Consider the following 56,418-nt stretch of genomic DNA (forward strand, 5'->3'; position numbering starts at 1 on the left):
TCGACAGGGCCGCTGTTGTGGCACCTGTCAGCCGCCGCATCTTCGGGTCCTTCGTGGAGCACCTGGGCCGCTGTGTCTACGACGGCATCTACGAGCCGGAGCATCCCACTGCCAACGAGGACGGCTTCCGGCTGGACGTCATCGAACTGGTCAAGGAGCTGGGCTCGAGCACCATCCGCTACCCGGGCGGCAACTTCGTCTCCGGCTACCGCTGGGAGGACGGCGTTGGCCCGCGCCACCAGCGCCCGGTCCGGCGTGACCTCGCCTGGCACTCGCTCGAGTCCAACCAGGTGGGTCTGGATGAGTTCGCCCGCTGGTGCAAGCTCACCGGCTCGGAGCTGATGATGGCCGTGAACCTTGGAACCCGCGGCATCGAAGCCGCCCTCGACCTGCTGGAATACACCAACCATCCCTCGGGGACCGCACTCAGCGAGCAGCGCATCGCCAACGGCACCAAGGATCCCTATAACATCACCATGTGGTGCCTTGGTAACGAGATGGACGGTCCCTGGCAGATCGGGCACATGTCCGCCGAGGATTACGGAAAGCTCGCGGCCCGCACCGCCTCCGCCATGAAGACCGCCGACAAGAACCTCGAACTCGTAGTCTGCGGCTCCTCCGGATCCTCCATGCCCACGTTCGGTGAGTGGGAGCGGGTAGTCCTGGAGCACAGTTACAACTACGTGGACTACATCTCCTGCCATGCCTACTACCAGGAGCGCAACGGCGACCTCGGCTCCTACCTGGCGTCCTCGCTGGACATGCAGTACTTCATCGAGACCGTGGTGGCCACCGCAGACCACGTCAAGCACAAGCTCAAGAGCAAAAAGACCATCCAGCTCTCCTTCGACGAGTGGAACATCTGGTACCTGGACGAGCACCAGGCTTCCGACGAGGTCAACGAGGAATGGACGCACGCGCCGCGCCAGCTCGAGGACACCTACTCCGTGGCCGACGCCGTGGTGTTCGGCAACCTGCTGATGACGCTCCTGAAGAACCACGACCGGGTTGCCGCCGCATCCCTCGCCCAGCTGGTCAACGTGATCGCCCCCATCATGACCGAACCGGGCGGTGACACCTGGCGGCAGACCACCTTCTTCCCGTTCTCCGTCACGTCCCGCCTCGCGAAAGGCGAAGTGCTCCGCCCCAGGATCGAGGCCGGAACCTACACGACGGCGGTCTACGGTGAGGCCCCGCTGGTGGACTCAGTGGCAACCACCGATGCCGCTACCGGAGAATCGGCCGTCTTCCTGGTCAACCGCAGCCTGACCGAGGCCATCGACGTGACGATCAACGTCTCCGAACTCAACGCGAAGACGATCACCGAGGCCGTGACCCTGCACGATGAGGACGTTTACGCCAAGAACACCCTTCAGGACCAGAACCGCGTGGGCCTGAAGCAGCTCGACGGCGCCGTCCTGGACGAGGGCACGCTCACCGTGACGCTTCCGCCGGTGTCCTGGTCCGCCGTCGCGCTTGGCTGACGTGACCCAGCCAAAAAGGCCCGCTGCCGGCCGCCCTGCTGTTCGATGGACAGCGGCGCGGCTGGCGGCGGTGCTGGCCGCCGTCGTCCTTGTCCTGACTGGATGCGGCGCAGCGGCGCCTGCGCCAGAGGCAGGACCGGCCGCCGAACTTCGTGGTGACTTCTTCACGCACGATCCCGCGCTGGTCAAGGGGGAGGACGGTGAACCCTGGTTCATCTACTCGACCGGGAACGGGCAGGTGGCGGACGGCAACATCCAGGTGCGGCGCTCAGGCGACGGCGTGAACTGGGAGTACGCCGGCGAGGTGTGGCCGGCGAAACCCGCCTGGCTCAAGGAAGCGGTGCCGGGCGTGGACAACCTCTGGGCGCCGGAGCTGTACGAGCACGAGGGGACCTGGTACCTCTACTACTCCGCGTCCACGTTCGGGAAGAACCTCTCGGTGATCGCACTGGCCACGAACACCACCCTTGACCCTGCCGACCCGGACTACAAGTGGGTGGACCAGGGGCAGGTGGTCTCCTCCAAGGGGGAGAGGTTCAACGCCATCGACGCCGGCATCGCGGAAGACGAAAACGGCACTCCGTGGATGTCCTTCGGTTCCTTCTGGACCGGACTGCAGCTGGTGGAACTCGAGTGGCCCACTGGCCTTCGGGCGGGGACGGAAGAACCGGTGACGATCGCGGACCGGAAAGCACCGCCGAATGCGATCGAGGCGCCATACATCCTGCCGCACGACGGCAAGTATTACCTGTTCTTCTCCCGCGATTTCTGCTGCCAGGGGCTCGAGAGTACGTACAACATCGCTGTCGGCAGGGCTGAGAACATCGCCGGACCCTATGTGGACGCCGAGGGTAAGGGACTGCTCGACGGCGGCGGCACGCCCCTCCTGGCATCCGACGGCGGGCGCGTGGGGCCGGGCGGGCAGTCCGTTTCCGGCACTACGCTCGCGTTCCACTACTACGCGGAGGAACTCGACGGCGCCTTCCGCCTGGGGCTCGCCGAGCTGGAGTGGACGGACGGCTGGCCTGCAGCGCGTTGGAAATAGGACCTACGCGGCACCAACCGCCGCGCTGCCCACAGTTGATTCACGGGTCACTACGCGGAACGCCGTCTCGATCTCCCGCGGCGGCGTTCCGGCGGGCTCCTTGATCCGCTCCAGCAACATGGTGATGGCAGTTTCGGCGATCTCCGTGCGGCCGGGATCAACAGTGCTCAGCGTGGGGAGGGTGTAGCGGGTTTCGTCCAAATCATCGAAGCCGATCACGGCGACGTCGTCCGGGACCCGGTAACCTGCTTCCTGCAGGACACGCACGGCGCCCTGGGCAAGGGTGTCGTTGAGGCCGAAGACGGCGTCGAAGGACACCCCGCGGTCCAGGAGGTCGTGCATCGCTGCGGCGCCGTTGGACCGGTGCCAGTCCACCACACAGGCGACGATCCCGTCGTCGTACGGGATCCCCCGGGCCTCAAGGGCCTCCCGGTACCCCCGCAGGCGGAGGCCCGCCGAGCCGATGACCTCGCCCTCATGGGCGCCGACGACGGCAATGCGTTTCCTGCCGAGGTCCAGCAGGTGCTCGGTAGCGGCCCGTGCTGCCGGAACGTTCTGCATGGTGACGTGGTCTGAAGAACTGCCGAAGATGCGCTCGCCGAGGAGGACAATCGGCACGTCAGCCTTGATCAGGTCCGCATCTTCCTGGCCCAGGGCCAAGGGGCTAAAGAGCAGGCCGTCGGACATTTTAAGCCGCGGGCTGGCCATCACCTCAAGTTCGCGGTTGCGGTCCGCGCCGGTCTGTTCGATGAGCACCACCAGGCCGCGTTTCGCGGCAGCTTCGATCACGGCGTCGGCAAGTTCCGCGAAATAGGGAAGGCGCAACTGAGGCAGCGCCAGGGTGATGGCTCCGGTGTGCCCGGAACGCAGGCTGCGGGCGGTCAGGTTGGGCCGGTAGCCCAACTCTTCGATGGCCTTCTCCACCTTGGCGCGGGTAGTGTCCCGGACATGGGGGTGGTTGTTGATCACGTTGGAGACGGTCTTGAAGGACACTCCCGCCACGCGGGCCACGTCGTGAAGAGTTGCCGCCATCCCTGTCCCCCTGCTCCTGCCGCGGCCCGCAGGCCAGTACCTGCAATTTTACAACGTTGAATCGACTCAACCGCTTCCGGGCGTCGGGGGGCCGCCTGCGGCCCCCCGACCCCTCAGCGCCGCTTTCGGCCCGACCGCTCCCTGCGCTCAGCGGTCTCCCGCTCGGCCCACCGCTGTGACTTCCCGGCGGACACCACCTTCTGGTGCCACTCCCGCTGGTAGGCGCGCTGCGCCGCGGCGTCGCTTCGGCGGGCCAAGGCGGCCAGTTCGCGCTGCAGCTTCAGGTAGTTGTGCCAGCGGCGTTCCTCCAGCACGCCGTCGGCAATGGCCTGCTGCACGGCGCAGCCGGGCTCGCCCTGGTGGGCGCAGTCCGCAAACCTGCACTGATCCGCCAGTGCTTCCACGTCGCCGAACATCTCGCCGATGCCGTCCTCGGCGTCGAAAAGTCCGAAGCCGCGAACGCCGGGCGTGTCCATCAGGACCCTCCCGTTCGGAAGCGGCACCAGTTCCCGCGACGTGGTGGTGTGTTTGCCCTTGAAGTCGCCGGCGCGCACCTCCCCGGTATCCTGGACGTCGCGGCCCGCCAGCGCGTTGATGAGCGTGGACTTTCCGGCGCCCGATGGGCCCAGGAGGACGATGGTGCCGCCCGCCGGAATGTGCGCCAGCAGCTCGTCGATGCCGTCACCGCTTTCCGCAGACGTCGTTACCACGTCCACGCCCGCCGCCTGTACCATGACTTTCCCGACGACGTCGTCCGCCACCTCGGCGAGGTCCGCCTTGGTGATGATCACCAGGGGAATGGCGCCGGAGTCCCACGCCGCCACGAGGGTGCGCTCCAGCCGGTTGTGCGTCAGCGGCCGGTCCACCGGCACCACCACGCCCACCACGTCCATGTTCGCGGCCAGGACCTGCGCCGCGGAGGAGTCCTCGAAGGCACGCTTGCGGCTGAGCTCCGAGCGGCGCGGAAGGACGCCCAGGATCTGGCGCTCCCCGGCCCGGTTGGGTCCGATCCAGACCCAGTCACCGGTGACGGCAGTTTCACCCGTCAGCGGATAGGGCAAGTGCAGGAGATCCGCACCCGCCGCCACCAGCAGCAGGTTGCGGTCCACGCGGACCACCCGTCCCGGCCCGGTTGCCTCCGGGAGGGCATGGTCTTGGAAGTGTTGGGCGACGGCCGGGGTGTAGCCGTACAGGAGCGGACCGTTGCTGGTTGAAGTGGCGATGCTTGAAGTGTTGGTGCTTGACGTGCTGATGCTGTCCAGGGCGCTGCCTGAAGATGTATTCACTGTGATACCTCAAGGGATGCCCCCTGCCTGCCGGCCGCCGTCGGGCGTGGTGCCAGGCGCTCCGCGGAGAGCTCAGGCGGGGCCGGTGCGGTACAGGGGAAGGGTCTGGATGATGGGTGCGGAGCGCGTTGGGCGCACGGCTGTGACAGTCATCGAAAACACCTCCCTTTCCCGACAAGCGGGGACTGGTATCGAGTCCCGCTGTTTGAGCTGCATGGCTTCAGGCCGGCCATCACCTGACGTGGACGGTGCCCATCCGGTCCTACTGTAGCTGCGGGCGGCGGGATCCACCAGAGTGTAGTTGAAGATGCCGCGTCCGCCGCTGGACGAAAATTTGGTGCAACTGCCAGGCCCTGGTTGGGAGGGTCCGGGTTTGGTTTTCGCTAATCATGGACAGCGCTCAGGGCCGGGTTCACAATGAGGGGTGTGGTGCTCTGCCCCTGATGCTCCGAGTGCCGGCGGCCCAGAGCGTCAGTTGGTCACGGAGGAGGAATAATGCGGATGACGTTGATAAGGGCGGCCGTACTTGTTGCCTTTGTTGGAAGCATGTTCTGTATTCCTGCTGCGGCCATTGCCTACGGAGGCTTCGGAGCCGCGGTGGTTCCGGTCGCGGCTGCCTCACCGGGAGTTGCCCCGGGGCAGCAGTCCTCCCCTACTGATGCCCCGACCGGACCGACACCCGCGCCAACCGGAACGGCAACTCCGGCCGAATCCTCACCGCCTCCTCCGGGAGGTCCGAGCAACACCGGAACGGCCCAGGGGAACGACACGACAGCCCTCGTGATTGCTGTTGCGCTTATCTTGGCAATTTTGCTCGTGGTGTTCTACCTGTGGAGACGGCGGAGATCGGTGCGGGACCTGTAAGGGGAACGATAAGCGTCCGGCAGGAACCACCGCCTGGAACAAACAGACTCCTAGCGCTGGAGTTCCAGTGCCCGCTTCTCCCGTGCAGAGATTTTGGAGACGTAGCCGCAGTTCGTGCAGGTGATCTGGTAGGACCGCGACGTAGTGAACACCGGAATGAAGAACAAGGTGAACTTGGTGGCCCGCTCCTCGAGATGGTGGTGGACGAACGAGCGGCAGTACTGGCAGGTGGCCGGCTTGCCGGGGAGCGCCTTAAGCACTGTCTTGAAACCGAAGAGAAGAAGCATGGGTTTTGCCTTTCGGTGGTCCTGCGGGCTCTCTGACAACCCTAACCCCTGGAAAAGGCTGTGCGGGTAGCCTGACAGGCTCCCGGACCGATGCAATACTGGGGGTCAGCGCGCTTTTCGGCCATCGGGGGGACTTCGGTTACATGGTTCTGGATACCGCCACGCTGAGAATCGCGTTTGGCCTGATGGCACTGGTTCTGGTGCTCCTCTTCTACTTCTCCGCGTATCGGACCACACGCTCGCCGTACAGCGGCTGGTGGTGCCTGGCCCTTATCTTCTTCCTCACCGGCTCTGCCTGTTACCTGCTGGACGGGACGGCCCACCAGATCTGGGCCAACCCGGCGGGCAACGTGCTGCTGGTGCACGGCGGGGTGGCAGTGTGGGCAGGCGCCCGTTCGCTGCGCACGGTGCCGCCGCCTAACTGGGCGTTCACCGGCATCCCGCTGCTTACCCTGGTCGCGTCCGTGGTGGACAACCCGGCCACCAACACGTGGTCCGGCGGGCCCGTGTTTCTCGCCGCGATGGGTGCCACCATAGGGCTGGCGGCCCGCGAGCTGTGGCGCCTGGAGCCAGGCTATTCGCGTGTCCGGATTCCCATGGCCGTATCCGCCGGAGGATTCGCAGTCTTCTACTTCTTCCGCTGGTTGGCGTTTGTTGTGGAGGGCCAGAACGGCCCTACCTTCGTCACCGTCTTCGGTTCCGCCGTCACCACGCTGGTGACAATGGTGCTGCTGGTGGTGGTTTCGTTCAGCATGGCCGCGTTAAGCAGCGAACAGCAGACCAGGGCCCTGCGGGTGGTCGCTTCCCGGGATGACCTCACCGGGCTCCTCAACCGCAAGGCCTTTATGGACCTCGCTGCCGAACAGTTGGCCGATCGTGCCGTCACCCGGGGTTCCGGCACCCTCATCCTGGCCGACCTGGACCACTTCAAATCCGTCAACGACACCTACGGCCACGCCGCCGGGGACCTCGCCCTCCAAGCCTTCGCGGACGCCTGCACGGCGACAGTCCGCTCCACTGACCTTGTGGGCCGGTACGGCGGGGAGGAGTTTGTCCTTCTTTTGCCGGGTACCAGCGCAGAACGGGCTGAAACGATCGCTGAGGAGATCAGCCGGCGCCTGGCGGCGGCACCATTGGGGGACGGAATGGAGATGCCGACCGTCAGTTACGGGATTTCGGTGTACGACGACGGCACCAGGGACGTGGACCACCTCATCGCTACCGCAGACGCCGCCTTATACACGGCCAAATCACTGGGCAGGAACCGGACTGCCCGCAGCGACCGGATGAGCTAACGCGGCCGACGGTGCCCTGGCCGTCAGCCGCCGGTGTTGAGCTTTCCGGCCAGCCGCTCGCGCATCTGAACGCTGGCCGAGTTCAGGCCCAGCAGTTCCACCTCCCGGCCGTGGCGGCGGTACTTCTCGGTCACGGCGTCCAGCACGGCGATGGTGGAGGCATCCCAAAGATGCGAGGCGTGCAGGTCCACCACCACCCGGCTGATCTCCGGCTCGGCGTCCAGGGCGTACTCGAACTGCATGTAAAGGTCGTTCGACGAGGCAAAGAACAACTCGCCGTCCACGGTGTACGTGGCAACATTCTCGCCGTTGATCTCAAGCACCGTCCGCTCAACGGTGACAAAGTGCGCCACCCGCCGGGCGAACATGGCCATTGCGGCCAGCACTCCGACGCCGACACCGATGGCCAGGTTGTGCGTCGCGACCACCACACCCACCGTGATCAGCATGACGGCGGTTTCCGACTTGGGCATCCGCCGCAGGGTCCGCGGGGCGATGGAGTGCCATTCGAAGGTGATGGCGGAGACAAAGATCATTACCGCAACCAGGGCTGCCATGGGGATGAGGCCCACCACATCACCCAGCACCACCACGAGGACCAACAGGAACACGCCGGCCAGGAAGGTGGATACACGGCTCCGCGCCCCGGAGCCCTTGACGTTGATCATCGTCTGCCCGATTACCGCGCAGCCGCCCATCCCGCCAAGGAACCCGGTGACAATATTGGCAACACCCTGCCCCCACGATTCCCTGGTTTTGTTGGAACGCGTATCAGTGATGTCGTCCACCAGCTTGGCGGTCATCAGGGATTCGAGCAGTCCCACCAGCGCCATTGACAGCGAAAACGGCGCCAGGACCTGGAGAGTCTCCCACGTCAGCGGGACGTCAGGAAGGAAGAAGCCCGGCAGGCTTTCGGGCAGCTGGCCCTTGTCATTGACGGTGGGGACGTTAAGGCCGGCCAGGACGGCAACGACGGTGAGCACCACAATAGCAACCAGAGGTGAGGGCACCGCCGTCGTAATTTTCGGCAGCCCCACCACGATGACCAGGCCGGCGGCGACGAGGGGGTAGACCAGCCAGGGGACGCCGATCAGCTCCGGCAACTGGGCCATAAAGACCAGGATGGCCAGGGCGTTGACGAAACCCACCATGACGGATCGCGGGATGAAACGCATGAGCCGGGTGACGCCGGCCACCGCGAGGAGGATCTGGAAGACACCGGCCAGGATGACGGCCGCAATCAGATAATCCAGCCCGTGGCTGCGCATCAGCGGAGCGATCACGAGCGCCACGGCTCCGGTTGCGGCAGAAATCATCGCGGGCCGACCGCCCACGAAGGAGATGGTCACCGCCATGGTGAAGGAAGCGAAGAGGCCGATCCGCGGGTCCACGCCCGCAATCACCGAGAACGCGATGGCTTCTGGAATGAGCGCCAGCGCCACCACCAGCCCGGCTAAGGCTTCGGTTTTCAACCGCCGGGGGGAGCGCAGCGTGGTGCGCACGGACTGCAGTTGGTGGGGCGAGGGCGCCCTGTTCGCGGCGGTGGAAACAGCCATGGTCCGGCTCCAATCGGGCATCGGATGGGCGGCGGCAGCGGAGTACGTGCCCTCGCAAGGGTGTGGGTGGTCAGAACGGAAGGCGCTACCTTGGGCCGGGGTGAAGAGTCGGCCGGGCACAGGCGGCGTGCACGCGGCCCGGACTCTCCAACTTTACGCGGCGCAGTGGAGGAAGTTTTACCTGCGCCTGTTGTCAAACTGTGGCTTGCTGCGGGCCGTCATCCTGAAGCAGCGGGAAGCCCGGCTGGTAAAATGGCCGGGTTGCAGGGCGGCCTTTTCGCTGGTGCAACCAGCGCCGTAACGAAGTAGGGGACCAACAATCATGACGGCAGGCGGTGCAGACCTCGGGACGTCGGAAAGCCAGCCAGGCTTGCCGGCCACCGCCGTCGCCGAGCCCGCCAGGCGCCGCGCCTACGTGGCAACCGTTGAGGGGTTCCTGGGCGCCCTCATGATGTTCGTCGGGTCCATAGGCACCGGCTGGATCGCCAACGGCTCGCCCATGATCCGCCAGCCCGTGGTCATCGCCCTCCGCACCGAAGGCTGGGGAGTGACGGTTTCCACCATCCTGCTGACGGTGGGCGCCATGGTGCTGATGCGTTCGTGGCTGCGGTTGGGACAGCGGCTGGCTGACTGGGGCGCATCGTCCCTGCGGTCCGTTGTCATCGCCATCTCTGCCTGGTCCCTGCCCCTCCTGTTCTGCGTGCCTGTCTTTTCCCGCGACGTCTACGCCTACACAGGCCAGGGCCGGCTGGTAATGGAAGGCCAAAACCCCTACGAGGTGGGCATCTCCACGCTCAGCAACTGGTTCTCCCTCGGGGCGGACCCTGCCTGGGCGGAGAACAGGACCCCGTACGGACCGTACTTTCTTTGGCTGGCGCGCGCCGTCGTCGGGCTGACCGGCGCCCAGCCCGACGTCTCCGTGCTGCTCTTCCGCCTCCTCGCCGGCGCCGGCGTCCTGCTCTGCGTCATCTACGTGCCAAAGCTGGCGGAACTGCACGGCGTCAACGGGGCCCGTGCACTGTGGATCTCCGTGGCCAACCCCCTGTTCCTGATCAGCTTCATCGCCAGTGCGCACAATGACGCACTCATGGTGGGGCTCGCCGTGGCGGGCGTCTACTTCGCCGCAACGCGCCGCTACCTGCTGGGCATCCTCCTCGTCACCGCCTCCATCGGCATCAAGCCGATCACTGTGCTCCTGCTTCCGTTCATCGGCCTGATGTGGGCGGGTCCCGCCGCCTCCTGGCCGCGCAAGTTCCTTATGTGGGGTGCGACGGCGGGCATCAGTTTGGGGGTGCTGGCCCTCAGCGGCATCCCCTACAACCTGGGGCTGGGCTGGACCTGGGCCATCATGGACCCGACGCCAGGCTACACGGGCTACTCGCCGTCAGGCTTCCTGGGACAGCAGGTCGAGTTCCTGGGCAACGTGCTGGGGCTGCCCGGCGGGACCTTCGCCACCGTGCTGCGGACGGGCATGAAGTATGCCGCCATCGGACTGGTCCTGCTGCTGATGTTCCGCGGCGACTACTCACGGGCCGTGCGCCGGATGGCCCTCGCGTTCACGGCCGTCGTGATGCTGTCACCCATCATCCAGCCCTGGTACATCCTCTGGTTTGTGCCGTTCCTGGCAGTAACCGGAATCCGTGATGACTGGCAGATCAGGTCGTTCTACGTGGGCGTGACCTTCTTTGTGGTGTTCGGCGCGCAGGACCAGCTTTCCGTGTGGTCCTTCGTTGAGCTGCCCATCGACGCGTCGTCGCTGGCATTCGTGACGGCCCTGGCGTTCACGTTCTACCTTTTATTCCTCGACGTGCATACACGCAAACTGCTGATCGAAGGGAAGCCCTTGGACCTGGCGAAGCGGGGCTGGAGCTGGCTTCTCGCCCGGCGTGACGCCCGGCGCCTGAGGGCGGAGCAGCCCGACCGGCAGCAGCTGGGAAGCCGCTGACTCAGGCCCCGGCGGGCACGGTGGCGGGGGACTTCCTGCCCAGCTCGGCTGTCCGTTGCACGGACCACCAGAGCAGCACCACCAGGAGAACATTGCGGGTGGTCAGGATGGCGGCCATTACCGGATGGGCATGAATCAGCGGGGTGTAGAACAGCGGATAGATCACGAAGGTGGTCATGGCGATCCCCATCAGCAGGGCCGCCGGGACCTTCCATCTGTCCCAGTCGTGGGTGAGGCCCGCGATGATCACCGGCGCCAGCCAGATGATGAACTGCGGCGAACCCACCTTGTTGAACACAATGAACGCGGTGACCATCATGAGGGAACCCTCAAGGAACAGTTCCTCGCGTTCGGCGCCGCGGTTCATGGCACGGACCAACAGGATGGCCGCCCCGACCGCCGCGAGGATCAGGAGCGGCTGCATTAGGAACGCCGCAGTGCCGGCGCCCGGACCGTAGACCTCGGTGGAGTTGATGGCGGTGTTATCCGCCATCTTGGAGCCCGCGATGTTGAAGACGCTTAGCCATACCCACGGCGTGGAGAAGGTGGCTTCCAGCTGCATGCCGCGTTCGCCCTGGTTGGTGAGGAAGTCCATGATGTGCGGCAGCCCGCCGGACAGCCACGTTCCCAGCGCAACAACCGCCGTCACCACCACTCCGGAGAGGACCACCGGGATCCGTTTGTGGCTGGCGATCACGATGGGCGCCAGAACGGCGGCCGGCCATACTTTGATCCAGGTGGCAATGCTGAGCAGGATCCCGGCCACCACGGGCCGGCGGGCCGCGTACAGCAGCGCAATCAGCACGATGGGCGCGGTGATGCCCTCCACCCTCGCAAAGCTGAGGTAGCCCATAAAGACCGTGAAAAACAGCCACCACCAGGCCGGCGCGACGCCGCTCACCTTCCGCGGACCGCGGGTAAGGAAGGCAAGCCCGACGGCGTTGAGGGCCGTGATAATCAGGAACCACACGAGCAGGTACAGGTCCGGCCCGGCGGCGTTTGCGAGGAAGATGGGGATCTGCGCCAGCACCGGGTACACCCAGGGGCTGATCTTTCCGTCAAGGTTCTCCGGGTTGTAGCCGTCCGTGGCCCACTGGCGGTACTGCTCAGTGTCGCTGAAGGTATCGCCATGCAGGAAGAAGGACGCCATCCAGCCCAGGAAGTACAGATGGACGACGGCGAAGCCCCACCACACGCTGGACGGGCGGGCGAACCAGTCCACCGCTTTGCCGGGAAGGACCTTGGTGCGGGCGTTGACCAGGCGGTCGAAGAACTTCGTGGAAATCTCAAGACTCCTTCAGCGCGGGCGCGGCTGCAGGCGTCTTTTTGCCCAGCGAGTAGAGGCGCCGGACGCTCCACAGGAACAGGACCACCAGGAGGACGTTGCGGATGGTCAGCACCAGGGCCATCCACGGGTTGTTGTGGCTGAGGGCGTCGTAGAACAGGGGATAAATGAAGTACGTAGCCACGGCGATGACGATCAGCATGGCTGCCGGGACGCGCCATTCACGCCAGCTGTGAGCCAGCCCGACGGCGACTGCCGGGGCGAGCCACACCATGAACTGCGGGGAGCCCACCTTGTTGAAGACCACGAAGGCGGTGGCCAGGGTCAGGGCGCCGGCCAGGAGCAGTTCGGTGCGGTCCGCCCCGCCGCCGAGTTTTCCGTTGTGCTGGTTGCCGTTGTGCAGGGCCCAGAACGTCAAGCCGGCCACCAGCAGGGCGGCCAGGATCAGGAGGGGCTGCATCAGCACGGACATGGCTGCGGTACCGGGGCCGTCCACCTGCATGGAGTTGATGTCCGTGTTCATGTACATGCGGGAATCGCCGATGTTCAGGACGGACAGCCAGAGCCAGGGCGTGGTGAAAGTGGCTTCGAGCTGCATGCCGCGGTCGCCCTGCTGGGTGAGGAAGTTCAGGAGTTTCGGAAGGCTGCCCACCGCGGCGGCCAGGGCAACAACAGCTGCCGACGTCGCGATTCCGGCAAACACCACCAGGAGCCGGTTCTTCACGACGGCGAACAGGGCCAGCATGACGGCGGCCGGCCAGACCTTCACCCAGGTGCCGATTGCCAGCAGGACGGAGGCGATGAACGGCCGGCCCACGCCGTAGGCCAGGGCCACCAGGACGAGCGGTGCGGTAAGGCCGTCGACGCGGGCGAAACCGAGCCAGCCCATGAGGAAGGTGAAGACCAGCCACCACCAGCCGGCGGGGACTGCCTGCCGGTTCCGGCCCCGGCTGGTGAGCTTCAGCAGGGCCCAGCCGTTGAGCACCGTGGTCATCAGGACCCACAGGAAAAAGAACGGCGCCGGACCGGCAACACCTGCGATGGCCATGGGGATCAGCGCGAGGATGGGGTAGACCCAAGGGCTGGGGCCGCCGGTGAGGTTGGCTTCGTCGAATCCGGCCATGGCCCAGTCACGGTAGATGAAGGTGTCGCTGAAGGCCTCGCCGCGCAGCGAGAGCGAGGCGGCGAAGACGAGGAAGACAAGGTGCACCACAATAAAGCCGCCCAGCAGGCCGCGGCCGGTGTTCAGCCGATCCCGCGCCCGTGCCGGGAGGAGGACGTTGCGGATCCGGGTGAGATTGCCGAAGAAAGCGTCGGTGGAAATGGCGGAATCCTTGTCAGGTCGTTGCACAGCCAGGTCGTTGCGCGATGGTGCACGGGTGATGCCGGGAGGCTTCTCCGGGGCATTGGAGGCGTTCAAAAACAGCCTTCACTCCCCATCAACTCTAAGTGACCATGCCTCGGGGCCCGTAATTGCCGCGCTTGCCCGGCGGAGTACGCGCCGCTGACCTGCGGTTCTAAATTACTTGATTTTTCAAGTTGCTGGCGGGGCGATGCTAGGGCATCATGTACTGGGCAGTAAGATGCCCCGCCGCGTTGGTAGCTTGGGGGAGCGGACCGATGTTTTGTCCCACCCCTAAAACACTAAGGCTAGACCCATGACCGCTCACAACTTCCCACTGACCCTGACCGTCGCAGACCGCGAGAGCATGGACAGCCAGCTCGACGCCGCCGTCACGGCCGCCAAGGCCCACGCGCTCGCCGAAAAGCGCCACGGCATCCTGGTGACACGGCACGGCGTGGACAAGTTCACGGTTGCCCTCAGCGAGGCTGTCCCCTTTGGCCTGACCCGCGAGCACCAGGCCTGGTAGCCACTCTCCCTGTTAGGCGGGTCCGGCGCTGCTAGCTGCCGGGCCCGTCTCCAGATACCCGTCCGCTGCGTTGTTGCAGCCGGTCGATGTGCTTGGACGCTTCTGCTTTGCTGAGGTCCGCCGGGAGTTCCTCGCCTGCTTCGCGGGCCAGCGTATCCAGGTAGCTTCGCTGCGCTGCCGTCATCGGCTCGTCGCCGGTTACCCAGTCTTCCGGGTCCCGGTTCAGGCCTGCATCCGGTTCAGGGGTGGGGCTGCCGATGGTTTCCTTGTTATCACTCATGCCTAAAAGTGTAGGCGCCGCGTACCCGCACGCCCCGGCAAGCTCCGGAGGTTACCTGTACCACCCCACGGATCGGTCGTAACTGGACACCAGCGCTCCCGTGCCCGGTACACCTTCCCCGCCGGCAGGGAAATAGATGGCCCCGAACTCGGCGCCCTGGGCTTCGATCCGCTCCCGTGCCCAGATTTTGGCGTCCTCGATGTCCCTCTCCGGGATGCTTTCCCGTGTCCTGGTGCCTGCGCTGAGATGGATGTCCAGTTGATACTCCCCCTCCTGGGAAGCATCTGCCTGGTGTGCCGGGTCCAGTTCATTGCGCCTGCTGACCATCACCTCGGCCGCGGCGTGGAGAATAGACGGCCCCTTCGGAATGCTTCCACGCTGCTGCTGTTCGATCCGGAGGCCTGAGACGACGTCCTCCACCGTGTCCTCTTCGCGGACCACGTAGGCAGCTTCGCCTACGTCTGATTCTGATCCCCCGAGGCTTTTCAGGTTCTGCATAAATTGCTCTGAGCCGGACTGTGTGGAGTTCATGCACCCTCCCTGAGGGCTATTCGCGGCGAGTGCCGACCCCACCCACACTAGACCCATTCGGGCGCGTCGAACCGGTGCTCCGGGGAATGATTTGGACGGCCGCAACGCCGGGCGGAAAAGAGGCTGAATCACTGGGAAGAGCGCTAGGCCAGGTGCTCGCCGGTGACGAGTGCGAGGTGCTTTAGAAGCCCGTTCTGGAACCGCTCGTCATGGACGGCCGGTTGTGCTTTTTGCCGGTGCTGGTGGTACCAATAGCCACCGCTGGTGAGCGCCTCCGGGTCGTCGCTGGTGGCGAGCCACTCCTGCGTGAGGTGCCCGAGGCGGAGGTCGTCCGGGGCGCCGCGCCCGCCCATCCTGGTGGGCACCCAGCCGGGGTCGACGGCGTTGCTGAGGACGTCGGGCCACAGCCGGGCGACGGCGGCGGCCAGGGCTGTGACGTAGAGCTTGCTGTGCCGCGCCGCGGTCAAGCAGGTCCTGCACGGCGTCCAGGCGGCCCGCGTTACGGACATGCACGATGACCTGGTGGCCGTCATCCAGGAGGGACTGCGCTGTGGCCCGTCCCAGCCCGTCGGCCGAGCCCGTGATGAAGATGCGCGCCATTTTTCTTACCGGTGTCACGCGGGCTGCCCGTCACGATGTGATGCCCGGACATCGGCGGATATGGCGCCCTGGAGAACCCAGCGGTTGCCGTCAGGGTCGGCGAAGTAGGCAAACTGCACACCGCCCAGGTCCTGGACGTCACTGATGTCGGCGCCCCGGCCGACGAGTTCGGCGCGCGTGGCGCCCAGGTCCGGTACTACAAGCTGCAGCCCCTCGATGCTGCCTGGCGCCATGCTGGTCATTCCCGTGCCGATGACGATGGAAGCAGCCGAACCGGGCGGCGTCAGCTGGACCACCCGCATTCCGGGGATGTGCTCCACATCGTGGTCGAGGACGAAGCCCAGCTTCTCCGTGTAGAAGGTTTTGGACCTGTCCACATCCGCTACAGGTACCTGTACAACTTCAAGGCGCATCTCCATCCGCCCACATTACCTTTCCGTTACTCCATGCTTCGGGCTGTGACCTCGCGTTGCCTACGGCGTCACGTCCTGGGCCACTTTGCCTCCGGGCTGACCGTCATCACCGCGGCCACGGACAACGGCCCCACGGGCTTCACGTGCCAGCTTTCTCTTCCCTCTCGCTGGACCCGGCCCTGGTCACCTTCAGTCCGGCACGCAGCTCCAGCTTCTGGGCCCAGTGCGCGACGCGGGCCGTTTAACCGTGAACATCCTGCCTGCCGAACACCAGCATCTGGCCGCCCAGTGTTCGCCCGGTCGGGTACCGACAAGTTCGCCGGCGTGGACTGCTCGGCGTCACCCCTGGGCAACCCGGTGCTGGACCAGGCCGCTCGCCTGGGTGGACTGGAGCTGCATAAAGAGTACGACGGCGGCGACCACACCATCGTGGGGCAGAAATGTCAGACCCTACTCCTAGCCTGAAAGTGTCCCAAAGGTAAGGGGCCGCCATCGTTCCGCGAAGGAGGTGCAGCATGGAGGTTCAGCCGTTCGTCACTGACGAGGAGGCCTGGGTTCCGGCTGTCGAGTTCACAGACCGGGAGGATTCGCTCCTGGCCGGGACGGTGAGCTTTCCGGTTCCTGCCTTCCTGACGGCCGACGGTGCGATCCGCATGGTCCAATCGGCGGACAGGCTGATCGACTGGGGTACTGCCATGAAGCAGGGCGCACTTGCCCGGGTCGAGGAAGCGGTTGCGGAAGAAGCTCCTGTGCGGCAGGAGAGCCAGCCGGTACGGTTTGGCGGGGACGAGGCCCATGCGCTTGCTGTCACCGAAGTGTCCACTGCCTGTGCCCTCTCGGAAGGCACGGCTGCACGCTTGCTCAATGATGCGGCGGAGCTGACGACGTCCCTGTGGGAGGTCCTTGAGGCCGTGGAGGCCGGCGACATTTCGGACGTGCATGCCCGGATCATTGTCGAACAAGCCCGCTCCCTCCCTGCCGGGCAGGCTGAAAGGTTTGCATCGATTGCGCTGCGCCGAACGCGGACCCGGCACGGCCGCAGGCGCACACCCGCTGAATTACGTGCCTGTCTGCGGCGGCTGCGTGAACAGCTTCACCCCGAAAGCCTCACCGCCCGCAAGGAGGCGGCCCAGAGTGAGCGCGGCGTGTGGTTCAGGGCCGAGCCGGACGGGATGTGCACGCTCTCGGCTTTCCTGACCGCGGAGGTCGGTCTGGCAATCTATAGCGGACTCGATCGTGATGCACGGCTGGCCAGCGCGCGGGCCGCGGAGCTGAGGGAAATTCCGGGGCACAGCGCTGCTTCTGAACCCGGCCCTGCACTTGGACCCGGCACTGCTGCGGACTCGCCTACGCTGTCGCAGTTTCGAGCCGAGGCGCTGGCCTACCGCTTCTTGGGTGGCGCTGACGGGGTGGAATCCGGGGTGTTCCGCCCTGAGATTGTCGTGACTATTCCGGTCGGGCAGGTTATGGGCGGCAAGCCGGGTTCCGGCGGCGGTGCCGTATCCGCTGAAGCTGAGCTTGGAACGGCTGAACTCGAAGGTTATGGCCCTCTTGATGCTGCAACGGCCCGGCGTTTAGCGGCCCTGGCGCCTACATGGCACCTGCTCTTCACGGACAGTACCACCGGGCAGGCATTGGGCGTGGGGCGCCGGGCATATCGTCCGCCGAAGGCGCTGCGCCGGTATCTGCAGTGCCGCGACGGGACCTGCCGGTTTCCGGGATGCACCCGCCGGGCCAGTGTCTGCGAGCCCGACCATACCATTGAGTGGCAGGACGGCGGGACTACTGACCCCGGCAACCTGGCAATGCTCTGCGGCAGGCACCACGCGCTGAAGTCCATCGGTGCGTGGAGCTACAGACACTCTTCCCCTTCCGGGGACCTTGAGTGGCGCTCACCGCTGGGGCGGCAATACAGCACCGAAGCCACGGACCTCGGAAAAGTCCTGTATCCGCTCCAACAGCCAGAGCCACCGCCGTTTTAGGCAGACGGCAGGCAGGCCTCGGGTTTGCACCGCTCCCGTTCAGGACGGCTCTAGTTGGGGGTCCTTGTTTAGCCGAAAATGTCCTGGCGGAGGATTTGCTGCGTCGTTGGGAACGCCGCCGAGGACGGTGGGCTGGTAAAAGCTTTAGTAGACGGAGCCCTCGAGTAGCTCGGAGAGCCTGCTTGCCGCACGCCGGAGTTCCGGGACGCCTGCCTTGAGCGTGGCTTCGCTGGCCGACGGCTCGGGCCCGGGCGCGGCACATTCGGGACCATAACCAGTGGGGGACGCCTTCATCACCATCAAACCGCTGAACATCATGGGCGGACCGGATCACCCGCGAACGCCACCGCGCTGGCGAGCCACTCCTGGGTCAGGTGGCCAAGCCGCAGGTCGTCAGGTGCCCCCGCTCCGCCCATGCGGGTGGGCACCCAGCGGGATCGACGGCGTTGCCGAGATCGGCGTGTCCGCCGCGGTGCATCCCGCTGCTGGGGTAGACCAGCCGCTGCGGGCGTTCGATGAGCGCGGTGAGGAGATACGGGGCCACAACATTATTACGGAAGATGTCTGGGCTGTGCAGGACTCCCGCGTTGTGGATGACGGTGTCCATGCGGCCGATCGCGTTGACGTGCCGGGCGACGTCGCGCGTCTGTTCCAGGTCCGCCAGATCGCCCACCACCGCTGCGGCGCCGCCGTCCACCAGATCCTGGACGGCATCCAGCCGGGCAGAGCTCCGTGCATGCACAACAACATGGTGCCAACACACATCCCTACACCTGATCGGTCGGATCGATCATGGTTGTATACATCTATACAAGTATGATTAATGCCGGAGGTCAAACATGACTGATTTACCGGCACGGAACACCGGCGCACATTTTGTTTACGAGGAACTCAAGCGGCAGATCCTCAGCCTTGAACTGAAGCCGGGGGAGCGGATTTTTGAGCCTGCAATGGCTTCATCCTTGAGAGTGAGCCGTACGCCGCTGCGTGAGGCCATCAGGCGGCTCATCTCAGAGAACCTCTTGGAGCAGCAGCCCACCGGGGGTGTCCTGGTGCCCAGGCTGGACGAGGCAGTCATTTCAGAGTTGTACGAGATCCGGGCGGCCATGGAGTCGCTGATGGCACGGAACGCCTGCATTAAGGCCACGCCTTCTGACATCGAAGCGCTCCGAGGCATCCTTGCACGTAACGCTGCAGTGGTGGAGTTCGCCGATGACGCCATGCGGCAGGGCATGGCGCTTCACAGCAGGCTCGCGGAGATTGCCGGAAATTCCTGGGCCCGCCGTTTCCATGACCAAGTTTCGAACCACATGGAGCGGTACCGGCACTTCACCAACAGCACCCAGGAACGGCGTGACCAAGCCCTGGCCCAGCACCGGGCATTGGTGGATGCCGTGGCCGCCGGCGATCCAGGCAACGCTGCGAAGATAGCTTTCGAGCACGTCATGGGCGCCCGGGATGCCGCGGTGCGTGCCATCTCGGGCAGCGGCCTGGGCATGTCATGATCGGCGAACTTGGACGCCGCACAACAACTTCCCTCCTGGTCCATTCCGCGCTGATCCAGGCCGTGACCTTCCTGGTCCGGCCCGCGGCCACCTACCGTGCGCTTGAACTGGATGTTCCCGGGTTTGCCCTGGGCCTTCTGGCAGCCAGCTATGCTGTTTTTCCTTTGCTGCTCGCGGTCCCGACGGGCGGCCTGGTGGACCGCCTGGGTGAGCGCCGCCTGATGGCCATCGGGTCTGCCGTCGTTCTTGCCTGTTCTGCTTTCCTGCTGCTGTGGGGCTCGTCAATCGTCACCTTGGTGATCGGAACCGCGCTGCTGGGTGCCGGACAACTCGCATGCGTTGTTGGGCAGCAGGCCGTGGTGGCCAACAACGCTGCTCCAGCCCGCATGGACGCAGCCTTCGGTTACCTGACTTTCGCCGCCTCCCTGGGCCAGGCCCTCGGACCCCTGGCGATCTCTCTCGTGGGTGGTGCCTCCATTCGCCCCGACACGCAGGCGATCTTCTTCCTGTCGACGTGCATGAGCCTGGCACTCTTCGTGACCACGTTTGGTGCGGCAGCACATGTCAGCGGAGCGAAAAGGAAGGCAATTGCAGTTGACGGCAACACCGGCAATGCACTCTCACTGCTCAGGACCCCTGGCGTCGCCCGCGCATTGGCCACCAGCGCCACCGTGCTTGCCGTGGTGGACCTCACCATGGTGTACCTCCCGGCGCTCGGATCTGAACGCGGGCTCACTGCGGCAACAGTGGGGGCCATGCTGACTGTCCGTGCAGTGTTTTCCATGGTTTCGCGGATCCTGCTGGGGCGGGTGTCCCGCAAGATGGGCCGCATGAGGCTCCTGGTGCTGAGCCTCGCACTGTCCACTGTCGCCTTGGCCGTGGCGGCGGTTCCCATGCCGGCCTGGCTGTTGTTTGTTGTGATGGCCGTTCTCGGGCTGGGGCTTGGCATCGGCCAGCCGCTGACCATGTCCTGGCTTTCGGCGCAGGCCCCCGCCGGGCAGCGCGGACGGGCGTTGGCCCTTAGGCTCGCCGGGAACCGGGTGGGCCAGGTGGTCCTGCCGAGTGCCATCGGCGTGGTTGCGGCAGGACTTGGTGCAGGCGGTGTTTTCCTTGCTTCAGCCGTGGTGGTGGGCGGGACGCTGCTGCTGCTCCGCGGCGTGAAGTTGGACTAGGACGGCAGTTGGACTAGCTACGGCAGCCGGCCGGGCCTCAGCAGCGAAGGCACCCCGGCCTGCCCAGGATCCAGCGGAACAGGGCTGACCAGCACCGCCGGGCCGCGGTGCAGGAGGCCGCTGGAAAGTGCCCGGCAGCGGATACCGCCCCGGCCCCGCATGGCTGCATGCCCGCCCGGCGCGAGCACCTCGTTCATCCAGGAGCAGGGGTGGGCCGGGCGGCCGCCATGGAACTGGACGATGGAAGTGCCCGATTCGAGCGCGAAGTCGTGGCCCAGCAGGGGAGCCAGGTGCGCTCCCCGGAGGATCACGTTCCGCCGGGTTGCCAGCGGATTAAATGGCCCGGCGCCAAGTTCCGCGGCCATGGCTTCGAGGGCCTCGACAGCGAACAGTGTCACCGCAGCGTCCATGTGTGCAGCTTTGCCGAAAAAGCGGTCACCCACAATGCCCTTGCCGGCCACCACCTCCGCGGACCCGGCGTCCAACGTTGGCACGTCCGCTGCGCCGTCCTTCGCACGGCCGAAATAGGCGTGCGCCGGCGAGACCAGCAGGTGCAGGATCTCGACGCCGTACCTATAGGTCTCCGCCATGCCGCCTATCCACCAACGTAGGCCGCAAGGTGCTTGCCGGTGAGGGTGGCGGCGCCAGCCACGAGGTCAGCCGGGGTGCCCTCAAAAACGATCCGACCGCCGTCGTGCCCTGCTCCCGGCCCGAGGTCGATGATCCAGTCGGCGTGCGCCATCACAGCCTGGTGGTGCTCGATAACAATCACGGACTTGCCCGATTCAACCAGCCGGTCCAGCAGGCCCAGCAGGTTCTCCACATCCGCCAGGTGCAGGCCGGTGGTGGGTTCATCCAGGACATAGACGTCGCCCTTCTCGGCCATCTGGGTGGCGAGCTTGAGGCGCTGGCGCTCGCCGCCGGAGAGCGTGGTAAGCGGCTGGCCGAGGCTGAGGTAGCCCAGGCCCACATCTTCGAGCCGCGCAAGGACTGTCCGCGCTGCCGGCGTCCTGGCCTCGCCCTCGGCGAAGAATGCAGCCGCCTCCGTCACGGACATCGCCAGCACGTCCGCGATGTTCTGGCCTCCCAGCGTGTACTCCAGCACTGAAGCCTGGAAACGGCGGCCCTCGCAGTCCTCGCACGGGGACTCCACCGTGGCCATCACGCCCAGCTCGGTGAAGATGACACCGGCGCCGTTGCAGGTGGGGCAGGCACCCTCGGAGTTGGAGCTGAACAGCGCCGGCTTCACGCCGTTGGCCTTCGCGAACGCCTTGCGGATCGGCTCCAGCAGGCCCGTGTAGGTGGCCGGGTTGCTGCGCCGCGAACCGCGGATGGCACCCTGGTCGATCACCACCACACCGTCACGCTTTGCGACGGAACCGTGGATGAGGGAGCTCTTGCCCGAGCCGGCCACCCCGGTGACCACCGTGAGGACGCCCAGGGGGATATCGACGTCGACACCCTGGAGGTTGTGCGTGGACGCGCCACGGACTTCCATCGCGCCTGAGGCCTTCCGGACTGCGTCCTTCAGGGACGCGCGGTCTTCGAGGTGCCGCCCGGTGATCGTATCGCTGCTGCGCAGGCCCTCGACGGTGCCCTCGAAGCAGACCGTTCCGCCTTTGGTGCCGGCCCCCGGACCAAGATCGACGACGTGGTCGGCGATGGCAATCGTCTCAGGCTTGTGCTCCACCACGAGCACGGTGTTGCCCTTGTCCCGCAGCTGGAGCAGCAACTGGTTCATCCGCTCGATATCGTGCGGGTGGAGCCCGATGGTGGGTTCGTCGAAGACGTACGTGACGTCGGTGAGTGAGGACCCGAGGTGCCGGATCATCTTGGTGCGTTGGGCCTCGCCGCCGGACAGGGTGCCGGCCGGCCGGTCGAGGCTGAGGTAGCCCAGCCCAATGTCGGAGAAGGAATCGAGCAGGTGCTGGAGGCCCTTGAGCAGGGGAGCCACCGAGGGGTCCTTGAGGTCGCGCACCCACCCGGCGAGGTCGCTGATCTGCATCTGGCACAGCTCTGCGATGTTCTTGCCGTTGATCTTCGAGGACAGGGCCTGCCTGGTCAGCCGGGTCCCTTCGCAGTCCGGGCAGGTCTGGAATGTGACGGCCCGCTCCACGAACCGGCGCACATGCGGCTGCATCGCCTCCGGGTCCTTGGACAGCATCGACTTTTGGATCTTGGGGATGATCCCTTCAAAGGTCAGGTTGACGCCCTCCACCTTGATTTTGGTGGGCTCCGCGTACAGCATCGTGTCCAGCTGCTTTTTGGTGAATTTGGCGATCGGCTTGTCCATGGGCAGGCCCATGCCTTCGAACAGCCGCCCGTACCAGCCGTCCATGGAGTAGCCCGGCACAATCAGCGCCCCCTCATTAAGGGACTTGTCGTCGTCGTACAGCGCTGTGCGGTCAATATCGCTCACCGCACCCATTCCCTCGCACCGGGGGCACATGCCGCCAAGGTAGACGGCCTGCTGCACCACGGCCTTCTCCACCCGGCCGTCACTCTTCTCCGTTGACATCACGCCGCTGGCCTTGCGGGTGGGCACGTTGAAGGAGTACGCCGTGGGCGGGCCGACGTACGGGGTGCCGAGCCGGCTGAAGAGGATGCGCAGCATGGCGTTCGCGTCGGTGGCGGTGCCCACGGTGGAGCGGGGGTTGGCGCCCATCCGCTCCTGGTCCACGATGATCGCGGTGGTCAGACCCTCCAGGAAGTCCACCTCGGGGCGGGCCAGCGAGGGCATAAAGCCCTGGACGAACGCGCTGTAGGTCTCGTTGATCATCCGCTGCGACTCTGCAGCGATGGTGGCGAACACCAGGGAGCTCTTGCCGGAGCCGGACACACCCGTGAAGACTGTCAGCCGGCGCTTGGGCAGCTCAACGCTGACGTCCTTGAGGTTGTTTTCCCGCGCGCCCTGCACCCGGATGAGGTCGTGGGTGTCGGCAACGTGCAGCCCGTTGGTCCGGGGATCGGTGTTCGTGTCGGTACTGGTGTCCGTGCTCATCGGGTCTCCATCTGTTGGGTTCCAATCCAACCAGCTCAGGGCTGCTGGTTGATCCGGACGGTGTTGCCTGCGGGGTCGCGGAAGGCGCAGTCGCGGATGCCGTAGGGCTGGTCGACAGGTTCCTGGACGACGTCGGCCCCGGTCGCCTCCACCCGGGCGAACGCGGCGTCCACGTCCGGGGCGGACAGGATGACGGTGGCGTAGGTGCCCTTGGCCATCATTTCCGCGATGGTGCGGCGTTCATCGTCGGTGATTCCAGGGTCCACCGCCGGCGGGTGCAGGACGATGGAAACGTCGGGCTGGCCGGCCGGGCCCACAGTGATCCAGCGCATGGTGCCGCGGCCTACGTCGTTGCGGACCTCGAAGCCCAGGGCGTCGCGGTAGAACGCCAAAGAGGCATCGGGATCGGTGTGCGGAAGGAAACTTGAGCTGATGGTGATGTCCATGGCAGTCATGCTAGTTGCGGCTCCGGTGCTTGCGCTTCTCGATTCCTGACCGGTCTGGTGACCTGTTTTGCCACGCACGCCGGGATGCCGGCCGTCGATACCGCTGCTTCCTGTTTGTAGACGCTTGGGGGCATCCCCACCAGCTCGGTGAAGCGCGTGCTGAAGGTGCCCAGGGAGGAGCAGCCGACGGCGAAGCACACCTCCGTGACGGAAAGGTCGCCGCGGCGCAGCAGCGCCATGGCCCGTTCGATGCGGCGGGTCATGAGGTAGCTGTAAGGCGATTCCTGGTAGGCGAGCTTGAACCTGCGGCTAAGGTGGCCGGCCGACATGTGCACGCCGCGGGCCAGGGATTCGACGTCCAGCGGCTCTGCATACTCCCGGTCGATGCGGTCCTTGACCCGGCGAAGGTCCCGGAGCTCACGCAGGCGTGCATCGGAGAGGGGGCTGGTGGTCACCTTTCAGATGGTGCTACTCCGCAGGGGAGTTGTCCATAGCGGCAGCCTGTGCGCCGGGCGGAAGAGCAGCTCCTGGGCAGAGTACGATTATCCCGCCGACCAACACATAAGGTGCCCGCCCCGCACGGGCTTGAGTAGGCGCTGTGTCCGGCTATGCCTGATTTTTCCAAGCAAAGGTGTCCGGCGAAAAGACATCTCCAAACCCACAACGAACGCCCTCGCCCAGCCTCTGGGCGCCGGGCACCACTTTGAAAGGACACCATGGAACTGCTGTGGGAAATCGCCGGCTGGGCCGGCGCGGTTGCGATCCTCAGTGCCTACCTTGCCGTTTCCATGGGCTGGTTGAGGGCCGGCAAAGGCTTCCAGACCGCAAACCTGTTCGGCGCCGTCGCCTTCATCATCAACGGCACAGTCCACGGTGCCTGGCCTTCGGTGGTGACCAACGTGGCCTGGTTCCTCATTTCCGCCATCGCGCTGATCCGGATGCGTTCGACCGACCAGCCGACGGCGGCGCCTGTTGAAGCGCCGCCGGTTCAGTTCCCGGGGGTCCCCGACACCACCGGCCAGATCGCGGTTGTTGAGGCCGTGACTGCGGCCGTCCACGGCGACGTCCCGGCACGCGCGGCTGCCTGCCACGCCAGCCTGGGCCATGAAGGCTCCCTGCATTCGGTGCCCATGGCAGCCGGGGTGCACGACGGGCGCTGACCGGCCTTCCTGCCGCCGGCACTGCCGTGAGCTTTATTGCCCGATGGGTGCCGGCCCAAGGTCGTCGAGCAGTTTCCGCATCGCCACATACGCCTTGTTCCGGTAGGCGATCAGCTCGGGAATCCGCTCGGCCGGGACGTTGAGGAAGCCCGCGCCGGTCTTGGTGCCAAGCTTTCCGGCGTCCACCAGGTCACTGAGGATTTTCGGGGTGGCAAACCGCTCCGGGAAATCCTTTTGCAGGGACTTGTAGCAGAAGTTGTACACGTCCAGCCCGGCCATGTCAGCGATGGCGAACGGGCCGAAGAACGGCAGCCGGAACCCGAAGGTGGTGCGGACCAGGGTGTCCACGTCGTCCGCCGTCGCGATGCCCTGCTCCACCAGCTGCGCTGCCTCATGGAAGAGCGCGTACTGCAGGCGGTTGAGGACAAAGCCGGTGGCGTCCTTGACCACGGCGGTCTGTTTGCCGGCGGCATGGACCAGTTCGCGGACCGCCCCGATAGTGGAGGCGGAAGTCCCGGCATGCGGGATGATCTCCACTCCCGGAATGAAGGGCGACGGGTTGGAAAAGTGCACGCCGAGGAACCGTTCCGGGTTGGCGACCGGGCCGGACAGTTCGGCGATGGAGATGGTGGAGGTGTTGGAGCCGATGATGGCGTCAGGCCGGGCGGCGGCACTGATACGGGCCAGCGTCTGGTGCTTGATGGCGATGACTTCGGGGACCGCTTCCTCGATGAACTCCGCGTCCGCGACGGCTTCCTCGATGTCCTTGGCGGCCCAAAGGTTCTGTTTCAGAATTTCGGTGGCTCCTGCCGGAAACAGGCCGTCGGCCACGAACTGGTCAGACTCCACCAGGAGGCGGTCGTAATTGCTCCTGGCCACCTCTGCGGACACGTCGGAGAGGGCCACGTGGGCTCCGCCCAGCGCCAGGACCTGGGCGATCCCGCCGCCCATGTAGCCGGAGCCGACGATGGCGATTTTCCGGGCGCTGCCGGCGGAGGCCGGGTTGGATGCTGTTTCGGTCATGATCAGACTGCCTTCGTTGATTCGGGCTCGTAGGAGCAGATGGCGTCCACCTTGGCGGCGGAGGCTGAGTTTTCGTCGAAGCGGTAGTCGAGCCATTCGCTGACCAGCTTCTTGGCCAGTTCCAGGCCGATTACGCGCTGGCCCATGGTGAGTACTTGCGCGTTGTTGCTCAGCACGGACCGTTCAACGGAGTAGCCGTCGTGGGCGGTGACGGCGCGGATCCCCGGAACCTTGTTGGCCGCTATGGCCACGCCCAGCCCGGTGCCGCAAATCAGCAGGGCACGGTCAGCCCCGCCGTCGGCCACTTTGCGTGCGGCGTCGACGGCGACGTGCGGGTAGGCGGTGGTGTCGCCGGCACCGACACCTACGTCCAGCACGGACGCGACGCGGCTGTCCGCTTCGAGCAGGGCCTTCAACGCTTCCTTGTATTCGACGCCCGCTTCGTCGTTGCCAATGACGATGCGCCATCCTGGTGCTGCGCCGTTCATGCCTGCCCTCCCTGTCCGGCGGCCGAAGCGGCAAGCCGGGAATCGGTCAGCCGGGTTTCGACCAGCCGGGAATCGGGCAGGGGCTGCTCCAGAAAATCGAGGTAGTCAGAAACCCGTGTAGCGATCAGGGCAAAGGAAACCGCTCCGGGGTCCGGGTGGCCCAGGCTTTTCTCGGCCAGCGGCCGGGCCCTCCCCTTCAGCGGGCGCAGGGATGCTGTGGCATCGGCTGCCTGCCGGGCGGCGGTGACCGCGGCGGCAAGCGCCCCGGTCAAGGGTGCCCCGGCGTCGAGCGCGGCCAGGAAGGCGTCCCGGAAGGGAAGCAACGCGTCCACCATGGTCTTATCGCCCGGTTCCGCTTTGCCCAGGGTGGTGACGGCGTCCGCGAATGCGGTCACGGCGGCCGCCGCGTCCCCGCAGCGGTACGCGTCCTTGGTACCGAGGCTCCGTCCGGCGGCCGCCAGGGCGGATCCCCACAACGCCCCGGACGTTCCTCCCGCACGTTCGCTCCAGGCTTCCCCGGCCGCGGTGAGCACCCGCTGCACGGATGCCCCGCCAGCCGAGGCATCCCGGGCTGCTGCCGCCGCAGCGTCCACGCCCCGGCGCATGCCGATGCCGTGGTCGCCGTCGCCGGCGATCGCGTCCAGCCTGCCCAGCTCCGTCTCATGCTCGACGACGGTGTCCTGCATCCGGGCGAGCACCGCGGCCGCAAGCCGGCCCAGGTCAGCCGCTGCCGCCGTCGTGTCTTCCACGTCAGCAGCAACGTCCTCTTGAACAGCTATGTCGCGCCGTGCCCGGCGTTCCCGCCCGGCCATGTTGCCCTTGCGGAATCCGGGGGTATCGGCCGGGGCAGACCAGTAGCGCTCCAGTTCCTCATCCAGCCACAGCAGCGTCAGGGACAGGCCGGACATGTCCAGGCTGGTGACCAGTTCGCCGCACTCCGGCTCCACGATGGTCAGGCCTGCAGCGGTGAGGAGCTTCTCCACCTTGCCGAACAGCAGGAACAGTTCCTCATACTTGACCCTGCCCAGTCCGTTGAGGATGGCCACCACACGGTTTCCGGCAACATCGGGTTTGTCCTGGAGCAGCCGGGAGACGAGCAGTTCCGCAAGTTCGGAAGCCGTGGGCAGGGGGTGTTCGGAAATCCCGGGTTCCCCATGGATGCCCAGGCCCAGCGACATCTGGCCGGCCGGAACGTGAAACAGCGGTTCGGCAGCGCCCGGCAGGGTGCAGCCGTCAAAGGCAACACCGAGGGACCGCGTGCGGTAGTTCGCGCGGACGGCGAGCCGTTCGACGGCGTCCAGGTCCAGTCCCGCTTCGGCGGCGGCGCCTGCGATCTTGAAGACCGTGAGGTCGCCGGCAATACCGCGGCGTTTATCGATCTGGTCCAGCGGGGCGCTGGCGATATCATCGGCGACAAGGACGGTGCGGGTTTCGATGCCCTCGGCGTTCAGCCTCTGCTGCGCTTCGCCGAAGTGGATCACGTCGCCGGCGTAGTTGCCGTAGCTGAACAGCACGCCTCCGCCGGCGTTGGCCGCCTTCGCCACCCGGTAGGCCTGCCCTGCAGACGGCGACGTAAAGATGTTGCCGCAGACGGCGCCTGTTGCCAGGCCGGGCCCCACCAGGCCGGCGAAGGCCGGGTAGTGCCCGGAACCGCCGCCCACCACCACGGCCACCTGGCCGGCAGGCACTTCGGTTGAACGGACCACGCCGCCGTCCACCCGGGCAACATAACCCCGGTTGGCCGCCACCAGGCCGTCCAGTGCCTCCTCCGCAAAGTCTGCGGGGTCGTCGAAGATCTGGGTCATGGTTGCCTCATTGAATCCTTGGTTGGGAAGGCCGTGCTTGCGGCCTTTGAGCAGTTACACGGATTGGCTACACGGGGGCGAGTTTCGCCGCCGGCTGTTGCCGCCCCTGGGCCACCTGGCTTGTGCCCAGCGCGTAGCCGTCTGCCTTGGGGAGCACATGCCGGCGGAGGTAGTCCTGGTTGCTTGCCGCCACACTCAGGCCATCACCGCCGTAGTGCTCGGTGCAGAGGATGCCCTGGAAACCGACGGACAGGGCCAGTTTGAAGGCCTCGCGGTAATTGATGAGGCCGCTTTCCATCGGTGCCGGCATGGTCACGTACATATCGCGTGCCACGTCCTCGTCCCGGAAGTAGTTCTTCATATGCCAGTAGTTGGAGAACGGCAGGGTCTTGGCCACCAGCTCCCGCCAGTCCTCCACCGGCCGGTGGAGCCGGATCAGGTTGCCGAGATCCGGGTTGAGCCCCACGTTCGGGAGTCCAATGTCCTGGACAAGGCGCACGGATGAGTCCGCCGTGCCCAGGTACGTGTCCTCATACATCTCCAGCGAGAGCAGGACTCCCACCTCCGCGGCGTGCCGGCCGAGTTCGCGGAGACGGCTTACTGCCTTGCCCCAGGTTTCCTTGTCATCCGCCGGGTCCTTGTGGCCTTCGACCGTCCAGAACCACAGCTGCTCTTGCTGCTCCGGCGTGATGGCCTGGTGGAGGCCGACGGACACAACCTCGCAACCCAACTCCGCCGCCGCGTCAACGGTCCGGTGGCTGTAGGCCAGGTTGGCTTCCCAGTTGGCCTCCTCGATGACGCTGCGGCGGATGGCGGAGATGGCCGGGATCCCGATCCCAGCGTCCTCCGCCGCCTGCTTGAACTCCGCGAGGCGGTCCCGGCTGAGGTCACCAGGACGGACCCAGCTGTCCGTCAGGTCTGCATTCGCGAACCCGGCTTCCTTGACCTCGGTGAACGCTTCCGCCCACGCCGACGGATCAGCGTCATTGATATGGGTTCCCTGGGCGTTGGTGCCAGGAAAAGGCAGCATTGCCGCGGTGATGGGCCAGTTTTCGGCTGTGTAGGCCATGGCTAGGAGGCTTCCTGGGCCTGGAGCGCGTCCACACGCTCGGTCAGGACCGTCAATTCGACGCTCGCCGGCCGCTCAACCGTGCTGTTGATGCGTACCGTTGTGCCGCTGTGGGCCGATTCGAGGACCGACTCCATGACGTCAAGGACGTGGAAGGCCATCGCTCCGCCTGCGCGGGGCTCCGCACCGGGCTGCGTGGCGGCAAGATCCGCGATGCCGAAGCCGCGTCCGGAGTCGACGTACCCGGCGGCCACCGGGAGGGTTTCCCAGCCCTCGGCGCCCAGGGAGAACAGCTGGACCTCGCCAGCAAAGTGGTTCGGGTCCGGCACCACCAGGGATCCGCGCTCACCGTGGATCTCGATGTTCGGTGACTTGGACTTTACGGCGTCGAAGCTCATCAAAAGAGTGGAGAGCGCACCAGAGGCGTGGACCAGGACGCCGGTGACGTGCGAATCGATATTAACGGGGACCTTTTCGCCCTGGCGGGGTCCGGAGCCGATGGTGCGCTCGTTGCGGGTGTGGCTTGCCGCGCCCATGACTGAGACAACGGGCCCCAGCAGGGTTACCAGGGCTGTCACGTAGTAGGGGCCCATGTCCAGGAGGGGGCCGCCGCCGGGCTGGTAGTAGAAGTCGGGGTTGGGGTGCCAGCGCTCGTGGCCTGGCGTCACCATGGTGGCGGACGCGGAAATGGGCGCGCCGATCAGTCCGTCATCGATGGCTTTGCGGGCGGTCTGGATGCCGGTGCCCAGTACCGTATCAGGGGCGCAGCCGACGACGACACCGGCCTCGCGCGCCGCGTCCAGCACTTTGCGTGCCTGGCCGGTTGTGGTGGCGAGGGGTTTCTCGCCGTACACGCTCTTGCCTGCGGCGATGGCCTTCACCGCCACTTCGGCGTGCGCTGCCGGGATGGTCAGGTTCAGGACCAGTTCGACGTCGTCCGCCGCGAGGAGCGACTCAACGGAAACGGCCCGGGCGCCCTCGTACTGCTCCGCCACGGCCTGGGCACGCGCGGGGTCCAGGTCCGCCACCGCCACCAGCTGGATGTCCTCGAGTTTCCGGAAACTGGTTAGGTACTGCGCGATGATGGCTCCGCAGCCGACGATTCCTACTTTCAACGGCTTGCCCACAGCATGCCCCTTTCGATGATGGTGCGGACGTTGGTGTCCTGGAGGACTTCGACGCGGTGGCCCGGGGTGGCGACGAAGATGCGGCCCTTGCCCCATTGGCGGGTCCAGATCGCGGGGGAGGTGACTTCCCGGTTCCAGGGATCCCATTCCCGGACCTTCTGGGTGGTGGTGGCGAGGACATCGATGTAGTCGTCCGAGAGCACCCAGTACTGTTCGGTGACGAGGTCGAAGTCGGTGAGGCCCTTGGTGACCGGGTGCTCGGCGGCTGCGGGGAGCATGTTCACGGTGTAGGGCACGTAGTTGTCGGACTGTTCACCGGTGCGTTCGTTCGGGTGCTTGCCTGGGTGGCAGGCGAACTGGCCGCCGATCATGTGCAGGTAGTCGGAGTTGTTCCGGTATGAGTCGGCGATCCCGCCGTGCCAGCCTGCCAGGCCCGTGCCGTTTTCTACGGCTGTACGCAGCCCCGCGAACTCGTCCTTTTCGATGGTGCTCATGGTCATGCACTGCAGGATCAGGTCAACCCCGGCCATGTAGTCGGCGTCGGCGTATACCTTGGGGGATTCCTCGACGCGGACGTCGTAGCCGTTGTCCTGGAGGTAGGGAATGAAGAGCTCGGTTGCCTCGTAGGGCTGGTGGCCGTCCCAGCCGCCACGGACCACCAGGGCGTTCTTGCGTTCTGTCATTTCGGTTTCCTTTGGTTGGTTTGCCGGCGGGTCAGGGCCGGTAAGAGTCGGGTCAGCGGCTGGCGAAGGCTGCGTCAAAGGCGGCAGCCGGCGGGGCGATCCGGGCGAGTTCCTGGACCATGGCCAGTGCCTGCGGTGCGCCGATGAGCCGGTCCATGCCTGCGTCCTCCCATTCGATGCTGGTGGGGCCGTCGTAGCCGATGGCGTTCAAGGTCCTGAAGATGCGGTTCCACTGAACGTCGCCGTGCCCGGCGGTGACGAAGTCCCAGCCGCGCCGGGGATCAGCCCAGGCCAGGTGGGAGCCGAGGCGGCCGTTGCGGCCGTCAAGCTGGCGGACCGATTCCTTCACATGGACGTGGAGGATGTGTTCTGCGAAGTCCTGCAGGAACATCACCGGGTCCAGGTCCTGCCAGATGAAGTGGGACGGGTCGAAGTTCAGTCCGAAGCTCTTGCGGTGCCCGATGGCCTCCAGGGTGCGCTTGGCGGTCCAGTAGTCATAGGCGATTTCGGAGGGGTGGACCTCCAGGGCGAATCGGACACCCACCTCGTCAAAGACGTCCAGGATGGGGTTCCAGCGGTCCGCGAAGTCCTGGTAGCCGGCGTCGATCATGGACTCGGAGGCGGGCGGGAACATGGCGACGGCCTTCCAGATGGAGGACCCGGTGAAACCTGTGACGGTTTTGACGCCGAGGCGGGCAGCTGCCCGTGCGGTGTCCTTCATGGATTCGGCGGCCCGCTGGCGGACTCCTTCCGGATCGCCGTTGCCCCAGATTTCCGGGGACAGGATGCCCTGGTGGCGTTCATCGATGGGATCGTCACAGACAGCCTGGCCGGTGAGGTGGTTGGCGATGGCGAAGACCTTCAGATGGTTCTTCTCGAGGATGTCCAACCGGCCCTGAAGGTAGCTGTCGTCCTCCGCGGCGCGGCGCGGGTTCAGGTGGTCGCCCCAGCAGGCGATCTCAAGCCCGTCAAAGCCCCACTCACCGGCGAGCCGGGCCACCTCCTCGAACGGCAAGTCGGCCCACTGGCCGGTAAACAGCGTGATTGGTCGTGTCATGGGGGTTCCTTCTCCTGCCGTCACGTTCCTAAACCTTTTGCCACTGGCTGGAGTTGGCGGCGCTGGCCTCCACGGCAGCCAATACCCGCTGGACCTGCAGCGCGTCCGCGAAGGACGGTTCCGGCTGGCGGCCCTCGCCGATCGCGCTGACGAGGTCCACTACCTGGTGGGTAAAGCCGTGCTCGTAGCCCAGGCCGTGGCCGGTGGGCCACCAATTGCCCACGTACGGGTGCTCGGGTTCGGTGACGAAGATCCGCCGGAAGCCGGCGTCCGGGGACCCGGCCGCGTCGTAGAAGGACAGGACGTTCATGTCCTCGAAATCAAAGGCAAGGGAGCCCTTGGTGCCGTTCAGCTCCAGGCGCATCGCGTTCTTCCTGCCCAGCGCGTAGCGCGTGGCTTCGAAGACACCGATCGCGCCTGTGGCGGCAGCGCCGCCGTCGAACTTTGCGCTGAAGACGGCGGCGTCGTCGACAGTCACCTTCCCGCGCGGCGCGTCGCTGCTGAGGTCGCCATGGCCGCCCAACCCCACCAGATCACCGGCAAGCGGACGCTCCGGGACAAACGTTTCCAGCAGCGCCGAAACGCCGGTGATGTTCTGGCCGGTAACCCACTGGGCAGCGTCGATGCTGTGCGCCCCGATGTCGCCGAGGGAACCGGACCCCGACTTGCTCTTGTCCAGCCGCCAGGTCATGGGGGCGTTGGCATCGGAGAGCCAGTCCTGCAGATACTGCGCCCGGACGTGCCGGAGATCGCCGAGCCTGCCCTCGTCCACGAACCGTTTAGCCAGTGCCAAGGCCGGCGTCCGGCGGTAACTGAAGCCGCACATGGAGAAGATGCCCTGTTTGGCCGCCGTCTCCGCAGCCAGCGTCATCCGTTCCGCTTCCTCCACGGAGTTCGCCAGCGGCTTCTCGCACAGCACATGCTTGCCGGCCTCCAGTGCGGCGATCGCGATGTCCGCGTGGGTGTTGCCGGGGGTGCAGATATCGATCAGGTCGATGTCGTCGCGCTCGATCAGGCGGCGCCAGTCCGTCTCGACGGATTCCCAGCCGAGCTTGTCTGCTGCGGCCCGTACGCCGTCGGCATTCCTGCCGGCGACCGCGGTGAGCCGGGGCTGCAGCGGCAGGTCAAAGAACCGTGGAGCTGTGCGCCAGGCATGGGAGTGGGCTGCACCCATAAAGGCGTAGCCGACCATGCCGACCCGCAGGGGCTTTGCGGTGGTCATGTTAGTTGTCCTTTCCAAAGTTCCTGGTGTTATTTGCTGAAGCCGGCGGTGAGGCCGCTGAGCAGCTGCCGGCGGCCTACCACGTAGAGCACCAGGATCGGCAGCGTGCTGAGCACTACCGAGGCGAGCACGGCCGGGATGTTGACGCTGTACTCGCCCTGGAAGGTCCACAAAGCCAGGGGAAGGACGCGCAGGCCGGGGCTCTGGGTGAGGACCAGCGGCAGGAGGAATCCGTTCCAGACGTGCAGGCCGTTGTAGATGGCGACGGTCACGATTGCAGGGCGGGTCAGCGGCAGGGCAAGCCGCCACATGGTCTGCCATTCACTGCAGCCGTCCAGCCGCATCGACTCGAACAGTTCGTTCGGCACATCGCGGATGAAATTGGACAGGATCAGGACCGTCAGCGGGATGGCGAAGGCAATCGAGGGAAGCATGAGCGCCAGCAGGCTGTCGTACAGGTTGAGCCGGATGATCATCAGGTAAATGGGGATGATCGTTGCCTGGAGCGGGATCGCCAGACCCATCAGGAACATGCCATTGACCAGCTTGAGGAACCTGCCCTTGCCCCGAACGATGGCAAACGCGGCCATGAAGGAAATCAGCACCGTCGGGATGACGGCCCCGAGCGTAACGATGGTGCTGTTCATGAAGTACTTCGCGAAGTCGGCCTCAAGAACCAGTTTGTAATTTTCCAGCGTGGGTGACGTGGGAAGAGCCAGCGGATTCTGGCCGAAGTAGCCTTCCTGCGTCTTCAGGCTGGTGATGACCACGTAGTAGACCGGGATGATGATGATGGCGAGCCAGATCCAGCCGCCGAGGCCTGCCGGGATGTTCAGCCGCCTCATCCGGAAACCGAGCCCCCGCTGGATGGCAGGGGAGTTGGCCGGGGAACCGGTGGGAGTTTCCTCCGTGCTGCTTTTCAGGACGGTGCTCACCCTACATACCTTCCAATTGGCTGCCCTGCTTGTCCTTGCCTCCAAGGCGCTGGAGGAACAAGGCAAGAGCAAGGCCGATGAGTACGAGAATGACGGCGATGACGCTGGCCGGACCCATGAGGTTGGCCCGGAAACCCCGCAGGTACATGTCCAGGGCCAGGATTCGCGTGGAGTTTCCCGGACCGCCGCCCGTGAGGACGAAGATCAGGTCGAAGTACGTCAGCGATCCGACCACCATCAGGGTGGACGAGGTGATGATGGTGTACTTCAGCTGGGGGAGCGTGATGTGGAAGAACTGCTTGATCGTTCCCGCTCCGTCGATCTCCGCCGCTTCGTAGAGCGATTTGGGAATCTGCCGCACCCCGCCCTGGTAGATCAGGGTATGGAACGGCACGAACTGCCAGGCAATCACGAAGATCACCAAGCCCAGGGCAAGATGCGGGACGCCCAGCCAGTCCTGAGCCAGGAAGGGCAGGCCCAGGCCCGTTGCCAAACCGAAGTTGGGGTCCAGCAGGGCCTTGAAGGCGATGGCCACTGCTGCCGAGGAGAGCAGCAAAGGCAGGAAGTACAGCACCGCCAGGGCGGCCCGGTAGCGCTGGCTTCCTGCCGTAAAGACGCCCAGGAGGAGGCTGATCGGAGTCTGGACCAGCCAGGAGGCGATCATGATCAGGAAGGTCAGTCCCAAGGCGTTGTACAGGCCCGGGTCCGCCAGCACGGAGAACCAGTTGCCCATGCCCGCTGCCCCGATGGCACCGATGCCATCCCAACTGGTGAAGCTCAGGATGAGGACACCGGCCAGCGGTACGACGGCGAAAACCAGGAAGAAGAACAACGCCGGCAGTGTCAGCCAGGCGAGGGCACTGTTTCGCTGCCCGTTGTGCCCGCCGCCGGTTGTGGCGGGGGCGGCAGCCGTACGGGCGGTGGAGACGGCGTTGCTCATTTTCCGAGGGTGCCGTTCATGTTCTCGGCGAACTGCTGCGGCGTGATGGACTTCAGGAACAGCTGGTCAATGTTGTTCAGCAGGGCTTCGGCGGCAGTGGGGCTCAGGGCCTGGTCCCACGACTGCTGGAAGCTCGGCGCGTTCTTGGCCAAGTCGTAGACGAAGTTCAGGAAGTCCTTGTCCGGCGAGGTGTTGAGCTTGTCCTCGATGCCGTTAACAATGGGGACGGATCCGGAATTGATGTAGGTATCAACCACCGTTTCGGTCAGGATGCCTTCCTTGAAGAACTTCTTTGCCGTCTCTTTCTCCGCGTCGGTGGCCTTTGAGGAGATCGACATGTACTGGGCAGGGTTGCCCACGCCGTTCTTGGCGTCGCCCTTGCCGCCGGCGACGGTGGGGAACTGGACGAAGCCCAGCTTGCCGTCCTGGACGAAGTTCTGGCCGCCCTTCTTCATGGCGCCGTAGGTCCACGAACCATGCAGCATCATGGCTGCCTTGCCGGTGAACAGAAGCGCCTGGTCTGCGTTGGAGTCCGCAGCGATGGAGGAGAAACCCTTGATGAAACCCTCCGCCGAGACGAGTTCCTGGATTTTGGTGCCGGTCTCGATGACGGCGGGATCGAGCCAGGAATTGGGCTTGCCTTCGAAGATGGCAGTGAACACTTCAGGGCCGCCGATACGGTCCAGCAGGTATTCAAGCCACATCATGGACGTCCAGCGTGACTGTCCACCAAGCGAGAAAGGTGCCACCCCCATGCCGTTGAAGGTCTTCACCAGCGACATAACGTCGTCCCAGGTCTTCGGCGGCTGGACGCCTGCCTTATCGAACAGTTCCTTGTTGTAGAACAGGACGATCGGGGCCACATACTGGTTGGGCAGTGCATAAATCTTCCCGTCCACCGTGGCTGCACCGAAGGAGGCCGGGAAGAACTTTTCCTTCAGGTCCTGGTTCTCATCAAACCAGCCGGTCAGGTCGTCCACCTGGCCGGCCTCGGCGTAGGTCTTCAGCGTGCCGCCGCCCCAGCCGTAGATGATGGTGGGGGCCTGGCCGGCACCAATCGCGGTCTTGATCTTGGTTTTGTACGCATCGTTCTGGAAGTACGTCACTTCGATCTTGTTGTCCGGGTTTGCCGAAGTAAACGCGTCCACCGCCTTTTGCATGGTGGTCTGGTTCGGTTCCCCGGACAGGTACCACATGCTGGCACCCCCGCCGGCACTGGAGGTGCCCGGTCCCGACGTCCCACAGGCAGTGGCCGTCATGGCGGCGAAGGGAGTCAGGGCAGCAAGGGCGAGGAAAGAGCGACGGGAGGTCTGGGGTTGCTTCATTGCTTCTCCATCTGAAATTGCTTCTTTGCAAATGTTGGGGCGTGAGCTTGGGTAGTGTTTCGAAACATTTCGAACACGTGATTTAGATCACGGTCTAAACTAAAGGGCCGGACTGGTAGAGGTCAATAGCTGTCTCGGACTTTCTTGGGGAGCCTAAAGTCCCACCCTTGACCGCCAGCGTGGGACATAGGAAGAATGAAAGCCCCGAAAGTTTTCGAAAGGTAGCGAACCTATGGCACTCAAAATGCCGGAGCGGGCCAAGCCGACGCTCGCGTCCGTGGCGCGGCAGGCCGGTGTCTCGGCGCCTACCGTTTCGAAGGTAGTCAACGGGCGTGAAGATGTAGCGCCCGAAACCCGGGCTCGAATACTCGCCGCCCTGGAGCAGGCGGGGTACCAGTCCCCCCTGCAGCGCCGTTCCACTGCCGAGGCAGGGAACGTCGTGGAGGTGGTCATTGACGTGCTGGACTCCGCCTACATGATCGAGGTTCTCAACGGGGTACTGCAGTCCGCGGCGGCTGCCGATGTTGAGGTTCTGTTGAGCGTCACGGGTCCGGCACCTTCGAGCCCCCGCGGCCCGGAGCGGCGCGCCCAGCGCATGATGGACCAAGGCAGGGCGGGGATGATTGTGGTGACGTCCGCTTTCAGCGAGGCGCAACTGCATGCGTTCCGCCGCCGCCACATTCCCGTCGTTGTCATCGATCCGCTCAATCCGCCCTCTGCTGATGTGGTGAGTGTAGGTGCAACCAACTGGGCCGGCGGCAAGGCCGCGACAGAACACCTGCTCGGATTGGGGCACCGGCGCATCGCCTACATTGGCGGTATCCCGGGGGCTGAATGCAACCAGGCGCGGCTGCACGGCTATATGGCGGCTTTGATGGCCCAAGGCGTACCCGTGGAGCCCCAGTACATCATTTCCGGCGGCAAATTCCGCCGCGAAAGCGGGATCACCGGGCTCAAGGCGCTGCTCCAGCTCGACCAGCGCCCAACGGCCATCTTTGCCGGAAGCGACAGCATCGCCCTGGGTGTCCTCGGCGAAGCAGGCCGCCACGGTATCCGGGTCCCGGAAGACATCAGCCTTATCGGCTTCGACGGAACAAAACAGGGCGAGGAATCCATCCCGGCGCTCAGCTCCGTAGCCCAGCCGCTGGAGGAAATGGGGCGCGCAGCCTTGCGCTCACTCCTGCGCCAGGTTCGGGGAGAAGTCCTCGATTCCCACCGGGTGGAACTCGCCACCCAGCTGATTGTCCGTGACTCCACAGCCCCTCCCGCGGGGCCGGCAAAGGGGTGATATTGCGAGGATATTTATTGCACCAGGAAAGCAGGACAGGTTAGAGAGGGCAGGCGGTTAAAAGAGGCAGGCGGCCGTGCCACGAGCACGACCGCCTGCCTCTTTTCTCAGTTGCCTGGTGTCACCGTGACATCGCAATGCAGCCTGCGGGTGTGGTCAACGATGCGGGTTTCACCCGTGAGCTCGAACCCGGCGCGCAGGCGGATATCCCCGCTGGAAGCCCCGAAGCGGAGTTCCAGCTCGCCGGCCTCGACGATCCGCTTGCCGTCCCGGCCGGTGAACGATGCGACATCGGCGGGCACCGTGAAGGAAACCCTCGCCGTCGCTTTCGCCTCCAGCGGCACGCGGGCATACCCCACCAGCTTCTGCACGGGGCGGACCACGGAGGCCACCGGATCGTGGAGGTATAGCTGGACGAGTTCGACGCCGGACCGGTCACCGGTGTTCGTGACGGTGATGCTGGCGTTCGCCGCACCATCCACCGCGACGGCTGAGGGTCCCTCCAGTTCCAGGCCGCTCCATTCGAACGTGGTGTAGCTGAGGCCGTGGCCGAAGGGGTAGGCGGCCGCAGGATCGATGTTGGAAACGCTGCTGGCCTGGGCCAGCGGAGAGGCCAGGTATGACGAAGGCTGGGCGCCCGGCCGGGCGGGAATGCTTACCGGCAGGCGGCCGCTGGGGTTGACGCTGCCGCTGAGGATTTTCGCCACGGCCGGCCCGCCTTCCTCGCCGGGAAAGAATGCCTGCACGATCGCTGCGACCCCTTCGACGGCGGATCCCACGGCGTAGGGGCGGCCGGTGAGGAGCACCAGCACCACGGGGACGCCGGTTTCAACCAGCCGGTCCAGCAGCTGCTGCTGGACGCCCGGGAGCACCAGGGATTCCACGTCGCAGCCTTCACCGCTTGTTCCCCGGCCGAAAAGGCCGGCACGGTCACCCATCACCGCGATGACGACGTCGGCTTCGCCGGCGGCAGCAACGGCGTCGTCAAATCCCTCAGTGGACGGGCCGTCGATGGAGCAGCCCGCCGCTACCGTGATGGGGCTGTCCGGGAATTCGGCCCGCAGGGCCTGCGCCACGGTGGGCAGGTCGATGCCAACCGGAACGTCCGGGTGCTGCCCGCCGACATGTGCCGGGAAGGAGTAGCAGCCGAGGAAAGCCGCGGTGTTGTCGGCGTTGGGTCCGACGACGGCGATGCGGCCGGGATTGCGCAGCGGCAGGATGCCGTTGTTGCTGGCCAGGACGATCGACTCTTCGGCAATCCGGGCGGCGAGCTTCCGGTTGGCCGTGGTGTCAAGGGTGATGCTGCCCTCCAGCCCGGCACTGTTCTGCAGACCGGTGTCCTGCAGGGCAGGGGGAACGGCGGACCAGTCCTCATCCAGCAGGCCCAGCTCGATTTTCTGGACGAGCACCCGGTGAAGGGCGCGGTCGATGAGGCTGACGGGAACGCGGCCGGCTTCGACTTCGGCCAGAAGGTGCTCGCCGAAGGCGTGCACGGTGGGAAGTTCGACGTCGACCCCGGCGGCCAGGGCGGCGGCTGCAGCCTGGCCGAGGGACCCGGCGACGCCGTGCAGGTTTTTCAGGAAGGCGATGCCGAAGTAGTCGGCGACTACCGTGCCGTTGAAGCCCCACGTGTCGCGCAGAAGGTCAGTGAGCAGGGAAGCGTCGGCGGCGGAAGGGACACCGTCCAGGTCGGTATAGGCATGCATAACGGAGCGCACGCCTGACTCCCGGATGGCCATCTCGAAGGGCGGAAGCAGGACGTCTGCCAACTCGCGGGCGCCCACGGAGACGGGGGCCAGGTTGCGGCCTGCCTTTGAGGCCGAGTAGCCCACGAAGTGCTTAAGCGTGGCGACGATGCCGCTGCTTTCCAGACCCTGGATGTAGGCGGTGGCCAGGGTTCCGATCAGGTAGGGGTCCTCGCCGATTGTCTCCTCCACGCGGCCCCAGCGGGCATCGCGGACCACGTCGAGGACGGGGGCAAGGCCCTGGTGCACGCCGACCGAGCGCATGTCGGCTCCAATCGAGGCACCCATCGTGCGGATGAGTTCAGCGTTGAAGGTGGCGCCCCACGCCAGCGGCACGGGGTAGGCGGTGGCCTGCCAGGTGGCGAAGCCCGCCAGGCATTCCTCATGGACCAAAGCCGGGATGCCGAAGCGGTTGGCGGCGGCAATGCGCTGCTGGGTGCGCTGGAGCGACAGGGCGCCCAACGCCGGGTCGACGGGGGCCGTGCCGAATGGCCTGGTGAGCTGTCCCAGGCCGCTCGGCAGGAGCTCGTCGAGATCCACTGCCGGGTTCATCTCATTCTGGTGGGGGGCTACTTCGCCGCCCTCCGTGGAAGCACCAACCCAGACGCCGAAGAGCTGTGCGGTTTTCTCCCGAAGCGTCATGGCGGCAATCAGGCTGTCGGCGCGCTCCTGGGGGGTGGACGCGGTGTCGCGCCACGGCGCGCTGTGAGTTTTGGTTTCTGTCATGATTACTTTCCGCCAGCGCCCATGAGGCCCTGGACAAGCGCGCGGCGCGCGAAGAGGTAGGCGAGCAGTACCGGCACCATGGACAGGGTCACGGCCGCCAGGAGTCCGGGGATGTTGATGCCGAACTGCGTTTGGAAGTTGAACAGGCCGAGGGTGACCACACGGGTGGATTCAGACTGCGTCAGGATCAGCGGGAAGAGGAAGCCGTTCCAGGCCTGGAGTGCCGAGAACACGGCGATGGTGGACAGGCCGCCTTTGGACAGCGGCAGTACCAGGCGCAGGAACGCGCGGGCGGGGGAGGCGCCATCCATGGCCATGGCCTCGTAAAGGTCCGGCGTGATGTCGCGCATGGTGCCGCTGAGGATGATCGTGCAGATCGGGAGTGCGAAGGCCGCCGTCGGAAGAATGACGCCGAGCAGGTTGTCATAGAGGCCCACCGTGTTGATCAGGTAGAACACCGGAACGATGACAGCCTGGGCCGGAATCGCCAGGCCCAGCAGGAACAGGCGGAAGATGGCCGTTGCGGCACGGCTTTGGCTTCGCACGATGGCATAGCTCAGCGGGGGTACCAGCAGCAGGACGAGGCCCACCACACCAAGGGTGACGACAACCGTGTTCAGGAAGTACCTGCCGAATCCGCTGCTGATGGCATCCACGTAGTTCTGCAGGGTGAAGCTGGTGGGGAACGACAGCGGCCCGTTGTCGCCGAACTCGGCACGCGTCTGGAACGTCGCGGACAGCATAACGTACAGCGGAACAGCAACGATGGCCAGCCAGATGAAGGCCCCGACGCCGGCGAGGTAATTCGGACGCGTTTTCATTTAGAGCCCCTCCATGGAACTGCGCATCTTGTCGTACCCGGAAACGCGGACCACAGCGAAGGAGATCGCCGTGGAGATCACGACGAGGACCAGCGCAATCGCGCTGCCGGTGCCAAAATCGAACCTGCGGAAGGCTTCCTGGTACATGTGGAAAGCGGTGATGGTGGTGCCGGTTCCCGGTCCGCCGTTGGTCAGGATGAGGACTGTTTCAAAAGTCGTCAGGCCGCCGACCACCATGAGGATCACCGACGTGATGATGCTGTTCTTCAGCTGCGGCAGCGTGATGCTGAAGAACTGCCTAACGGTGCCGGCGCCGTCGATCGAGGCAGCCTGGTACAGGACCGGCGGGATCTGGCGGGCGGCACCCTGGTAGATCAGGGTGTGGAACGGCGTGAACTGCCACATGCCCACGAAGATCAGCACCGCGATGGCGCCGGTCTGGGTGCCGAGGACGTTGCCGTCCCCAAACAGCCACGACAGCTGGCCGGGGATGCCGAAGTTGGGGTCAAGGAGGGCGCGCCACAGGACGGAAATCGCCGCCGAGGACAACAGCAGCGGAACGAAGTAGATGGCGCTCAGGATGGCGCGGTTTTTCTGGTTCCCGGCCGCCCAGACGCCCAGCAGGATGCTCAGCGGAGTCTGGGTGATGATGCCGAGCGCAATAAACACCAGGCTCAGCCAGAGGCTCTGGAGCATCACCGGGTCCTCAAAAAGAGCCTCCCAGTTCTTGAGCCCCACGAATTTGGGATCGCCGAGACCGCTCCACGTAGTGAAGGACAGCACCGCCACCGCAACAAGCGGCACAAGCGCGAAAAGCCCAAAGAAGATGGTGGCAGGAAGGGCCCAGACAAAGCCGGGGCGGCTCGAGGTGGAGCCGCCCCGACGTGCGGGACGGCCCTTTTCGGGGCCGCCCGCACGTTCCGGGCGCCTGCGGTTTGCAAGCGTCGTTGTCATGATTTTCCTAGAGGCTCTGCATGGCCTTGATGAAGCCGTCTTCATCAATTTGTCCGCTGAAGAACTGGGAGACGGCGGTGAGGATGGTGACGGTTGCTTCCGGCGGGTAGGCCTGGTCCCAGGAAAGCTGGAACGACGGCGCTTCCTTCACCAGGCTGAACTGGTACTTGGCATACTCGGGGTCTGCAGCCTTGTCGAGGAACTTTTCCGTGTTGGTGGTGGTGGGGAGGTTGCCGATGGCCACCTGTTCCTGCACGAACTGATCCGAGTACATGAGCTTCAGGAAGTCGCGGGCGGCTTCCGGATAGCGGGTGTTCTTGTGGATCGAGTAGAAGTTGTTCGTGTTGCCCACGAGGTTGTCCTCGTCGCCTTTTCCACCGTCGATCTTCGGGAACTCGCTGTAGCCGAGGACATCGGCGGCGAACGCTGCGTCATTGCTCTGCTGCGTGGAGTACTCCCACGAGCCCATGAGCTCAAAACCGGCCTTGCCGCTGGCAAGAAGGGCGGGCGAACCGCCGTCGGTGAACTTCACGGAGTCGAAGTTGGTGCCGAAGGCCCCTGCATCCACCAGTTCGCGGAGCATGCCAAGCGCCTTTCGGCTTTCTTCGGATTCCCAGACGCTGCTGTCCCCTTCAAGGGCCTTCTGGAACAGGCCCTCGCCTGCGACGCGGTCGTAAAGGTACTCAAACCACATCAGCGTGGGCCACCGGTCGCCGGCGCCCAGGGCGATGGGGGTGATGCCCTTGTCCTTGAGGATCTTCACGTCCTCCAGCAGTTCATCCCAGGTGGCGGGCGGGTTGCTGATGCCGGCGTCAGCCAGGACCTTGGAGTTGTTGAAAAGCATGACCGGCTGTGTTCCGCGCATGGGAACCCCATAGGACTTCCCGTCGATAACCGCGGTTTCAAACACGGACGGCAGGAATGCGTCCTTCAGTTGCGGGTCTTCCTTAATGAAGTCATCCAGTGGAAGCACCAGGTCGGCGTCCACAAAGCTCTTGATGCTGCCGCCGCCCCAGTTGAAGAAGATATCCGGCGCGGTGGGGGTGTCCATGATTGTCTGCAGCTTGGACTGATATTCCGCGCCCGGAATCTTGTCGAGGACGATCTTTACCTCGGAGGTAGCGTTAAAGGCGTCGATCATTTTTTGTTCAACTACGTTGCCTGCGTCGCCGTACATCGCGACGTGGAGTTCATTCTCGGGCCGGCTTGACGCGCCGGACTCGCCGGAGCAGCCCGCCATTGTCAGGCCAAGGGCAAGTGCCGCACCGCCTGCAATAGTGCGTGCGACCCATCCATGGTTGTTCATCTTCGAACGCCTCTCGAAAGTTTCGATACTTTGATCGAAAGTTATTTGACGTCTGCCAGTGTAAGTTGCGTTACACCGAGGGCGCAAGGCTTCAATACTTTCAGTACGCAGCAATCGAACTCCCGCTATGCTGGTGCTCATGTCCAGCCCAGTATCGTCAGACGCGCGCGTCACCCTCGCCCAGTTGGCAGAGGAGGCAGGCGTTTCGCTGTCCACAATTTCGAAGGTTCTTAACGGACGCTCTGACGTTTCTCGTAAAACGCGGTCGAAAGTTGAGGAACTCCTCGAGGAGCATGGCTACAAGCGCCGGAAGACCACCGCATCTAAATCGGCCCTCCTGGAGCTTGTCTTCCATGAGCTTGAGAGTGCCTGGGCGCTGGAAATCATCCGCGGTGTGGAGAACGTCGCAAAAGCAAACGGCATGAGCGTCATCCTCACCGAGAGCGGCACCAGGCATGCTCCGGGGACGGATTGGATCGAAGGGGTGATGGCACGCCGGCCCGCCGGGGTGGTACTCGTCTTTTCCGATCTGCCGCAGGAGTACCGGCAGCAACTGGACGCCCGCTCCATCCCGTTCGTAATTATTGATCCGGCAGGTGATCCCGCCCCCGACGTGCCTTCGGTTGGTTCGGCCAACTGGGCCGGGGGCATGATGGCCACCCGCCACCTCATCGAACTCGGCCATACACGCATCGCTGCCATCTCCGGTCCTGAGGACATGATGTGTTCCCTCGCCCGTATCGACGGCTACAGCTCCGCCCTGAACTCCGCGGGCATTCCCCTCGACCGCACCCTCATCAGATACGGTGACTTCCACGTGGACGGCGGCCGGAAACATGCCCTTGAGCTGCTGCAGATGGAGCAGCGGCCTACTGCCATCTTTGCCGGGAGTGACCTGCAGGCCCTCGGCGTGCTGGACGCCGCCCGCCAGCTGGGAATTTCAGTCCCGGCCCAGCTGTCCATTGTGGGGTATGACGACCTCCAGGTGGCACGCTGGTCCAGCCCGGCGCTGACCACCGTGCACCAGCCCCTGATAGAAATGGCTGAAGAGGCGGCGCGCATGGTCCTGCGGCTCCGGGAAGGCGAGCGGCCCAATAACCTGCGCCTTGACCTGGCAACATCCCTTGTTGTCCGCCAAAGTACTGCCGTCTGCCCCGACTGATTCGCGGGCAGCATCTTCCTGAAAGGAACACCATGTCCATTGCGGGGCCCAACGGAGAGCTGATCATCCTCGAGGCGGGGGACTATAAGGCCACTGTCGCCAGCGTGGGAGCCGGACTCGTAAGCCTGTCATTCCAGGGCCAGGACATCGTGCTGCCCTTCCCCGGGCACGAACTGCCGCCAGCCTATGCGGGGAAGGTGCTGATGCCCTGGCCCAACCGGGTGGCCGGTGGCGCCTACACGTTCGCCGGCCAGCGCTATGAGCTGCCCGTAAATGAGGCCTCTACCGGCAGCGCCTTGCATGGGCTTGCGCTGTGGAGTGCCTGGCAGGTGGAGCGGCACTCGGACAGTGAAGTGGCACTCACCCATCTCCTGCACGGAGAACCTGGTTACCCGTTCCAGCTCGCCCTCTCCGTGCGTTACGCGCTCGACGCCGGCACGGGGCTTCGGGTCGAGCTTCACGTCGCCAACTGCGGCTCGGCGGCGGCCCCTTACGGCTGCGGCTCGCACCCTTACATCACCGTGGGCGGCGAGGACCTCGACAACTGTGAATTGAGCTTCCGGGCCGGGAAAGTTCTCCTGACTGACCACCAGCTCCAGCCCACTGACCTCCTGGATACCGCAGGTACGGACTTCGACTTCGCCGAGGCCCGGATACTGGCTTCGCAGTCGCTCGACCACGCCTTCACAGACCTCCCCCGAGGTAACTGGAACGTCACGCTGCGCAACCCCGCCCTCAAGCTTTCCGCAGTGGTGGAAGCCAGCGGAACCGATGCCCCCTGGCTGCAGCTCTACTCGGGTGAGCTGCGCGGCCGGAAGGGATTGGCTGTTGAGCCCATGAGCTGTCCTCCCGATGCCTTCAATTCCGGCCAGGACCTTGCTGTCCTGGAACCAGGCCAGTCGCATTCCCTTGCCTTCCGGGTCCATGCTGTGAAGGGCTAGCGGCAGGACATAACAATGCGGCCCGGAACCATGGGCTTCCGGGCCGCATCCTTATGCGTGGCTGTTACTGCTGGTAGGCGGGGTGGTGGCCGGCGCGCTGGTCTCCGCCCGGGTTGGCCGTGAGGAGCGTGGACTGCAGTGCGTAGTACGAGGGCTTGCGCGTGTAGTCCTCCCACATCACTGTGGCCTCGCCCTGGCCGCTGAAGAAGACCGGCACCCAGGAGTACTTGTCGTTGAAGCCCCAGATGGTGAAGGACTTGCAGTCCTCAACGTTCAGGCAGGCCTCCAGTGCGCGCTGGTAGTAGTCCGCCTGCTTGGCCAACTGCTCTTGCGTCGGCTTGGTCCCTGCCGCGATGTTCATGCGGACGTCGATCTCCGTGACGGCGGTTTCCAGGCCGAGGTCGTCGAAGCGCTGAAGGTTCTTCTGCAGGTCGCCGGGGAAACCGTACTGCGTGCTGAGGTGGCCCTGTACGGCGAAGCCGTCCACCTTGACGCCCTGGGCCAGGAGCTTCGAGATGAGTCCGACGTAGGCCGTGCTCTTGGGGTTGATGCTTTCCACACCGTAGTCGTTGAAGAAGAGCTTGGCCTTCGGATCGGCTTCGTGGGCCCACCGGAAGGCGTCAGCGATGATCTCGGGGCCAAGTTCCCGGATCCAGATGTTGTCAGTGGTCCGGAGCGTGCCGTTGTCGTTGAAGATCTCGTTGGCGACGTCCCACTGCTGGATCTTGCCCGCGTACCGGCCAACAACAGTAGTGATGTGGTCCTTCAGGATGGAACGGAGTTCGTCCTTGCTGAAGTTGCCCTGCTCCAGCCAGGCCGGGTTCTGGCTGTGCCAGAACAGCGTGTGGCCGCGGACCACCTGGCCGTTCTGCTGCGCGAACTCGACGATGGCGTCCATCTCGGCGAAGCGGTACTGATCACGCTGGGGGTGGATGAACTCCCACTTCGCCTGGTTCTCCGGCGAGACGGAACTGAACTCTGCGGCCAGGACCTCACGGTACTGCTGGTCGGACGTGAAAGGGTTGGCGTAAGGCATGGTCTCGTGGTGGCCTCCGCCGGCAACTGCCGTGCCAATGCGGACGCCCTTTGGTGCGGCCCATCGCAGGGTGTCCTGCTTTGCAAGGCCAGGGGGCTGCGGCTTGTCATTTCCGTCGGCGACTGCGGGCAGTGCCGTGGGGAGGACAAATGCTGACGCCATCACAGCGGCAGCAACCATTTTTGCAACCTTCATTAAAAGCTCTCCTTTGAGTACGAGCCGATCGGGCACATAACTCCGATCGCGCCTTTCCGGAAACTTCCGGAACTTGGTTGTTGTAGATTAGGAGCGTTTCGGAGAGCACGTCAAGGGTTTTGCTGAAAATGCCGTGGCCGGCACTGCGGCAGGAAGGCCTATACTGGCTGCGACCCAGGAGGAATGCGTGCCCGAGAGCCAGCGCCCGGCAGTCACGATTTCGGCTATTGCCGCCGAAGCGGGGGTGTCAGTGCCAACCGTTTCCCGCGTGCTCAACGGCAGGGGTGATGTTTCCGCCCGGACCCGCGAGCGGGTGGAAGCCTTGCTGCGGGACCACGGCTATCAGCGGCGGGGAACCCGTCCGGATCTCCGGTCGGGCCTTATCGACCTCGTTTTCAATGACTTGGACAGCCCCTGGGCGGTGGAAATCATCCGTGGCGTGGAGGAAGCCGCCAATGAAGCGGGGGCTTCGACTGTAGTGTCGGCGATCCACCGCAAGACCAGCCCGACGTCCACCCGGCAGTGGCTGGATAATGTCAGTGCCAGGGCAAGTGACGGGGCCATCCTTGTCACGACAGACCTGGATTCCTTCCTGCGGGCAGAGTTGCAGCGCCTGCATGTCCCCGCAGTGGTGGTGGACCCCGCCGGTGTGCCGGACCTGGATGTGCCCACGATAGGTGCCACCAACTGGACCGGAGCGGTCGGTGCCACCGAACACCTCACTGGAATCGGCCACCGGCGGATTGGATTTGTGGCCGGCACACCTGGCCTGTGGTGCAGCAGGGCGCGGCTGGACGGCTACCGCGCGGGCCTTGACGCGGCCGGCATCCCCTTTGATCCGGTGCTGGTGGTGGAGGGCGACTTCGACTACCAGTCCGGGTTCCGGGCCGGGTGCAGGTTGCTGGAGCTGGCACACCCGCCGTCTGCCGTTTTCGCCGCGAGCGACCAGATGGCCCTCGGCGTGTATGAGGCAGTGCGTAAGAAGGGCCTGCGGGTGCCCGAGGACATCAGTGTCGTTGGCTTTGACGACCTTCCGGAGGCCCGCTGGGCATCCCCTCCGCTGACCACCGTCCGGCAGCCGCTGGCGGAGATGGGCAAACTTGCCGCGCGCACCGTGCTTCGGATGCTGCAGGGCGAAGGCGTTGCAAGCCCCCGCGTGGAACTTTCCACCAGGCTTGTCGCCAGGGAGAGCACCGCCGCGCCCCGCAGCGCCTGATCCCTTTGTTCCGGAATTCCTCTTGGCGCACCCTCGACGGGGCGCTGAGCGCGAGCCTACGCTGAGCGCGTTCCGGAAATTACCGGAAATCTCCGCTCTCCAATGAGGTAGACATGAATTTCCCACTACACCGCCCGTCATTGCTGCGTCAGGCGCTGTTGCCTTTCGCTGCCACCGTTCTGGCACTTGGTGCTGCCGTCCCGGCAGGCCTCGCCGGTGCAGCTCCCGCCCAAGCGGACCAGGCCACCCCGGCGATCGTTGATTCAACCAGGCACCAGGGCAAGTACCTAAGCCTGACCTTCGACGACGGTCCCGATCCTGTTAACACCCCAAAGCTGCTGGCCGTGCTGGAGAAGCACCACGTCAAGGCCACCTTCTGCCTGTGGGGAGACCACGTAAAGCAGCACCCCGAGATCGTCCGCCAGATCGCTGACGCCGGCCATATGCTCTGCAACCACACGATGCATCACGACAACATGGGTGAATGGAGCCCAGAGGCCATCAGGGCCGATCTTGAAGAGACGAGTGCCGTTATCCGGGCGGCCGTTCCGGAGGCGAAAATCGACTACTTCCGCGCTCCCTACGGAAGCTGGGGACAGACTCCGGAGGTGGCCGCAAGCATGGGCATGCAGCCCCTTGGCTGGGCCACGGTAGTGGGCGACTGGGATCCGCCGGGAACGGCAGAACTGGTTCGCCGCATCAGGGAGGGCATCAGGCCGGGAGGTGTGGTGCTCCTGCATGACGGCGGCGGGGACAGGAGCCAGACGGTGGAAGCAGTGGACCAGATCATTCCGGAACTGCAGTCTGGGGGCTGGCGCTTCGACAAGCCTGCGCGCCGCGGCTGAACTCCGCCTGACGCGCTTCGCCTCCTGCTCCCTTGACGCCACCGCTGCTGCAACAATATAGTTCAATTCATAAACTAATTGGCTGTTCCGGCCTTACTCTTTGACTGCAAGGACGCATCATGACTCTTTCCCCGACCCCCGCTGACAAGTTCACTTTTGGTCTTTGGACTGTTGGCTGGACCGGTGCTGACCCGTTCGGTGTCGCTACCCGTGCGGCGCTGGATCCGGTGGAGGCGGTGCACCGGCTCGCCGAGCTGGGCGCGTACGGCATCACCTTCCATGACAATGACCTGGTCCCGTTTGAGGCCACGGCCTCGGAGCGGGAGCTGATCCTGAAGAACTTCAAGGCGGCCCTGGCCGAGACCGGGCTGAAGGTCCCGATGGTGACCACCAACCTGTTCAGCCACCCGGTGTTCAAGGACGGCGGGTTCACCTCCAACGACCGTTCCATCCGCCGCTTTGCCCTGGCCAAGGTCCTGCGCAACATTGATTCCGCTGCCGAGTTCGGCGCCGAAACGTTCGTGATGTGGGGCGGGCGTGAGGGCAGCGAATACGACGGGTCCAAGGACCTTTCCGCGGCCCTGGACCGGATGCGCGAGGGTGTGGACACCGCCGCCGCGTACATCAAGGACAAGGGCTACAACCTGCGGATCGCCCTGGAGCCCAAGCCCAACGAACCCCGGGGCGATATTTTCCTGCCCACCGTCGGGCACGGCCTGGCGTTCATCGCCCAGCTCGAACACGGCGACATCGTGGGCCTGAACCCCGAAACCGGGCACGAGCAGATGGCCGGGCTGAACTTCACCCACGGCATTGCCCAGGCCCTGTGGGCCGGCAAGCTGTTCCACATCGACCTCAACGGCCAGCGCGGCATCAAATACGACCAGGACCTCGTCTTCGGCCACGGCGACCTCACCAGCGCGTTCTTCACCGTGGACCTGCTCGAAAACGGCTTCCCCAACGGCGGCCCCCGCTACGACGGCCCCCGGCACTTCGACTACAAACCCTCCCGCACCGACGGCTACGACGGCGTCTGGGAATCCGCCAAAGCCAACATGACCATGTACCTGCTCCTGAAAGAACGCGCCCTGGCCTTCCGCGCCGACCCCCAGGTCCAGGAAGCCCTCGCCGCCTCCGGCGTCTTCGAACTCGGCCAAACCACCCTCACAGCAGGCGAAACCGCCACCGACCTCCTCAACGACACCACCGCGTTCGAGGACTTCGACGCCGACAAAGCAGCCGAACGCTCCTTCGCCTTCGTCCGCCTCAACCAACTCGCCATCGAACACCTCCTCAACGCACGCTAGGCAGGATCCGTACTGCCGTCCGGCCCCTTCAGCAACCGCTCCATCCGGCGGTGCTGAGGGGGCCGGTGCTGTGTTTGAGCTGTGCTTAGCTCCGAGCCTGATGCGTGCGACGGCGGTCAGGCCGGCTGGGGTGCCCTGCTGGCCACTGCGTCGTTTGCCTCAGCGTTACGCATCTGTGCCTGGCGGCCCAGCCAGCGTGCGCTCTCCTTGGGTGTCCGTTCCTGGGTCTTCCGGTCCACCGCGATGAGGCCGAACTTGGGTCCGTAGCCGAACACCCACTCGTAGTTGTCCAAGGCCGTCCAGGCGATGTAGCCGCGGATGTCGATGCCGTCCGCCAGGCAGGATGCCACGCAGTCCACAGCGGTGCGGAGGTACTCCACCCGCTGCGCGTCGTCCTCGGTGGCCAGGCCGTTTTCCGTCACCATAACCGGAATGCCGGCGATGCGGTGCGCTTCCCGAATGGTCACTTCGAGGGCCTGGGGGTAGATTTCCTCGCCCATCTGGTTCGTTGCCACCCCTTCCGGGGCCGGCGCGTGGCCGTTCGGACCGTAAACCGTCCGGCCGTAGGTCTGGATCCCCACAAAGTCATCACCGCGGGAAGCCTCCAGGAAGCGTTCGTTGACGTCGCGGCGCACCTGGTCAGCAAGTTCCTGGCCGCCGTCGATGGACTGGATGTCCGAGTTGGCAAGGGTCCAGCCCACCAGCAGGTCCGGCCGGTGGGCTTTGATAGCGGCCGTGGCGGCCCGGTGCGCCGCCAACTTGACGTTGAAGCCGGCCTCCGTAGAGCAGAACTGGAACGGCGCCACCGTGCTGGCATCCACGCCCAGCCGTTCGGCGGCTGCGGCCCACACGGGTACGGAACCGCGGTTCTCCGGCGCGATGCCACCGATCCCGAAGGACTCCAGCAGCCACGGCAGGTTCGGTTCATTCAATGTACAGGCGACGCCGATGAGGTCGCCCAGGTGCGCCATCACGCGGTCGCAGTAGCGGGCAAAGAGCTCCGCCGTCCGGGAGCCTTCCCAGCCGCCGAGGGTGAGGAGCCAGCGCGGGGAGGTGAAGTGGTGGAACGTGACCACGGGGGTGAGGCCGTACTCGAGGCAGGCCTCAAGCATGCGGCGGTAGTGGCCAAGTTCGGCCTGTGAAAAGTGGCCTTCCTCGGGCTCAATGCGGGCCCACTCGATGGAAAAGCGGTAGCTGGTGAAGCCCAGGCCCGCGATCAGGGCGATGTCCTCGCGGTAGCGGTGGTAGTGGTCCACGGCGTCACCCGAAGGCTCGGAGAACATGCTGCCGGGGAGGTGCTCCAGGAACCAGGTGTCGCTGTTGACGTTGTTTCCCTCCACCTGGTGCCCGGCGCTGGCGACGCCCCAGAGGAAGTCCTGCGGGAATGCTGATGCGGTGGTCATGTGGTTCCTTTCGGTTCAGCGCCGGCAGACGGCGCACCGGGCCTCTCTGCCCTGGCTTTCAATCCTTGCCGGGCGCGTGACCGGGGCCACAATACTTTTTCAATGAATGACATTCTCATGTGAGCGCCGCGCGCCACCGGCTGATGCTTGGAAGGAGCCGGCCAGCAGCCAGCCCCCCAAATCGTTCCCCTCCGTTTGTCACATCAGAATGCAAAGGCGCACCATATGAAACTTCTGAACTCCACCGCCCGAGCGAGCTCCGCCGTTCTGGCCGGAGCGCTCCTGCTGGGGTCCTTGACCGCCTGCGGCGGCGGTTCCGGCCAGGCGTCCGCCAAAGTGGATACCAGCACCCTGACCCTCGCCATCGACAGCGACTCGGCATCCTTCGGCTTTGACCCGCTGCGCGTCTCGGCTGCACAGCGGCAGTTCTTCGAGGGCCTCTACGAAAGCCTGATGACGCTTCAGCCGGACGGCTCGGCAGGCCCGGGTCTGGCCAAGGAGTTCAGCTACAACGCGGACAACACCGTCCTGACACTCACGCTCAAGGACGACGTCACCTTTACGGACGGATCAAAGCTCGACGCCGAACTGGTCAAGGCAAACCTGGACCGCCGCTCCGATCCCGCCCTCAGCGCCTACTCCGCCGTCACCACGGGCGGCGCGCAGGAGATCGCCTCCGTTGACGTTGTCAGCCCCACCCAGGTGGCCCTGACGTTCACCAAGCCGCAGCCCGGCTTCGAAAAGAACCTGGCGTCCACCACGGGCATGATCGTCGGCAAGAACGGCGTCACGGACAGCTCAAGCCTTGCCGCCACTCCGGCGGGATCCGGCCCCTACACGCTGGATCCTTCCACGGTGAAGGGCAACAAGTACGTCCTGGTAAAGAATGACAAGAGCGCGGAGGCCGCGAAGTTCGCCTTCGACAAGGTCATTTTCAGCGTGGTCCAGGACCCGCAGGCCCGGGCGAACGCGTTGGTGTCCGGCCAGGCTGACGTGGCCATGCTGACCTCTTCCACCGTTGACTTCGTGAAAACCAAGGGTGTGGGTGTGTCCCAGATCGGCGGCACCGTCAACACCATGATTTCCTTTGACAAGATCGGCAAGACCGCCCCTGCGTTCGCCGAGGAGAAGGTCCGCCAGGCCATCCAGTACGCCATCAACCGCCAGGCCCTGGTGGACGCACTGCACAAGGGTGACATCCCCGCGTGGAATGCGCTGCCCAAGGACTCCGCGGGCTTCACCAAGGACCTTGAAACCACGTTCGCCTACAACCCGGACAAGGCCAAGAGCCTGCTGGCCGAAGCGGGCTATCCTAACGGCTTTGAGTTCACCATCATCGCCAGTGCCCAGACCCAGACGGACCTGCAGGCAGTCCAGAAGGACCTCGCCGCCGTCGGCATCACCATGAACGTGAAGATGTCCTCGTCCACGGATGAGGCCTTCGCCGCCGTCGCCACCACGCCCCTCGGTTACGCACCGCTGAACTGGGACAACCCCGTCGGCGTGATGTACGGAGCCATCCTCAACGGCTTCACCAACGTGCAGAAGGCCACGGACGAACAGCTCAGCGCCGCCACCGGCGAACTTGCTGCCGCCAAGGACGACGCCGCCGTCAAGGCAGCAGCCACCAAGCTGAACACACGGCTGGTGGAATCCGGCTGGATGATCCCGCTGTACGAGGCTCTCACCAACCAGGGTTACAACACCAAGAAGATTGCCCCGGTGGAGTTCGCCGGCACCAACGCCTACCCGCTCCTCTCGTCCTACAAGCCGGCCAGCTAATTCCCGCTCCTGCCGGGCGGCCCTCCCTAAAGAGGAGGGCCGCCCGGCGGGGCCCTGACCGATGGAGGTCACCATGGCACTATTCATCACCAAGCGCCTGCTGATGGCGCTGGCCACCGTGCTGGTGGTTGCGGTGCTGGCATTCCTGCTGGTGCACGCAATGCCCGGCAGCCCCGGAGCCGTATCCCTCGGGGCAGGCGCCACCCAGGAAGCAATCGACGAGGTCAACCAGCGCCTGGGCTGGAACGATCCCCTCCTGGTCCAGTTCATCAGCTGGCTTGCCGCCGCAGTCCAGGGTGACTTCGGAATCTCACTCATTGACGGCCGCTCGGTCAGCGGCGACCTGGCCAGCAGGCTTCCCGTCACCGCGTCCCTCGCTGCCGGTGCCACCCTGCTCAGCGCCGTCCTGGGCATTGCACTGGGCGTCACCGCAGCCGTCCGCGGCGGCATGGTGGACCGCGTCATCGGCGGTGTCTGCGGCATGGCAGTGGCCCTCCCGGCCTTCTGGATCGGCATCATCTTTGTTTACCTCCTAGCAGTCCAGTCCTCCGTTTTTCCGGCCACCGGCTATGTTCCGTTCGAGGTCTCGCCGCAGGACTGGGCGCTGTCCCTGGCGCTGCCGGTGATCACCCTGGCCGTGGGCGGGGCGGCGTTCATCGCCCGCCAAACCAGGGCCTCCATGCTCGAGGCACTGCAGCAGGAACACATCCGGACGCTCCGGGCCACGGCCACCCCCACCTGGAAAATCCTGTACGTCCATGCCCTGCGGTACGCCAGCCTCCCCATCGTGGCCGGCATCGCGCTTCAGTTCATCCAGCTTTTCGGCGGCTCGGTCATCGCGGAGCAGCTGTTCGCCATGCCTGGCCTGGGCCAGGCCGTCCAGAACTCCGTCAGCACCCACGACGCCCCGTCCGTGCAGGGCGTGGTGGTGATCGCCACCGTTGTGGTGGTCGCCGTGAACCTGGTGCTGGAACTCGCCACCAAGTTCCTCGACCCGAAGTTGCGTGCCTCATGATCCCCAACGTTGCCCCCGCACCTGCAGACACAGCGGAGCCGACGGCGGCTGCCGTCCTCCCCAAGGCCCGGCGCCAAAGCGCGGCCAGGAAATTCTCCGGCAGCAAGCTGTTCAGCTCACCGGCAAGCATCGCCGGCGTCATCTGGCTGGCCGCACTCGTGGCCGCCTCGCTGACCGCGCCGCTGTGGCTTCCCTTCAAGACCGAGGACCAGGACTTCACCGCCGTCCTGTCCGGGCCCACCGCCGCCCACTGGCTCGGCACCGATGAACTCGGCCGCGACATCCTCAGCCGCATCTTCGCCTCGGCAGCCGGCACGCTGGGGACGTCACTGATCACGGTGATTGTCGCCGTCGGGCTCGGAACCCTCCTGGCGATGCTGGCGGCAGCCGCCGGTGACCGCGTGGAAAACGTCATCAGCCGCGTCACCGAAATCATGATGTCGCTGCCCGGCACCGTCATCATCCTGGCCGTCATCGGCGCCGTGGGAACCAACATCCCGCTGATCATGGCGATCCTCGGCGTACTGATTTCCGCAGGAATGTACCGGGTGATGCTGGGCCAGGCCAAGTCCCTGCAGTCCCAGCTGTACGTGGATGCAGCCAAGGTGGACGGCGCCAGCACCGTGGGTATCAGCCTCCGGCATGTGCTGCCCGGACTGACGAACACCATAGTGGTGCAGTCGGCCCTGATCTTCGCCGTCGGCATGCTCATCCAGGCCGGCCTGGCATTCATCGGTTTTGGTCCGCCCATCCCGCAGCCCAGCTGGGGCGGCATGATCCAGGGCGCCTCCCAGCACGTGTATGACGCCCCCTGGCTGATGGTCCCCACCGGCGCCGTGCTGGCACTGACAGTCCTGGCCGCCAACGCCATCGGCAATGCCCTCGGCAAGGCACCCAACGCCACCGCCTCCCACCTGCCGTCGGCTGCGGCACGCCGGCAGCGCGCCAAAGCTGTTGCAGCAATTGCTGCGGCTGCTCCTTCTGCCGGCGCTCCGGCCGGGAAGGACACGCTGAGCGTCCGCAACCTCTCCGTCGGCGTGGACTCTACGGGAGCAGGCAACGGCGTCCGCCTGGTCACCGATGTCTCCTTCGACGTCGAACCCGGCACCGTGCTGGGACTGGTGGGAGAATCCGGCTGCGGCAAAACCATGACCGCGCTCTCCCTCCTGGGCCTGCTGCCATCCGGGGTCTCCGTGACCGGCGGCCAGATCCTCTGGAACGGCAGAAACCTGGCCGCCGCAACTGACAAGGACATGGAAGGGATCCGCGGACGCGACATCGCCCTGATCTCGCAAGAACCCATGCGCGCCCTGGACCCGATGTTCACCGTCGGCTACCAGCTCACCGCCGCCATCCGGCGGCTGCACGGGATGGGCAGGGCCGAGGCGAAGGTTGAAGCCCTGGGCCTGCTGGAAAAGGTGGGCATCGTGGACGCCGCCCGGATCCTGAAGACCTACCCGCACCAGATCAGCGGCGGCATGGCCCAGCGCGTTGCCATCGCCCTCGCGCTTTCGGGCCGTCCCCGCCTGCTCGTGGCGGACGAACCCACCACGGCGCTTGACGTTACTGTGCAGGCCGAGATCCTGTCGCTGCTGCGCAGCCTGGTGAAGGACACCGGGATGTCCGTGGTGATGGTTACCCATGATCTTGGCGTGGTGGCCGACCTGTGCGACCAGATAGCCGTGATGTACGCCGGTGAGGTGGTGGAAAACGGCCGGACAGACAACATCCTGGACAACCCCCGCCACCCCTACACCCTCGCCCTGCTGGCCGCGGACCCGCACGCCAACCACGCCGCTGACATGCCCGAGCGGCTCGCCACCATCAACGGCCAGGTTCCCCAGCCCAAGGACTGGCCAAGCACCTGCCGCTTCGCCGCCCGCTGCCAGTTCGCCGGCTCGGCGTGCATGGTCCCCGTCCCGCTGCTTCCCTCCGGAACCGGCGACGGTGTGGTGCGCTGCG

The 56,418-nt window shown here is 65.3% G+C and carries 51 protein-coding genes and 1 pseudogene (2 of these 52 running past the window's edge); 19 read left to right on the forward strand and 33 right to left on the reverse strand.

Annotation, left to right across the window (positions count from 1 at the left end; genetic code table 11):
* Positions 1-1,484, forward strand: partial view of an arabinosylfuranosidase ArfA gene (gene arfA / locus M1D93_RS00310; protein ID WP_461173221.1) — the 3' portion only. It extends 67 nt beyond the left edge of the window; only the last 1,484 of its 1,551 coding nucleotides appear in the window; its start codon lies off the left edge, out of view; it ends in the stop codon at positions 1,482-1,484.
* Between the two features lies 1 nt (position 1,485).
* Positions 1,486-2,529: an arabinan endo-1,5-alpha-L-arabinosidase gene (locus M1D93_RS00315; RefSeq protein ID WP_461173222.1), complete on the forward strand. Its 1,044-nt coding sequence runs from the start codon at positions 1,486-1,488 to the stop codon at positions 2,527-2,529.
* Between the two features lie 3 nt (positions 2,530-2,532).
* Here the strand turns inward: M1D93_RS00315 and M1D93_RS00320 are convergent, their stop codons facing one another.
* From M1D93_RS00320 to M1D93_RS00330, 3 genes are all read right to left on the reverse strand, one after another.
* Entirely contained in the window at positions 2,533-3,561 is a 1,029-nt protein-coding gene (locus tag M1D93_RS00320) for a LacI family DNA-binding transcriptional regulator (protein ID WP_461173223.1), read from the reverse strand.
* 113 nt (positions 3,562-3,674) lie between these two features.
* Entirely contained in the window at positions 3,675-4,847 is a 1,173-nt protein-coding gene (gene rsgA, locus M1D93_RS00325) for a ribosome small subunit-dependent GTPase A (RefSeq protein ID WP_461173224.1), read from the reverse strand.
* Positions 4,848-5,761: 914 nt separating this feature from the next.
* The gene (locus M1D93_RS00330) at positions 5,762-5,998 is read right to left on the reverse strand and encodes a zinc-ribbon domain-containing protein (RefSeq protein ID WP_461173225.1); all 237 of its coding nucleotides are present in this window, start codon (positions 5,996-5,998) and stop codon (positions 5,762-5,764) included.
* 143 nt (positions 5,999-6,141) lie between these two features.
* On the opposite strand from M1D93_RS00330, the gene M1D93_RS00335 reads away from it, so the two are divergent.
* On the forward strand, positions 6,142-7,293 hold the full coding sequence (locus tag M1D93_RS00335; protein ID WP_461173226.1) for a GGDEF domain-containing protein: 1,152 nt from the start codon (positions 6,142-6,144) through the stop codon (positions 7,291-7,293).
* Positions 7,294-7,316: 23 nt separating this feature from the next.
* Here M1D93_RS00335 and M1D93_RS00340 read toward each other — a convergent pair whose 3' ends face one another.
* Entirely contained in the window at positions 7,317-8,849 is a 1,533-nt protein-coding gene (locus tag M1D93_RS00340) for a SulP family inorganic anion transporter (RefSeq protein ID WP_461173227.1), read from the reverse strand.
* A 322-nt stretch (positions 8,850-9,171) separates the two neighbouring features.
* On the opposite strand from M1D93_RS00340, the gene mptB reads away from it, so the two are divergent.
* Entirely contained in the window at positions 9,172-10,794 is a 1,623-nt protein-coding gene (gene mptB / locus M1D93_RS00345; protein WP_461173228.1) for a polyprenol phosphomannose-dependent alpha 1,6 mannosyltransferase MptB, read from the forward strand.
* Between the two features lies 1 nt (position 10,795).
* Here the strand turns inward: mptB and M1D93_RS00350 are convergent, their stop codons facing one another.
* Both M1D93_RS00350 and M1D93_RS00355 read right to left on the reverse strand, forming a co-directional pair.
* Positions 10,796-12,016 (reverse strand): glycosyltransferase 87 family protein, encoded by a 1,221-nt coding sequence (locus tag M1D93_RS00350; RefSeq protein ID WP_461173229.1) that lies wholly within the window; start codon positions 12,014-12,016, stop codon positions 10,796-10,798.
* A gap of 64 nt (positions 12,017-12,080) precedes the next feature.
* Positions 12,081-13,403: a glycosyltransferase family 87 protein gene (locus M1D93_RS00355; protein ID WP_461175080.1), complete on the reverse strand. Its 1,323-nt coding sequence runs from the start codon at positions 13,401-13,403 to the stop codon at positions 12,081-12,083.
* A gap of 334 nt (positions 13,404-13,737) precedes the next feature.
* Between M1D93_RS00355 and M1D93_RS00360 the strand changes: the two genes are divergently transcribed.
* Complete coding sequence (locus M1D93_RS00360; RefSeq protein WP_256247588.1) at positions 13,738-13,950, forward strand: hypothetical protein; 213 nt, start codon at positions 13,738-13,740, stop codon at positions 13,948-13,950.
* Positions 13,951-13,981: 31 nt separating this feature from the next.
* On the opposite strand, the gene M1D93_RS00365 is transcribed toward M1D93_RS00360, so the two are convergent.
* From M1D93_RS00365 to M1D93_RS00380, 4 genes are all read right to left on the reverse strand, one after another.
* On the reverse strand, positions 13,982-14,230 hold the full coding sequence (locus tag M1D93_RS00365) for a DUF3072 domain-containing protein (RefSeq protein ID WP_461173230.1): 249 nt from the start codon (positions 14,228-14,230) through the stop codon (positions 13,982-13,984).
* 51 nt (positions 14,231-14,281) lie between these two features.
* Positions 14,282-14,761 (reverse strand): hypothetical protein, encoded by a 480-nt coding sequence (locus tag M1D93_RS00370; protein WP_461173231.1) that lies wholly within the window; start codon positions 14,759-14,761, stop codon positions 14,282-14,284.
* Between the two features lie 143 nt (positions 14,762-14,904).
* Complete coding sequence (locus M1D93_RS00375) at positions 14,905-15,228, reverse strand: Rossmann-fold NAD(P)-binding domain-containing protein (RefSeq protein WP_461173232.1); 324 nt, start codon at positions 15,226-15,228, stop codon at positions 14,905-14,907.
* 147 nt (positions 15,229-15,375) lie between these two features.
* Complete coding sequence (locus M1D93_RS00380) at positions 15,376-15,780, reverse strand: VOC family protein (RefSeq protein WP_461173233.1); 405 nt, start codon at positions 15,778-15,780, stop codon at positions 15,376-15,378.
* A 282-nt stretch (positions 15,781-16,062) separates the two neighbouring features.
* On the opposite strand from M1D93_RS00380, the gene M1D93_RS00385 reads away from it, so the two are divergent.
* The gene (locus tag M1D93_RS00385) at positions 16,063-16,239 is read left to right on the forward strand and encodes a flavin reductase family protein (RefSeq protein ID WP_461173234.1); all 177 of its coding nucleotides are present in this window, start codon (positions 16,063-16,065) and stop codon (positions 16,237-16,239) included.
* 50 nt (positions 16,240-16,289) lie between these two features.
* Positions 16,290-17,756, forward strand: a complete 1,467-nt coding sequence (locus M1D93_RS00390) for an HNH endonuclease (RefSeq protein WP_461173235.1) — start codon at positions 16,290-16,292, stop codon at positions 17,754-17,756.
* A gap of 144 nt (positions 17,757-17,900) precedes the next feature.
* Here the strand turns inward: M1D93_RS00390 and M1D93_RS00395 are convergent.
* Positions 17,901-18,002 (reverse strand): annotated as a pseudogene (locus M1D93_RS00395) (IclR family transcriptional regulator); the annotation flags it as partial.
* 124 nt (positions 18,003-18,126) lie between these two features.
* A complete protein-coding gene (locus tag M1D93_RS00400; RefSeq protein ID WP_461173236.1) occupies positions 18,127-18,498 on the reverse strand; it encodes a Rossmann-fold NAD(P)-binding domain-containing protein in 372 nt (123 codons plus the stop codon).
* 97 nt (positions 18,499-18,595) lie between these two features.
* Here M1D93_RS00400 and M1D93_RS00405 point away from each other — a divergent pair, with 97 nt between their 5' ends.
* Positions 18,596-19,261 (forward strand): GntR family transcriptional regulator, encoded by a 666-nt coding sequence (locus M1D93_RS00405; RefSeq protein WP_461173237.1) that lies wholly within the window; start codon positions 18,596-18,598, stop codon positions 19,259-19,261.
* Positions 19,258-20,433 carry an MFS transporter gene (locus M1D93_RS00410; protein ID WP_461173238.1) on the forward strand — a complete coding sequence of 392 codons (1,176 nt, stop codon included), beginning with the start codon at positions 19,258-19,260 and terminating at the stop codon, positions 20,431-20,433. The genes M1D93_RS00405 and M1D93_RS00410 overlap by 4 nt, the downstream gene beginning before the upstream one ends.
* A gap of 17 nt (positions 20,434-20,450) precedes the next feature.
* On the opposite strand, the gene M1D93_RS00415 is transcribed toward M1D93_RS00410, so the two are convergent.
* The 4 genes from M1D93_RS00415 to M1D93_RS00430 are packed head-to-tail and all read right to left on the reverse strand — an operon-like array spanning position 20,451 to position 24,335.
* Entirely contained in the window at positions 20,451-21,023 is a 573-nt protein-coding gene (locus M1D93_RS00415; RefSeq protein WP_461173239.1) for an MOSC domain-containing protein, read from the reverse strand.
* A gap of 5 nt (positions 21,024-21,028) precedes the next feature.
* Positions 21,029-23,434: an ATP-binding cassette domain-containing protein gene (locus tag M1D93_RS00420; protein ID WP_461173240.1), complete on the reverse strand. Its 2,406-nt coding sequence runs from the start codon at positions 23,432-23,434 to the stop codon at positions 21,029-21,031.
* 35 nt (positions 23,435-23,469) lie between these two features.
* Positions 23,470-23,889 (reverse strand): VOC family protein, encoded by a 420-nt coding sequence (locus M1D93_RS00425; protein ID WP_458780407.1) that lies wholly within the window; start codon positions 23,887-23,889, stop codon positions 23,470-23,472.
* Positions 23,886-24,335, reverse strand: coding sequence for a helix-turn-helix transcriptional regulator (locus M1D93_RS00430; RefSeq protein ID WP_461173241.1), 450 nt, complete (start codon positions 24,333-24,335; stop codon positions 23,886-23,888). The genes M1D93_RS00425 and M1D93_RS00430 overlap by 4 nt, the downstream gene beginning before the upstream one ends.
* Positions 24,336-24,596: 261 nt before the next feature.
* Between M1D93_RS00430 and M1D93_RS00435 the strand changes: the two genes are divergently transcribed.
* Positions 24,597-25,040, forward strand: coding sequence for a CBU_0592 family membrane protein (locus M1D93_RS00435; RefSeq protein WP_461173242.1), 444 nt, complete (start codon positions 24,597-24,599; stop codon positions 25,038-25,040).
* Between the two features lie 33 nt (positions 25,041-25,073).
* On the opposite strand, the gene M1D93_RS00440 is transcribed toward M1D93_RS00435, so the two are convergent.
* The 11 genes from M1D93_RS00440 to M1D93_RS00490 form a co-directional block, all read right to left on the reverse strand.
* Entirely contained in the window at positions 25,074-26,063 is a 990-nt protein-coding gene (locus M1D93_RS00440) for a 3-hydroxyacyl-CoA dehydrogenase family protein (protein WP_461173243.1), read from the reverse strand.
* Between the two features lie 2 nt (positions 26,064-26,065).
* Positions 26,066-26,551, reverse strand: a complete 486-nt coding sequence (locus M1D93_RS00445) for a ribose-5-phosphate isomerase (protein ID WP_461173244.1) — start codon at positions 26,549-26,551, stop codon at positions 26,066-26,068.
* Positions 26,548-28,356 (reverse strand): dihydroxyacetone kinase family protein, encoded by a 1,809-nt coding sequence (locus tag M1D93_RS00450; RefSeq protein ID WP_461173245.1) that lies wholly within the window; start codon positions 28,354-28,356, stop codon positions 26,548-26,550. The genes M1D93_RS00445 and M1D93_RS00450 overlap by 4 nt, the downstream gene beginning before the upstream one ends.
* Before the next feature lie 67 nt (positions 28,357-28,423).
* Positions 28,424-29,425 (reverse strand): sugar phosphate isomerase/epimerase family protein, encoded by a 1,002-nt coding sequence (locus tag M1D93_RS00455; RefSeq protein WP_461173246.1) that lies wholly within the window; start codon positions 29,423-29,425, stop codon positions 28,424-28,426.
* Positions 29,426-29,427: 2 nt separating this feature from the next.
* Positions 29,428-30,552 (reverse strand): Gfo/Idh/MocA family protein, encoded by a 1,125-nt coding sequence (locus M1D93_RS00460; protein WP_461173247.1) that lies wholly within the window; start codon positions 30,550-30,552, stop codon positions 29,428-29,430.
* A complete protein-coding gene (locus tag M1D93_RS00465; protein ID WP_461173248.1) occupies positions 30,537-31,235 on the reverse strand; it encodes a ThuA domain-containing protein in 699 nt (232 codons plus the stop codon). The genes M1D93_RS00460 and M1D93_RS00465 overlap by 16 nt, the downstream gene beginning before the upstream one ends.
* A gap of 52 nt (positions 31,236-31,287) precedes the next feature.
* Positions 31,288-32,292: a sugar phosphate isomerase/epimerase family protein gene (locus tag M1D93_RS00470; protein ID WP_461173249.1), complete on the reverse strand. Its 1,005-nt coding sequence runs from the start codon at positions 32,290-32,292 to the stop codon at positions 31,288-31,290.
* A gap of 28 nt (positions 32,293-32,320) precedes the next feature.
* Positions 32,321-33,514, reverse strand: a complete 1,194-nt coding sequence (locus tag M1D93_RS00475) for a Gfo/Idh/MocA family protein (protein ID WP_461173250.1) — start codon at positions 33,512-33,514, stop codon at positions 32,321-32,323.
* A gap of 29 nt (positions 33,515-33,543) precedes the next feature.
* Positions 33,544-34,449: a carbohydrate ABC transporter permease gene (locus M1D93_RS00480; protein WP_461173251.1), complete on the reverse strand. Its 906-nt coding sequence runs from the start codon at positions 34,447-34,449 to the stop codon at positions 33,544-33,546.
* 1 nt (position 34,450) lies between these two features.
* Positions 34,451-35,389, reverse strand: coding sequence for a carbohydrate ABC transporter permease (locus M1D93_RS00485; protein WP_163167036.1), 939 nt, complete (start codon positions 35,387-35,389; stop codon positions 34,451-34,453).
* Complete coding sequence (locus tag M1D93_RS00490) at positions 35,386-36,714, reverse strand: extracellular solute-binding protein (RefSeq protein ID WP_461173252.1); 1,329 nt, start codon at positions 36,712-36,714, stop codon at positions 35,386-35,388. Before M1D93_RS00490 ends, M1D93_RS00485 begins: the two co-directional genes overlap by 4 nt.
* A gap of 232 nt (positions 36,715-36,946) precedes the next feature.
* On the opposite strand from M1D93_RS00490, the gene M1D93_RS00495 reads away from it, so the two are divergent.
* Positions 36,947-38,002 (forward strand): LacI family DNA-binding transcriptional regulator, encoded by a 1,056-nt coding sequence (locus M1D93_RS00495; protein WP_461173253.1) that lies wholly within the window; start codon positions 36,947-36,949, stop codon positions 38,000-38,002.
* Positions 38,003-38,109: 107 nt separating this feature from the next.
* On the opposite strand, the gene M1D93_RS00500 is transcribed toward M1D93_RS00495, so the two are convergent.
* From M1D93_RS00500 to M1D93_RS00515, 4 genes are read right to left on the reverse strand one after another with little or no spacing between them, the layout of a single operon-like run.
* Positions 38,110-40,473: a beta-xylosidase/alpha-l-arabinosidase gene (locus tag M1D93_RS00500; RefSeq protein ID WP_461173254.1), complete on the reverse strand. Its 2,364-nt coding sequence runs from the start codon at positions 40,471-40,473 to the stop codon at positions 38,110-38,112.
* A gap of 2 nt (positions 40,474-40,475) precedes the next feature.
* The gene (locus tag M1D93_RS00505; RefSeq protein ID WP_461173255.1) at positions 40,476-41,294 is read right to left on the reverse strand and encodes a carbohydrate ABC transporter permease; all 819 of its coding nucleotides are present in this window, start codon (positions 41,292-41,294) and stop codon (positions 40,476-40,478) included.
* A complete protein-coding gene (locus M1D93_RS00510; RefSeq protein ID WP_461173256.1) occupies positions 41,295-42,248 on the reverse strand; it encodes a carbohydrate ABC transporter permease in 954 nt (317 codons plus the stop codon).
* A gap of 7 nt (positions 42,249-42,255) precedes the next feature.
* Positions 42,256-43,554: an extracellular solute-binding protein gene (locus M1D93_RS00515; protein ID WP_461173257.1), complete on the reverse strand. Its 1,299-nt coding sequence runs from the start codon at positions 43,552-43,554 to the stop codon at positions 42,256-42,258.
* Positions 43,555-43,693: 139 nt separating this feature from the next.
* On the opposite strand from M1D93_RS00515, the gene M1D93_RS00520 reads away from it, so the two are divergent.
* Together M1D93_RS00520 and M1D93_RS00525 are read left to right on the forward strand one after the other, a co-directional pair.
* A complete protein-coding gene (locus M1D93_RS00520; RefSeq protein ID WP_461173258.1) occupies positions 43,694-44,716 on the forward strand; it encodes a LacI family DNA-binding transcriptional regulator in 1,023 nt (340 codons plus the stop codon).
* A gap of 32 nt (positions 44,717-44,748) precedes the next feature.
* The gene (locus tag M1D93_RS00525; protein WP_461173259.1) at positions 44,749-45,657 is read left to right on the forward strand and encodes an aldose-1-epimerase; all 909 of its coding nucleotides are present in this window, start codon (positions 44,749-44,751) and stop codon (positions 45,655-45,657) included.
* 64 nt (positions 45,658-45,721) lie between these two features.
* Here M1D93_RS00525 and M1D93_RS00530 read toward each other — a convergent pair whose 3' ends face one another.
* On the reverse strand, positions 45,722-46,888 hold the full coding sequence (locus M1D93_RS00530) for an endo-1,4-beta-xylanase (protein ID WP_461173260.1): 1,167 nt from the start codon (positions 46,886-46,888) through the stop codon (positions 45,722-45,724).
* A gap of 187 nt (positions 46,889-47,075) precedes the next feature.
* Between M1D93_RS00530 and M1D93_RS00535 the strand changes: the two genes are divergently transcribed.
* The 3 genes from M1D93_RS00535 to xylA all read left to right on the forward strand — a co-directional run bounded on the left by M1D93_RS00535 (position 47,076) and on the right by xylA (position 50,256).
* Entirely contained in the window at positions 47,076-48,104 is a 1,029-nt protein-coding gene (locus M1D93_RS00535; protein WP_461173261.1) for a LacI family DNA-binding transcriptional regulator, read from the forward strand.
* A 113-nt stretch (positions 48,105-48,217) separates the two neighbouring features.
* Positions 48,218-48,949: a polysaccharide deacetylase family protein gene (locus M1D93_RS00540; RefSeq protein ID WP_461173262.1), complete on the forward strand. Its 732-nt coding sequence runs from the start codon at positions 48,218-48,220 to the stop codon at positions 48,947-48,949.
* Positions 48,950-49,068: 119 nt separating this feature from the next.
* The gene (gene xylA / locus M1D93_RS00545; RefSeq protein ID WP_461173263.1) at positions 49,069-50,256 is read left to right on the forward strand and encodes a xylose isomerase; all 1,188 of its coding nucleotides are present in this window, start codon (positions 49,069-49,071) and stop codon (positions 50,254-50,256) included.
* A gap of 116 nt (positions 50,257-50,372) precedes the next feature.
* On the opposite strand, the gene M1D93_RS00550 is transcribed toward xylA, so the two are convergent.
* On the reverse strand, positions 50,373-51,659 hold the full coding sequence (locus M1D93_RS00550) for a glycoside hydrolase family 1 protein (protein WP_461173264.1): 1,287 nt from the start codon (positions 51,657-51,659) through the stop codon (positions 50,373-50,375).
* Between the two features lie 225 nt (positions 51,660-51,884).
* Between M1D93_RS00550 and M1D93_RS00555 the strand changes: the two genes are divergently transcribed.
* From M1D93_RS00555 to M1D93_RS00565, 3 genes are all read left to right on the forward strand, one after another.
* The gene (locus tag M1D93_RS00555; RefSeq protein WP_461173265.1) at positions 51,885-53,441 is read left to right on the forward strand and encodes an ABC transporter substrate-binding protein; all 1,557 of its coding nucleotides are present in this window, start codon (positions 51,885-51,887) and stop codon (positions 53,439-53,441) included.
* Between the two features lie 61 nt (positions 53,442-53,502).
* Entirely contained in the window at positions 53,503-54,456 is a 954-nt protein-coding gene (locus M1D93_RS00560) for an ABC transporter permease (RefSeq protein WP_461173266.1), read from the forward strand.
* On the forward strand, positions 54,453-56,418 hold the 5' portion of the coding sequence (locus M1D93_RS00565) for a dipeptide/oligopeptide/nickel ABC transporter permease/ATP-binding protein (RefSeq protein ID WP_461173267.1). It continues 113 nt past the right edge of the window; 1,966 of the gene's 2,079 nt are visible here — the first part of the coding sequence; the start codon lies at positions 54,453-54,455; the stop codon falls past the right edge of the window. The genes M1D93_RS00560 and M1D93_RS00565 overlap by 4 nt, the downstream gene beginning before the upstream one ends.

This window comes from Arthrobacter sp. Z1-9 (assembly GCF_054792695.1).

What these genes read in the sequence shown, in the direction of transcription:
- M1D93_RS00320 (WP_461173223.1), bottom strand. Translation starts at nt 3,561, where the DNA reads ATGGCGGCAACTCTTCACGACGTGGCCCGCGTGGCGGGAGTGTCCTTC.
- M1D93_RS00330 (WP_461173225.1), bottom strand. Translation starts at nt 5,998, where the DNA reads ATGCTTCTTCTCTTCGGTTTCAAGACAGTGCTTAAGGCGCTCCCCGGC.
- M1D93_RS00335 (WP_461173226.1), top strand. Translation starts at nt 6,142, where the DNA reads ATGGTTCTGGATACCGCCACGCTGAGAATCGCGTTTGGCCTGATGGCA.
- M1D93_RS00340 (WP_461173227.1), bottom strand. Translation starts at nt 8,849, where the DNA reads ATGGCTGTTTCCACCGCCGCGAACAGGGCGCCCTCGCCCCACCAACTG.
- mptB (WP_461173228.1), top strand. Translation starts at nt 9,172, where the DNA reads ATGACGGCAGGCGGTGCAGACCTCGGGACGTCGGAAAGCCAGCCAGGC.
- M1D93_RS00360 (WP_256247588.1), top strand. Translation starts at nt 13,738, where the DNA reads ATGACCGCTCACAACTTCCCACTGACCCTGACCGTCGCAGACCGCGAG.
- M1D93_RS00365 (WP_461173230.1), bottom strand. Translation starts at nt 14,230, where the DNA reads ATGAGTGATAACAAGGAAACCATCGGCAGCCCCACCCCTGAACCGGAT.
- M1D93_RS00370 (WP_461173231.1), bottom strand. Translation starts at nt 14,761, where the DNA reads ATGAACTCCACACAGTCCGGCTCAGAGCAATTTATGCAGAACCTGAAA.
- M1D93_RS00380 (WP_461173233.1), bottom strand. Translation starts at nt 15,780, where the DNA reads ATGGAGATGCGCCTTGAAGTTGTACAGGTACCTGTAGCGGATGTGGAC.
- M1D93_RS00390 (WP_461173235.1), top strand. Translation starts at nt 16,290, where the DNA reads ATGGAGGTTCAGCCGTTCGTCACTGACGAGGAGGCCTGGGTTCCGGCT.
- M1D93_RS00405 (WP_461173237.1), top strand. Translation starts at nt 18,596, where the DNA reads ATGACTGATTTACCGGCACGGAACACCGGCGCACATTTTGTTTACGAG.
- M1D93_RS00410 (WP_461173238.1), top strand. Translation starts at nt 19,258, where the DNA reads ATGATCGGCGAACTTGGACGCCGCACAACAACTTCCCTCCTGGTCCAT.
- M1D93_RS00415 (WP_461173239.1), bottom strand. Translation starts at nt 21,023, where the DNA reads ATGGCGGAGACCTATAGGTACGGCGTCGAGATCCTGCACCTGCTGGTC.
- M1D93_RS00420 (WP_461173240.1), bottom strand. Translation starts at nt 23,434, where the DNA reads ATGAGCACGGACACCAGTACCGACACGAACACCGATCCCCGGACCAAC.
- M1D93_RS00425 (WP_458780407.1), bottom strand. Translation starts at nt 23,889, where the DNA reads ATGACTGCCATGGACATCACCATCAGCTCAAGTTTCCTTCCGCACACC.
- M1D93_RS00435 (WP_461173242.1), top strand. Translation starts at nt 24,597, where the DNA reads ATGGAACTGCTGTGGGAAATCGCCGGCTGGGCCGGCGCGGTTGCGATC.
- M1D93_RS00440 (WP_461173243.1), bottom strand. Translation starts at nt 26,063, where the DNA reads ATGACCGAAACAGCATCCAACCCGGCCTCCGCCGGCAGCGCCCGGAAA.
- M1D93_RS00445 (WP_461173244.1), bottom strand. Translation starts at nt 26,551, where the DNA reads ATGAACGGCGCAGCACCAGGATGGCGCATCGTCATTGGCAACGACGAA.
- M1D93_RS00450 (WP_461173245.1), bottom strand. Translation starts at nt 28,356, where the DNA reads ATGACCCAGATCTTCGACGACCCCGCAGACTTTGCGGAGGAGGCACTG.
- M1D93_RS00455 (WP_461173246.1), bottom strand. Translation starts at nt 29,425, where the DNA reads ATGGCCTACACAGCCGAAAACTGGCCCATCACCGCGGCAATGCTGCCT.
- M1D93_RS00465 (WP_461173248.1), bottom strand. Translation starts at nt 31,235, where the DNA reads ATGACAGAACGCAAGAACGCCCTGGTGGTCCGTGGCGGCTGGGACGGC.
- M1D93_RS00470 (WP_461173249.1), bottom strand. Translation starts at nt 32,292, where the DNA reads ATGACACGACCAATCACGCTGTTTACCGGCCAGTGGGCCGACTTGCCG.
- M1D93_RS00475 (WP_461173250.1), bottom strand. Translation starts at nt 33,514, where the DNA reads ATGACCACCGCAAAGCCCCTGCGGGTCGGCATGGTCGGCTACGCCTTT.
- M1D93_RS00485 (WP_163167036.1), bottom strand. Translation starts at nt 35,389, where the DNA reads ATGAGCAACGCCGTCTCCACCGCCCGTACGGCTGCCGCCCCCGCCACA.
- M1D93_RS00490 (WP_461173252.1), bottom strand. Translation starts at nt 36,714, where the DNA reads ATGAAGCAACCCCAGACCTCCCGTCGCTCTTTCCTCGCCCTTGCTGCC.
- M1D93_RS00495 (WP_461173253.1), top strand. Translation starts at nt 36,947, where the DNA reads ATGGCACTCAAAATGCCGGAGCGGGCCAAGCCGACGCTCGCGTCCGTG.
- M1D93_RS00500 (WP_461173254.1), bottom strand. Translation starts at nt 40,473, where the DNA reads ATGACAGAAACCAAAACTCACAGCGCGCCGTGGCGCGACACCGCGTCC.
- M1D93_RS00505 (WP_461173255.1), bottom strand. Translation starts at nt 41,294, where the DNA reads ATGAAAACGCGTCCGAATTACCTCGCCGGCGTCGGGGCCTTCATCTGG.
- M1D93_RS00510 (WP_461173256.1), bottom strand. Translation starts at nt 42,248, where the DNA reads ATGACAACGACGCTTGCAAACCGCAGGCGCCCGGAACGTGCGGGCGGC.
- M1D93_RS00515 (WP_461173257.1), bottom strand. Translation starts at nt 43,554, where the DNA reads ATGAACAACCATGGATGGGTCGCACGCACTATTGCAGGCGGTGCGGCA.
- M1D93_RS00520 (WP_461173258.1), top strand. Translation starts at nt 43,694, where the DNA reads ATGTCCAGCCCAGTATCGTCAGACGCGCGCGTCACCCTCGCCCAGTTG.
- M1D93_RS00525 (WP_461173259.1), top strand. Translation starts at nt 44,749, where the DNA reads ATGTCCATTGCGGGGCCCAACGGAGAGCTGATCATCCTCGAGGCGGGG.
- M1D93_RS00530 (WP_461173260.1), bottom strand. Translation starts at nt 46,888, where the DNA reads ATGAAGGTTGCAAAAATGGTTGCTGCCGCTGTGATGGCGTCAGCATTT.
- M1D93_RS00540 (WP_461173262.1), top strand. Translation starts at nt 48,218, where the DNA reads ATGAATTTCCCACTACACCGCCCGTCATTGCTGCGTCAGGCGCTGTTG.
- xylA (WP_461173263.1), top strand. Translation starts at nt 49,069, where the DNA reads ATGACTCTTTCCCCGACCCCCGCTGACAAGTTCACTTTTGGTCTTTGG.
- M1D93_RS00550 (WP_461173264.1), bottom strand. Translation starts at nt 51,659, where the DNA reads ATGACCACCGCATCAGCATTCCCGCAGGACTTCCTCTGGGGCGTCGCC.
- M1D93_RS00555 (WP_461173265.1), top strand. Translation starts at nt 51,885, where the DNA reads ATGAAACTTCTGAACTCCACCGCCCGAGCGAGCTCCGCCGTTCTGGCC.
- M1D93_RS00560 (WP_461173266.1), top strand. Translation starts at nt 53,503, where the DNA reads ATGGAGGTCACCATGGCACTATTCATCACCAAGCGCCTGCTGATGGCG.